We start from the raw sequence: 57,671 nt of genomic DNA, 5'->3' as shown, positions 1-57,671 counted from the left end.
GCGTAACGGAAACAGATTTTGACGATCTGCAGAAATTGCATGACAGCGCTCATCCGGTGCTGATGGAATGGATGGATGAGGCCGCACTCTATCTGGCGCCGATGATTGCCATGATCGAAAATATTCTCGATCCGGAAACGGTAGTATTGGGCGGTATGTTACCCGATACGATTATCGACGGATTGATTGCACGGATGGGGCAGTTGCCGATTTCCGTTGCGAGCCGTCGCAGCCGTGCTTTGCCGCGTGTGCTGCGCGGTCATACCGGGCAATTTACGGCGGCTTTGGGTGCCGCTGCTCTGCCTTTGTTTGAAGCGATGACCCCGAAACTGGATACGCTCGCTGACTTGTAATTCATTCTTGTGAGGAGGCATCCGGTGCTGACTGACCGCCAACATATTGAACGACAAAAATCGGCACCGGCACTTGTGCGCCTGCATCATGCATTAAGCCGGTTACGCTCGGTTGTGACAGTCATGAATACCGGCGCGCATCCCGATGATGAGCAAAGCGGCTTACTTGCTTATTTTCGTTTTGGCGTTGGTATGCGGGTGATTGTCGGTTGTTCCACCCGCGGTGAGGGCGGGCAGAATGCTTTAGGGCCGGAACGCGGCGGTGCATTGGGGCTGATGCGCTCGCGGGAAATGGAAGAGGCTGCACGGGAGCTGGACTGTGATATTGTCTGGCTTGGTCACGGGCCTGATGATGCAGTGCATGATTTCGGCTTCTCCAAAGACGGCGACCGTACTTTTGATCGGTGGGGCGAGGAACGCATCGTCGAGCGTCTCGTGCGGGCTTATCGCAGTGAGCGGCCGGATATTGTTATTCCGACTTTTTTGGATGTGCCGGGGCAGCACGGTCATCACCGTGCGATGACCCGCGCAGCGGAACGAGCCATTGCGCTGGCTGCTGACGATCAGGCTTTTCCTGAGCATTTTGTACAAGGTCTGCAGCCTTGGCAGGTCACCAAATATTATCTGCCTGCATGGTCTGGCGGGGGCGATACTTATGATGATGAGGTACCGCCGCCGGAAACAACATTGACAGTGCGGGCTGAGGGACGTGAACCGGCAACTGGTGCGGATTATGACCGCATCGGGGAATGGTCGCGTTATTATCATGCGTCGCAGGGTATGGGACATTGGCCGGAGCAGCCAAAAATACAGTGGCCTTTGCATCTGCTGCTGGCAGAGAAGACTGGTGCAGAGGCTTCCGTACTGGATAATCTGCCAGCTGATCTGGCAGCCTTGGCGGCTTATGCGAGCATGCCCGAAGCTGTCGCTAAAGCATTACAAGATGTGCAAAAAGCGATTGATAGCGCCATTGCCGCGTTCCCTGACCGTGATGCAATCATCGCTTCTCTGGTATCGGCTGCGCGCAATATTGATACTATCCGCGCTAATGCACCGGCAGATTTTCTGCTCGCGCATGAGCATCGTCTTTTACGCAAAAAGACCGAGATTGATGCTGTACTGATCGAAGCTGCAGCGGTTTTTGATAGTGCGGAACTGAACCCTCCGGTGATGTCACCTGCCGGAGAAGCTTTGTTGCAGGTGCGGTTTGGCGCCGGGCATACTCAGTATCAGGCACAGGTTGAACCGGTTTTACCGGAGCATTGTGCAGCCTATGCGCATGAAACAACCACGACTGACCAGTCCTTTGATGTGAAAGCCGGAGCAGAGACAGCTTTCAGCCCGCTTTATAGGCCGGTCTGGTCTTCTCTTGGTGGCAATGGCGAATTCTATGTTCGGGTAACAGCACAATTCTCTGACTATCAGGCTAAAGCGAGTTTCGATCTTGCGGAGCAATTTGCGCTGGTGCCTGCACAGTCTGTGCGGATTGAACCGGAAGCGGTGATTGTTCCGCTTGATCCGGCAGGTAAAACACAATGGCCGGTGAGTGTAACTGTCAGTGGTGATCCGCAGCCTGTGCGTTTTATCAGTGATGATGGTTGGTCAGTCGTGCAGAATGAAGGGGATGCAACACTTTGCGCGCCGGAAAAACCGAAAGCCGGATTGTTCCGTTTGCAGGCGCAGATTGCCGGTCGTGATGCGGTGCGGCAGACGCCGATTACCTATCCGCATATCGGGCAGGTGATGTATCGCGAACCGGAATTATTGAATGTGCTGGCACTGGATCTGAAACTGCCGCAAGGTGCAAAGATCGGTTATGTCGGCGGCGGTGCTGATCGTGTTGGTCTGTGGCTGAGCCGTATGGGGCTTGATGTAACGGAACTGGAGCCAAAACATCTGGCCGGTGACTTACAGCAATTCACCACCATTGTTGTCGGGATTTTTGCTTTTGGTTTAAGACAGGATCTGGCTGATGCAACCGTGCGCATTCATAACTATGTTGAAAATGGCGGTCATTTGCTGACGCTTTATCATCGCCCGACCGATGGCTGGAACCCGCAGACAACACCGGTGCGCCCGTTGAAAATCGGTTCACCCTCGCTGCGCTGGCGGGTGACGGATCCCGCAGCAGCTGTCACCGTTCTGGCACCGGAGCACAGATTGCTAAACTGGCCGAATTGCATAACAGATGAGGACTGGCGGGGCTGGAACAAAGAGCGCGGGCTGTATTTCGCATCTCATTGGGATGCGGCCTATCAACCGCTGCTATCTATGCATGATGCCAATGAGCAGCCGTTAACCGGTGCGCTTTTGTCTGCACGGATTGGCAAAGGGCGGCACACGCATACCAGTTTTGTGTTGCATCACCAGATGGACAGGCTGGTTGCAGGAGCATTCCGTCTGATGGCCAATCTGGTGAGCGGGGAAGCTGAATAGAGCATTGGTCTGATATTTAGGACAGTCTAGTGCAATTCCGCTGACTACAATAAAACCATTCCATGATTATGTTTCTGTCAACGAAGCTGTTGCTGAGAATCTCGCAGCAGACAACGAACGGACAGGTGTACTCATGCAATTTGGAATTTTTACCGTCGGTGACGTAACAACTGATCCGACAACCGGCAAAACCCCGAGCGAACATCAGCGGCTGATGTCGATGATGAAATATGCGCTGAAGGCAGAAGAAGTCGGTCTCGACGTTTTCGCTACCGGCGAACATCATAATCCGCCATTTGTGCCGTCTTCACCGACAACCATGCTGGGCTGGATTGCGGCTAAAACCAGTAAGATTCAGCTGACGACCTCGACCACGCTGATTACCACCAATGATCCGGTGAAGATTGCCGAGGATTTTTCGATCCTGCAACATCTGGCAGATGGTCGTGTCGATCTGATGATGGGGCGCGGTAATACAGGGCCGGTTTATCCGTGGTTTGGTAAGGATATCCGCGAGGGTATTCCGCTGGCGATTGAGAATTATCATCTGCTGCGCCGCTTGTGGCGTGAAAAGACCGTGGACTGGCAGGGTCAGTTCCGTACGCCTCTGCGCGGTTTTACACTGGCACCGGCACCGCTGGATGATACGCCGCCATTTGTCTGGCACGGCTCGATCCGCAGTACGGAAATTGCTGAACAGGCTGCGTTCTACGGGGATGGTTTCTTTGCAAATCACATCTTCTGGAACAAGGAACACACGCAGCAGATGATCAATCTGTATCGCTCACGCTTTGAACATTATGGTCATGGCAGTGCGGATCAGGCGATTGTCGGTCTTGGCGGGCATATTTTCATGCGCAAGAACAGTCAGGATGCCATTCGTGATTTCCGGCCTTATTTCAATAATGCGCCGGTTTATGGTCACGGACCATCCATGGAAGACTTTATGGAAATGACCCCGCTGACTGTCGGTTCGCCGGAGCAGGTGATCGAGAAAACACTGAGCTTTGCTGATTATGCCGGTCATTATCAGCGTCAGTTGTTCCTCGTCGATCATGCAGGTCTGCCGGAAGAGATGGTGCTTGAACAGATTGAGCTGCTGGGCACGGAAGTGGTGCCGGTGTTGCGCAAAGAGTTTGAAGCGCGCCGCCCGTCTCATATTCCGAGCGATCCGCCAAGCCACGCAAGCCTGCGTGCACAGGGGCCGGATGGTAAACACCGTAAGGTTATTCCGGTCGAGAGCGCAGAACAGCCAGCCTGAGGCAGGTTTGATTAAGGGGCAGGGATATCTCTGCTCCTTCCCTGCCAATGAACGGAGATAATTATGACACGTCGTATTCTTGTTTTGACTGCCGGTCTGTCGCAGCCATCATCAACCCGTATGCTGGCAGATCAGATCGCACAGGCAACAGCTGCACAAATCGGTGCGCGCGGTGAAGAGGCGCAAATTGAGGTCATCGAGCTGCGCGAGCTGGCTATGGACTTGGCCACCACTATGGCGACCGGCGGCATTCCGACCCCGCATCTCTCTGAGGTTAAAGAGAGAATCTCTGCGGCTGACGGGCTGATCGCAGTCACGCCGGTTTTCACCGCCAGCTATAGCGGGCTGTTTAAAATGCTGTTTGATGCTCTGGATACTAATGCATTGAACAATATGCCGGTGATTATTGCGGCAACAGCGGGAACAGCGCGCCATTCTCTGGTGTTGGAACATGCCCTGCGGCCGTTGTTCTCTTATCTGCGTGCAACCGTGGTTCCGACCGGCGTTTTCGCTGCGACTGAAGATTTTGGCAGCGGTGAAGCCGGACATGATCTGTCTTCCCGCGTGCAACGTGCGGCCAGTGAATTTGCAGCGCTGGTGGTGGCTGAGAAAAGCGGTGTCGGTGGTTTTGTTCCGAATATCGGCGATCAGCGCAAGCGGGATTCCGGTGTGCAGCTTAGCCAGACGGTTACACCATTTGCGCAATTGCTGAAAGGGCGCACCGGCACAGCCGGTTGATAAACAGACAGCGACACATATTTAGAAAATTCAAAGTGCGGGCATTGAGATGCCGCACTGAAAGGAGCCAGTATTATGGAACTTGGCGTTTATAGTTTCGGCGACGTACAGAAAAATGCACAGACCGGTGAGCTGGGCTCAACGGCAGATGCAACACGCAACCTGCTGGAAGCCATTCAACTGGCCGATGAAACGGGGCTGGATTATTTCGGTATTGGTGAACATCACACACGGGAAATGCCGGCCTCGGCGGCAACGGTTATTCTCGGTGCTGCGGCAACCACAACCAAAAACATCAAGCTGGGCAGCGCGGTAACGGTGCTCAGTACCGATGATCCGGTGCGTGTTTATCAGCAATTCGCAACGCTGGATGCGGTGTCGAACGGTCGCGCAGAAATTACAGCCGGTCGCGGTTCTTCGACGGAGTCTTTCCCGCTCTTCGGTCATAGTCTGAATGATTATGACGAGCTTTATGCGGAAAAGCTTGATCTGCTGTTGAAGATCAATGAGAGCGAAAGCGTGACATGGCAGGGCAAATTCCGTCCGGCTTTGAACGAGGCGCTGGTTGTGCCGCGCCCCGAAAGCGGTTCTTTGCCGATCTGGCTGGCAACCGGCGGTAATCCGCATTCATCAGTACACGCCGGTATTCTCGGACTGCCGATTTCCTATGCAATTATCGGCGGACAGGCTGCGCGTTTTGCGCCTTTGGCCGAGTTGTACCGCCGTGCGGGCGCGCAGGCTGAAATTGCACCGGAACAACTGAAAATCTCGGTCGCAACACCGGGTTTTGTTGGCGAGAATGCCAAACAAGCCAAGGATTTCTTCTGGACGCATTGGCATGCGGTGATGGAGCAGCTGGGCAAAATCCGTGGTTTCGCGCCACCGCCACGCTCGCATTATGACAGTGAAGCCAGCGGCGGCGGCGCAATTTTTGCCGGTGAGCCGGAGGAAATTGCAGAACGGATTATCACGCTGCAAAAACAGCTTGGTCATATGCGCCAGTTTTTCCAGATGGATGTGGGACAGATGCCGCATAAGGATTTTTTGCGTTCGATTGAGTTGCTGGGAACCAAAGTGAAGCCTCTGGTTGATACGGAGCTTGGTTCTGTGAAGTAAAAAAGGAGATTGCTGATATGCAAATCACCGAAGTGAAAACAATTGGTATTCTGGGTGCCGGTCGTGTCGGCACTGCTATAGCCCGTCGCGCAATTGCGGCGGGTTATGCGGTGAAGATTGCGACATCCAAATCACCGGCAGAGATTGCGCTGTTGCTCGAAATCATGGTGCCGGGTGCTGTTGCTACAACCGCGCAGGACGCGATTGCAGAAAGCGATATCGTCATCCTCGCACTGCCTTTGTCCAAATATCGTCAGCTGCAGCCGGAACTGCTTGCGGGCAAAATCGTTATTGATGCGATGAATTACTGGGCACCGACAGACGGTACGATCCCTGAGTTTGAAACAGGAACTTCCAGTAGCGAAGTGATCCAGAAATTCCTGTCGCAGTCGCGGCTGGTACGCAGTTTCAACCATATGGGCTATCATGAGATTGATGAGGAAGCCCGACCAAGCGATGATCCGCAACGCCGTGCTCTGGCCATTGCCGGTAATGATGCCGAGGCTCGTAAGCAGGTTGCCGGATTTGTCGACCGGATTGGCTTTGATCCGGTGGATGCGGGGCCATTGATTGCCAGTCGCATGTTTGACACCGGCACACCGGTATTTGGTGCGCCATTGACTCGTGAGACAATGACGGATGCCCTGACACTGCAGCAGGCGGTTTGACAGACGAATTGCTTACAAAAGGCAGATTTAAAAGGAGAGGCCCGATGACTGATCTTAAAATCACTATTGAAGATATTGATACACGTCACGGACGTTATGCGGCACGTGCGGATGGTGTTGAAGGTACTGCCGAAATCACTTTTACGCGTCGTGCCAACGGAGTGATCAGTGCGGATCACACCGGTGTGCCGGATAGTATGCGCAGCACCGGTGCCGGCCTGGCTCTCGTGGCCTATATGGTTGAAGACGCACGTAAAAACGGTTTTCGTATTCTGCCGCTTTGTCCTTATGTGCGGGCGCAGTATCGCCGTCATCCGGACTGGGCAGATGTTATGACGCTGGCGCCTGGTGAAGAACCGTCGCTTTAAAATAATACTGGATAGTTTTACTCAAGTATAATTGCTTCAGTGTTTAAAATACCTGATTTTTTGTAATTTTTAGATTCGATTGTCAAAAACAGCTTTATATTCCTAGGAATATAAAGCTGTTTTATATGGAAATATATTTTAAAATCAAAGAGTTGTATGTTCTCATTTTCGTGATCTTGAAACTGTTCTAAAATGTGTTAGCCCTATTATATTAGCTGAATATTGGTCGGGTTTGCGCAGATTTCACTCATTCTCGTCGATGGTATTTTTCGTATGATGAATGGTGATTGAGTAAGGCAGAAATACACCAAATCTATATCCGGACGGATACATATGCAGGCATTGATTTAATCTGTCTGTGATATAATTCCGGATATTTTATACTACATAATGTTGAGTAGTTTCAGTCAAATTCAGATCTGAAGCCACCGTTTCTTTGTTGAAAGAAACGGTTTGGATAAAGATCGTTCGTAATATTGTAAGTAACGCTGGGAGTAATTCATATGACACCGACACGCAGGGACTTTCTCAAGTTTACAGCGTCCGGAATTGCGGTCACTATTCTTCCGATCCGTGCAGCCCGCGCTGCATTGTTTGAAAAGCAGATTCTGGACTTACCGCTCCCGCAAGGTACAACCCAGCTCAAGCGCCGTGTTGACGGCGTGGCAAAGGTGACAGGTTCCAAAGTTTTTGCCCGTGATATCCGCGCGAAGGATATGACAGGCTGGCCGAAAGAACAGGCACATGCTTTCGTGATCTGGTCGACCCGTGCCGATGCACCGTTTCTTGACCTTGATCTGTCTTTGCTGGGTGACGATCTGCAGCCGGATTATCTGGTAACCGCAGAGGATACAGTTAAAGCCGGTCTGGATTTTTACGATCCTTATACTTACGGCCAGAAAATGCTGTCGCCAAAAGGCGAAGTACCGCTGTTTCTCGGCCATCCGCTGGCAATCCTGATTTATCGTGATTTTGCCCGCTTCTCCGTTGCCAAGCGTATTTATCAAACCAAGCGTGATGAGATCATCCGCTATGGTGATACAACTGCGCCTGTAGAGCAGGGTCCGTTAGCCAATTTCCGCTTTGTCCGTGTTGAAGGTGAGGGCGGTGCGAAGGCCGAGAAAGACCTGTTTAATCCGGTCGATGACGGCTATGTTTTCGCAAGTTATGACAAGAATGATGTCAACTGGCCGAAGGCTGATGCATCCGGCGATGCAATGGCACGCGGTATGGCCTATGCCGAAAGCATTCGCGCAGAACTGAATACACCGCCTGAAGACTGGCATGTGATCGAGCGTGAATATTATTCGCCGTTCATTGATGCGGCCGCACTTGAGCCTGACAATTGCAATTGCTGGTATGATGCAAAATCCGGCAAACTTGAAATTGTTATGGCCAGCCAGAGCCCGCATGAGGTGATGACCGGCACTGCGGCGATGCTTAAGAAAAGCACCTTTGATGTACGTGAGCTGAAAGGCCATCCGGCCTATACAGTTGGTTATGGTACAAAGGAACACAGTCCGTTTCCTTATTACGGTATTGTTGCTGCGCTCTTTGCTGAAGGACATCCTGTACGTCTGGCGCTGGATCGTGAAGAGCACTTCCAGACTGCCATCAAACGCCATCCGATCCGTATGAAATATCGTCTGGGTATCAACCGCAAGACGCTGAAAATGCAGGCCCTTGCTGCTGATCTGGAACTGGATGGCGGCGGTCGTCAGAACTATACCACGCCGGTGACGCAGGTTGCCGCCGGTGCGGCACAGGGGATCTATTATTTCCCTAAGAACGATATTGCCGCGATTGCACATTCATCGCGTGCGCCAATGTCCGGTTCTGTGCGTGGTTTTGGCTCATTGGAAGCACAAATCGGCACGGAAATGCTGGTGGAAGAACTGGCTGAAGAGCTGGGCGTTGATGTGATGGAGCTGCGCCTGATCAATGCTTTGCAGGATGGCGAACGCAGCTCTGCCGGTGCATTTCCGCTGAGCCTGTGCCGTATGCGCGAAATGATCGAAGCTGATCGTGCGCATCCGGTCTGGGCAAACCGCACGAAGCGTAAAGCCGAGTTCGAAGCAGAAAATCCTGCGCTGAAATATGGTGTTGGCTATGCGATTGCCAAAAAGGGTTTTGGTAACTCGAACGAAGCTGTGGCAGCCTCGATTGTTCTGACACCGGAAGGCAAAATCCGTCTGCATCATATTGCCGTGGAAATCGGCACCGGTGCGGTCAGTACACAGGCACTGATGTGCTCGCGCTGGTTGGGTAAACCTGCCGATGAGATTGAAAGCGCCGCCCTTGACTGGTCGCCGCTGGAAATGTTCGCCACGCTCAATCCGTTTGTAATGGACAAAGCGCATCAGGATGAGATGTCGCCGGATCCGCGCTGGACACCGGCAATGGCTTCGGCATCGAGTGCCACGAACAGTGCATTCTACTTCACCCATGGTACCCATGAAGCAGGTCGTCTCATTTATGAGCGCGGTATTCTGCCTGCGGCAGCGGCATTGTGGAATGTCACGCCGGAAGAGGCAGCTGCTGCCTCGTGGAAAGATGAGAAGTTCACGCTTGCCGATGGCCGTGCGCTGACGCTGGCAGAACTTGCCGCCAAAGCCTATGAGCTGAAGGGCATTACCGGCGCGATGGTACACGCCTTTGACCGCTGGGGTTGGGGTGAGGCCGATTATGACATTCTCGGTGAAACAAGCCGCCGTCCGATTGATGGTCTGGCTATTCAGACGGGTTCCGATCAGTGGCAACGCATTGAGCGCCGCAATGTGCATTATATGGATCCTCAGGTGGATAATGCCAGCTGGTCACGTTTTGCACCGGCATCCGCATTGATTGAAGTCAGTGTTAACCGTGGTACCGGTGAGGTGAAAATCCTGTCGCATCATTCATCGCTGGATTGCGGCCGTGTGCTGGTACCGGAATTTGTATCTGGTCAGCTGCAGGGCGGTATCGGGATGTCGGTCGGCCATGCGCTTTATGAAGGCATGCCGCTCTATGAAGACGGTCCCGGCAGCGGCGACTGGAACTTCAACCGCTATCGCCTGCCACGCGGTAAAGACGTGGCAGTCTGGAACCAGACGGCAAATATTCTGCCGGTTACAGAACAGGAAGATCATCCGAAAGGCATTGCAGAAGTGGTGCAGATTCCAACCATTCCTGCGGTTGCCAATGCGGTTGCGCATGCCGTTGGCAAATATCTGCGCGAACTCCCGCTGACGGAAGAAAAGATTAAAGAGGCATTGTCATGAGTATCCCGACACGCGAAATTAAGCTGAACATCAACGGTCAGCAGGTAGGGCCGATGACGGTTCCTGAAGAATTGTCGATGGTGGATTTCCTGCATGAATATGCAGACCTGACCGGCAGCCGTTTTGGCTGCGGGCAGGGACTTTGCCGCGCCTGCACCGTGATTGTGGACGAGCCGGATGGTACCAGCCGCGAAATGCGCACCTGCATTACCGGTGCCCATTATTTCAACGGCCGTTCTATTCGCACGGTTGAAGGTCACGCGACCAAGGGTGAAGACGGTCAGCTGAAGCTCTCTGCCATTCAGGAAGCTTTCCTCGATCATTTCTCCTTCCAGTGCTCCTATTGCGCACCGGGCTTTGTGAATGCTGCTACTGTTCTGGTGGAGCGTTTGCAGAAGGAACCTGTGGCAAAAGAAGACGTGAAGCAGGTCATCGAAGATTCCCTCAATGATCATATCTGCCGCTGCACCGGCTATGTCCGTTATTACAGTGCGGTGCATGATGTTGTCATGAACACGCCGGGGCTTGTTAAATGAAACCAGTAATCAAATGGATTCTCGGGCTTGGTGTTGTCGGCGGTGTGGTAGCGGCCTCTGTGCCGTTCTGGCCGGCAAAATCTGCCTATGATGATAAGGCTGCCGAGCAGCGTCTGGCCGTGTCCGGTGAAGATAAAGCCAAGCTGATCAAGCGCGGTAAATATCTCGCCGCTGTAGCAGACTGCGCGGCCTGTCACCAGTCGCCGGACGGTGCACCTTATGCCGGTGGTCATCCGATTGAAACGCCTTTCGGCGTGATCTACGGCACGAATATCACGCCGGATAAAGAAACCGGTATAGGCAATTATACATCGGCTGATTTCTATCATGCCGTGGCGGATGGTGTGCGTGCGGATGGCAAGCGGGTTTATCCGGCGATGCCTTATGTGTCCTATCATACAATCCGTCCGGAAGATTCCGATGCGATTTATGCCTATCTGATGGACCAGCAGCCTGTAAAACGTGCCAATCCGGAATTGGGTTTGTCTTTCCCGTTCAATCAGCGCTGGGCACTGTCTTACTGGAATTTGGTCAATCCGAAGCTGCAAATGCCGGCCAATGCCACACCGGAACAGGCCAAAGGTGCTTATCTGACCGATGTTCTGGGTCATTGTCAGGAATGTCATACGCCGCGTAATGCGATTGGCGGTCTGAAACTGGCGTCAGCCTATGAAGGCAGTGTGCTGGGCAAAATTACAGGCCCGAGTCTGAAGCCTGAAGCGCTTGCTGCACGTGGCTGGACGGCTGAGGATATGCGTAAATTCCTCAAGACCGGTATGTCGCCACAGGGCACAATGACACTGGAAATGTATCCGGTATTGCTGCACTCATCCCAATATATGACAGATGAGGATATTGCGGCCATTCAGACCTATCTGACAGGTGACAAACTGCCGGAAACTCCGCAACAAACGCCGGTGGCGATTGATGCAGCGGTACGTCAGAGCGGCCGGGATGCCTATATGGCTGTTTGCGCCGGTTGCCATGGTGTGGATGGTGAAGGTAAGCCGCACATTGCGCCGGCCATGATTACCAATACCAGTGCGATGCTGGCGGATCCTAGTAATCTGATCCATGTGATTGTGGATGGTATTGCTGAACAACGCCTTGGCAATGGTGAAGTGATGCAGGCGATGCCGGGCTTCAAGGATACACTGACACAGCAGCAAATAGCTGACCTCGTCAATTATATGCGTGCCGAATGGGGTGGTCAGCCTGCCAATATCACCGTGCAGGATATTGAAAAAGCAAGCCGCTAAACCAGCTTGCTTAAACCGGCGGATGTAAATCCGCCGGTCTGTTTTTGAGACATAATTTTTATAAGGCATCATTGCTATGGACGATGGTATCGTACCCGATAAAGTCGATGTGCATCGCTTATTTCATACAGATCAGACGATTGATGTGCTGCGTTTTGCGCATGAGATTGTGCGGCAGGGCAAGCCTTGCGCGCTGGTTATGCTGACGGAAATTATCGGCGGATCTTCCCGCGCTGCCGGTGCGATGATGGCCGTAAGTGCTGCGGGCGGTTATTGCGGTATGGTCTCCGGTGGCTGTGTTGAAGGTGTTGTTGCGCGTGAGGCTGTGCAGGCTCTGGCAGAACGACAAGACCGGACATTGCGGCTCGGCAAAGAATCTTCTTATTTTGATGTTGTACTGCCCTGCGGCGGCGGGATTGTGCTGGCTATTCATGTGCTGCGGGATGCGCAGGCACTGGATGCGGTGCTGGAACTTTACGTGCGCCGACAGAGCGCAGCATTGCTTTATCATCCTCAGCACCAGTCTTTGATCTGTTCCGCAATATCCTCCAATACCGGCTGGCATGAAGACCGGTTTGTCGTTGCTCTGCCGCCTGCATTGCGCCTTGTGCTACTGGGGCAGGGGCTGGAAAGTGAAGTGCTTTACCAGGCTGCAACAGCGCTGAATATTGAAGCCGTTCGTGATGTTCTGCCTGCGGATATTGATGAGGCAACGGCCGTGGTGTTTCTCCAGCATGATCTTGATAAAGAACTGCCGCTGCTGAAACAGGCGTTGAACAGCCGTGCCTTTTATATCGGCTGTCTCGGCAGCAGGCGCACCCATGCGGTACGGCGTGAGCAATTGCTGAAAGACGGTTTTTCAGAAGAGCAGATTGCGCGGTTGTCCGCGCCGATTGGTCTGTTCGGCCCTGTGCGTGATGCACGTTCTTTAGCTGTGTCGGTTCTGGCAGAGATCATGGCGCGCAAGACAGAGCAAGCCAAGGATGCGCGTCATGGTTGATGCGTCTTCGACCGCTGTTCTGGTGCTGGGGGCCGGGGCAGGTTCGCGCTATACGAATGGCGACAAGCTGAATGCCATGCTTGGCGGCAAGCCTGTGGCGCATCATATATTGCAGGTACTGGACGGGTTTTCATGGGGCAAACGGATTGTGACGTGCCGCAGCCTTGCGCCATGGACGAACGCCTATACGGATGCAGGCTTTACGCTGGCGCTGACAGAAGATGTTGAGACAGGCATGCTTGGCTCTCTGCATCGCGGTCTGACGGAAATTCAGAAACAGACACGGGTGCTGATTTGTCTTGCGGATATGCCACTGGTGCCGCGTTCCCATATCGAGCGTTTATTACACTTGGCTACGCGCAGCACAGTACCGGTGATTGCATCTTCATCCGGTGATTATAGCGGTCCGCCAGCTTTGTGCCTGACAGAGCATTTGAGAAGTTTGCCGCACGCAGGTGAGGGCGGAGCCCGCAGTCTTTTACCGCAGGCGGATTTTGTGGAGCAGGCTGCTCCTGCCTTTGCTGATATTGATACTGTGAATGATTTTGAGACTATCCGGCAGCTTTTTAATGCTTTCTCTGCCTGATTTTGATGAGCTCAGCCCTGCGCTACTGCTTTTCTCTTTATAAAGTCACTTAATTGTCCTGTTTTTGGAACAGAGTTTATTAAAATCCGATCTACCCGATAATGATAACCTGTCTTATTTTCCGGTCATAACAGAAGCACAGATTCCTCTAGTCTGCTGTGTTTCTTATTGTAAAACCACAAGATAATTCTGTTGCATGCAGAATATGTCTTGATGCTTTCAAGCATGACAAAAATAGGAATTCTTCAATGAAGAAAATTATATTGCCTTTGCTCGCTTCATTTCTTTCAATAACTGCAGCTCAAGCGGCTGATTACAAGCTTGATCCTGATCATACAAAGGCTGTGTTCTATATTGATCATTTTAACACTTCCACAAATAGCGGTGGTTTATACGGTATTTCAGGTGATATCAGCTATTCACCGGAAACGCAGACCGGCTCGGTAAAAGTCTCTATTCCTGTTGATACTTTGAACACCGGTATCAAAGGTTTTGATGCGCATTTGAAAAGCGCTGATCTTCTTGATGCAGCAAAGCATCCGACAATCGATTTCACATCAACCAAATGGAATATCGCTGATAACAAACTTGTTTCCGTTGACGGCAATCTGACAATCAAAGGTCAGACCCATCCGGTACAACTCAAGGCGACCAAGTTCAATTGCTATCAGAACCCGATGCTGAGTGCTGAAGTTTGTGGCGGTGATTTCGAAGTTACGATCGATCGCACCCAATGGGGCGTGGATTTCCTTGTCAAAGAAGGCATGGAAAAAATGGTCACTCTGAAAATTCAGGCAGAAGCTGTCAAACAGTAAGCTGACAGTTAATCGGCGCGTAGCCGGGAGTTTATATTATGACTAAATTTATTAGCAAAAAATATGCAGTATCATTGAGTGCGGTTGCCCTTGCTCTGTCCCTCGGTGTCGCAAATGCGGCTGATTATAAAGCCAGCACTGCAGAAGGCCCTGTTAAGATCACCAATCTGAATGAGCTGGAAGGTCAGGTTAAGGCCAATATGGATAAAGGTGCCTTCGGCTATATCCGTGGCGGCGCTGAAAACGAGCAGAACCTGCGCTCCAACACATCGGTGTTTGACAAGAAATATATTATGCCGCGCGTTATGCAGGGCATTGAATTGTCAGACATTGATCTGAAGACCAATTATCTTGGTATTGACCTGAAAACGCCGATCATTCAGGCGCCGATGGCGGCACAGGGGCTGGCACATCAGGATGGCGAGATTGCAACCGCCAAAGGCATGGCAAAAGCGGGCTCGATTTTCTCGCTGAGCACCTATGGTAATAAAACCATTGAAGAGGTGGCCGCAGTTTCTGACGGTAATCCGTTCTTCTTCCAGCTCTATATGAGCAAGAATGAAGCGTTCAATGAGTTTACCCTGAAGCGTGCTAAGGACAGCGGTGCCAAGGTGATTATTCTGACGGTTGACTCACCGGTCGGTGGTTATCGTGAAGATGACATCAAGAATGATTTTCAGTTTCCGTTAGGCTTTGCCAATCTGGAACTGTTTGCCAAGCAGAATGATGACGGTTCGAAAACCGGTAAAGGCGCGGGCATCAGTGAAATTTATGCTCAGGCTAAACAGGCTTTCACACCGGCTGATATCAAATATGTAAAAGACATGACCGGTCTGCCGGTGATTGTGAAGGGTATTCAGTCACCGGAAGATGCTGATGTGGTGATTAAAGCCGGTGCGGACAGTATCTGGGTTTCCAACCACGGTGGCCGTCAGCTTGATAGTGGTCCTGCTTCATTTGATGTTCTGCCTTCGATTGCCAAGGTTGTGAATAAGCGCGTTCCGATTGTCTTCGACAGTGGTGTGCGTCGCGGTTCGCATGTGTTTAAAGCACTGGCCAGCGGTGCCGATGTGGTCGCTGTCGGCCGTCCGATCCTCTATGGTCTTAATCTTGGTGGTGCGGAAGGTGTGAACTCCGTGATCCAGCAGCTGAATAAAGAACTGACCATCAATATGATGCTTGGTGGCGCGAAGAACATCGAAGCTGTCAAGAAAACAAAGCTCTATAGCGATAAAGATTTCGAATAATTATTATCGATATGCAGCGCGTGGGGCGGCCGGTTTTCCGGCCGCTTTTTTATGTTGGTAATGTCAAAAGGTTGTGCCCCGAAGTGTAATACAGATTTTACCTGCCACTGCTTAGGTGAAGACGGTCAGCTGTGAAAACAGCGGTTATGCAGTGTAATGCTCAGTCTAAAAAATAATTTTAAATTACTAAATACTATCTTTTGCAGACAGAATTCTCTGGATTATTAAGTACAGACTGCCTCCCGCTATCGATATGGCGATGATTATCGCTAAGGTGATGTACGCACTTGTATTCTTCAGCGCGAAGGCCATTGCAAAGGGTGCTGCGGCAGATAGCACCAATCTCGCAGACATCAGTTTTCCCTGCATCGCACCATATCCGGCGCTTCCAAATAAATATAACGGGAGAGAACCGCTTATAATGCTGAACAAACCATTGCCGAAACCAAACAGGCAGGCGAATAATATCGCCGCAGGGATATAAGGCGCACCGATCATCAATATCATAACGGATAAGGCAATGAGTGAGGCTGCGATGATGGCTAAGTTCACTGGGGATAGGGTTTTTCCCGCCATCATATTGATCAGGCGGCTGGCGACTTGCGATGGCCCGAACACTGCGCCAATAAAGGCTGCTGATTTTGCCAGGCCCAATATGGCCAGTAGCGGGATCATATGGACAAGGATTGCAGAGGATATCAGTGCTTGCAGGGAAAATGCTGTTAGCAGTACCACGAAGCCTTTATGTCTTGATGCCAAAGGCAGTGCGCCAGCTACAGAAGATATTTCTTTGCTGTCATTCTTACGTTGGTCATGAGTTGTTTTGCTGATGCGTGTCAGGGAATAATGCAGCGGCAGGCATATCACCAGATGAAGACCGGCAAAGACCAGATAGATTTGCTGCCATGTCAGCCATTGCAGAAGCAGTGAAGTGAGGGGCCAGAAGATGGTGGATGCAAAACCGGCTATCAATGTCAGATAGACAATGCTGCGCTGGGCAACCACTGGTTTGATCTGCACAAGCAGTGCAAAGGCGGCGCCGTATTGTACAAGATTGGCTGCAATCTCCACGATTGTAAGCGTTACAATGAAGGCCAGCGAATTGGGGGAGACTGCGCAAAGGATGAGAGCAAGGGCTGCAAAAGCAGAGCCGGTTGTCATAATTTGCGCGGCACCTAAGCGATCAATGAGTTTGCCCAGCCAAGGTGCCAGCACACCGCCTGCTAGCAGGGCTATGGACAATATCCCATAAACCCATTCCGTTGTTGCCTGATAGCCATCCGCAATGGACGGAGCCAGCACACTGAATGAATAGTAGAGTGTGCCGTAGCCGATGATTTGTGTGAGGCCAAGGCTCAGGATTGCATAAACAGGAAGGCGCTGATCGGTCATATGGATTTCAACGAGATACGGGTTTCCAGTTTTTCTGCGGCTTCTTTTCGTTCACTGTAACGGTCGGTCAGGTGGTCAGAAATGCCCCGTGTCAGGATGGTGAATTTGATAAGTTCTTCCATGACGTCGACAACTCTTTCATAAAATGAAGAGGGTTTCATGCGTCCGGCTTCATCAAACTCCTGCCATGCTTTGGCGACTGATGATTGGTTGGGGATTGTAATCATGCGCATCCACCGACCTAGCACACGCATTTGGTTCAAAGCATTGAAAGACTGCGAGCCGCCGGAAACCTGCATCAGTGCCAGTGTGCGACCTTGCGTCGGGCGTACAGAGCCGCCCGCTAAAGGTATCCAGTCAATTTGTGATTTCATGACCGCACTCATTGCGCCGTGGCGTTCAGGGCTGGTCCAGACTTGCCCTTCTGACCACACCATTGCTTCCCGCAACTCCTGAACCTTACTGTGATCAGCAGTCCTGTCATCTGGCAATGGCAGGCCGTCGGCATGATATATTCGTGTTTCTGCCCCCATCAATTCCAACAGGCGCTGTGCTTCAAGCGTTAAGAAGCGGCTGTAAGAACGTTCTCTCAGCGACCCGTATAGAAGCAGGATACGCGGTTTATGTGTCAGTAAAGGTGCTTGGAGCTTATCGTAATCGGGCGCACGATACGCCTGCAGGTCAAGATTGGGCAGTGTCACGATTATCTGTCCTTTTGCTCATAGGTGACCTGTTCCCCGTCTTCTTTGGTAAAGTTGACAGCGGGATTTTCCAGAAGATCAAGAACACGTTCTGACGGGCGACAAAGGGCTGTGCCACGAGGTGTGGCCACAACCGGTCTGTTCATCAGAATCGGATGTTGCACAATGAAATCCAGCAACTGATCGTCTGACCATTTCGTATTGGCTAAATCCAGTTCGGCAAAAGGCGTGCCTTTTTCCCGCAGCAAATCCCGCACGGAAATTTTCATGGCAGCAACAAGTTCTGACAACTGTTCTTTGGATAGCGGTGTTTGCAGATATTCAATGATGACAGGCTCTTCACCGCTGGCGCGGATCATAGCGAGTGTGTTGCGTGAAGTTCCGCATTTAGGGTTGTGATAGATTGTAACGGACATCAGATATCACCTGTTTTGGTTTGATTATTGCCTTGTTCATACCAGCCTTTAGACCGGTTCACGATCCAGACAACGGAGAGCATAACGGGGACTTCCACCAAGACGCCGACAACTGTTGCAAGGGCGGCACCGGAACTGAAGCCGAAAAGACTGATGGCTGCGGCAACGGCTAATTCGAAGAAGTTTGAAGCGCCGATCATTGCAGACGGGCCTGCGATGCAATGCTGTTCGCCTGACATCCGGTTCAGGAGATAGGCCAGACCGGAGTTGAAATAGACCTGGATCAGGATCGGTATTGCCAGCATGGCGATAATCAGTGGCTGGGCTATGATCTGTTCTCCCTGAAAACCAAAGAGCAAAACAAGCGTGGCAAGAAGTGCGACCAGCGATAATGGCTGTAATGCCTTCAGCAGTTTGTTTAAGGGATGTCCATCATTCTTGGAGAGCAGGCTGCGTCGTATCAGTTGTGCGATGATGACGGGAAAGATGATGTACAAAACCACTGAGAAAATCAGCGTATTCCACGGTACGGTGATAGCAGACAAGCCTAAGAGCAGCCCGACAATCGGGGCAAAAGCAATGACCATGATCGCATCATTCAGTGCCACCTGTGACAGGGTGAAATGAGGTTCGCCCTTAATCAGGTTAGACCAGACAAAGACCATAGCGGTACATGGTGCTGCGGCAAGAATAATCAGGCCAGCTATGTAAGAGTCGATTTGCTCTTGCGGGAGATATGGCCGGAACAGCCAGCCGATGAACAGCCAGCCCAGCAAGGCCATAGAGAAGGGTTTAACCGCCCAATTGACGAAGAGTGTCACGCTGATACCGCGCCAATACTGCCCGACCTGACGCATCGCTGAGAAGTCGATTTTAAGCAGCATGGGAATGATCATCAGCCAGATCAGTATGGCAACAGGTATATTGACCTTTGCAACCTCTGCTGCCCCGACCATATGAAAAGCAGCAGGGAACAGATGTCCCAGGGCAATTCCTATGATGATACATAAAGCGACCCAAAGCGTCAGATATCGTTCAAATATAGACATGACTTTTCCTTGACTGGTTTCATGTCATGGAGCGAAACCAGCCTTATTCAGATGTGATAATCAGAGAATTTCAGATTGTTATGCAGGAGGATTCAGACTGGATGATCCGGCTGCTCCTTTGACGTACAGCAGGGCGTAAGACTCTGGATAAGGGGAGTGCAGAGTTCTTCACTGCCGCCACAACAATCCTTGATCATGAAAAGCGTCAGTTCCCGAAATACATCAAGATCAGCGCGGTAGATGATCGACCGGCTCAGACGTTCCCCTTTGATCAATCCTGCGCGGGACAGCGTGGACAGGTGGGCTGACATTGTATTCTGGGGCACATCCAATACACGTGCCAGTTCACCTGCCGGTAAACCGTTCGGTTCGTGTTTGACCAGTAACCGGAAAGTTTCCAGTCGTGTGGTCTGTGCTAAGGCTGCGAGTGCCGTGATTGCCGTTTCATTTTCCATATATCCAGAATAATGGATATATAAATGATGTCAATTGTTTTAATCAGTTAATTTGGTGAGGAAATGATGTGAAGGCATGAATTGCTGATGCTTGCTGCGGCCCATTTTGGCGGGGTTAACTGCTCGCCAATTCAGATCGTTGCAGAACTTGAAAAACAATCCTCCGCTTAAAGCTTTACCACTGCTGTATAAAGCCATTGTCTTTATACAGCAGTGGTAAAAGCATTTTTGTAGCGCTTGTATAAGAGAAACAAGTACCAACACGAGTTTGACGAGTTGCCTGACAATTCGGCCAAATGTTCTGGCAGCATCAAGGGTGCGTTTATGTGTCAGGCCCGATAATATGATCATATAGCGGCAGAGTTGGTGTCCCCGTTTCATTGCAACCGGCGATCCACAGCGCCACGCCTCGGCCGGATAGAGAGATCTTCATCTTCCGGATCTGTCTCGAGGCGTTTCAGGATCGGGCAGTGAGGCCGGTGGTCACCCTGACAGGCATTGACCAGCATTGTCAGTGTGTTGGACATATCTTGCAGAGCTTTGATTTTAACTGCCAGCTCGTCAATATGGCCTTGTGCCATTTGTTTGACTTCTGCGCTTTTGCGAGAATCATCCCGCCACAGACTGAGAAGGTCGCTGATTTCGGCAACGGAAAACCCCAGATCCCGTGCCCGCCGGATGAAGCGGAGCATATGGATATCGGTGTTGGAATAATCACGATAGCCGGCGGATGTGCGGTCAGCGACCGGCACAAGCCCGATTTGCTCATAATAGCGGATCATTTTAGCTGATACGCCGGAAGCTTTTGCTGCCTGACCAATATTCATTTCGTTTTCCTTTAAACATTTTGCAGCCGGTCAGAGGGAGTGACCGGCTGCAAGGTTTTGTTAGCTGGCGATTTTGAATGAACGCAAGCGCAGGGCGTTACCCAGCACAAACACACTGGACAGTGCCATGGCGCCGGCGGCAAAAACCGGTGAAAGCAGTATGCCATAGGCCGGATAAAGCAGGCCTGCTGCAACCGGAACCAGCGCTGTATTATAGGCGAATGCCCAGAATAGGTTCTGCCGGATATTACCGATGGTGGCTTTTGACAGGGCAATTGCATTTGGTACGCCCTGCAAACTACCGGACATCAGCACAACATCTGCCGCTTCAATGGCGATATCAGTTCCTGTGCCGATGGCCAGACCCACATCCGCCTCGGCCAGTGCCGGCGCATCATTAATGCCATCGCCAACGAAAGCAGTCTGACCATATTGAGCCTTCAGGCGGCGGATAGCTTCGACTTTGCCGTCCGGCAACACTTCAGCCACCACTTCATCAATGCCCAGACGTGCTGCAATCGCTTTGGCTGTGCGGGCATTGTCACCGGTAATCATTGCCACTTTGAGGCCGAGATTATGCATGGCTTTAATGGCCGCAGGTGTGGTTTCCTTGATCGGATCGGCAACAGCAATGATGGCTGCCAGCTTGCCGTCGATTGCCGCATAAAGCGGAGATTTACCTTCATTACCAAGACGTTCAGCAACTTTGGCAAAAGCAGATACATCATGGCCGAGTTCGGTCATATACCGGTCTGCACCAATCTCAATGCGTTTGCCATCCACTACCGCTTTGACACCGAAACCTGTTACCGATTCAAAATCGGATACGGGTGACAATGAAAGCCCTTCATCTGCTGCCGCATCAACAATGGCACGGGCAATCGGATGTTCCGATTTCGCCTCTACTGCTGCAACAAGAGCCAGCACATTGGCACGATCGAAGCCATTTGCCAGTTCCAGATCTGTCAGAGCAGGTTTACCCTCAGTCAGCGTGCCTGTTTTATCGAGAGCGACAACCTTGGCATCTTTGAGCAATTGCAGCGCTTCGCCTTTGCGAAAAAGAACACCGAGTTCAGCACCGCGACCGGTGCCGACCATAATAGAGGTTGGTGTTGCCAGACCCATGGCACACGGGCAGGCGATAATCAGAACGGCAACGGCATTCACCAATGCGAAAGTCAGTGCCGGTGACGGGCCGAGAATGAGCCATGCGGCAAATGTCAGAGCGGCCACCGCAAAGACAGCCGGTACAAACCACATGGTCACTTTGTCGACCAGTGCCTGAATTGGCAGTTTGGAACCCTGAGCCTCTTCAACCATACGGATGATCTGGGACAGGACAGTGTTACCACCGACGGCGGTTGCACGATAGGCAAAGGCCCCTTTCTGATTGACCGTGCCGCCGACGATCTCACTGCCAATGGATTTTGCCACAGGGATCGGCTCGCCGGTGATCATGGATTCGTCGACATAGCTGGTACCTTCGATGACTTCGCCATCGACCGGCAGACGCTCACCCGGGCGAACTTCAACAATATCACCGGACACAACATCATCAATCGGCAGATCGACGGCCTGACCATTTCTGCGCACCCGTGCGGTTTTTGCCTGAAGACCGGCCAGACGCTTGATCGCCTCGGAAGTACGTCCTTTAGCGCGGGCTTCCAACAACCGGCCAAGCAGGATCAGCGTGACAATAACGGCTGCCGCTTCATAATAGACATTGATGGTACCGGTAGGCAGAAGGCCAGGCGCAAAGGTTGCAACCAGCGAATAGCCGTAAGCTGCAAGCGTGCCGACAGCTACCAGCGAGTTCATATCCGGTGCAAAACGCATAAGCGCCGGAAGTCCTTTTTCATAAAACCGGATACCCGGAATGAAGAGCACCAAAGTCGTCAGAGCAAACTGGATATACCAGTTCCACTGCATGCCGATGGTTGATTCAATCAGCCCGTGCACACCCGGAATAATATGCGATCCCATTTCCATCAGGAAAACAGGAAGCATCAGAACCCCAGCTATGGTGAAATCGCGGGTCAGTTCACGCCGTTCGGTTTCTTTTCTCTCTGCGCGTGCGTCATCCTCATTGCTGCTCTGGCTACCTGAGCCTGCAATCAGCTTGGCCTCATAACCGGCATCAGCAATTGCGGCGATCAGGTCTGCGGTACTCGCCGTTCCGTGAATAGTTGCGCGTTCTGTTGCCAGATTGACCACAGCATTTGTAACGCCCGAAATAGCTTTCAATGCGCGTTCAACACGGCCGACACAGGATGCGCAGGTCATGCCTTCAACGGAGAGCTCTACAGGGCCGGTCGCCGCAGGCATTTGCGCAGGTACAGAGTAGCCGGCCTTTTCGATGGCTTCGATTAATCTCACGCGAGGGACAGTTGAGTCGGTTGTGATATTTGCGCGCTCTGTTGCCAGATTGACCGATACAGTTTCAACACCCGGCACTGCTTTGAGTGCACGTTCAATACTGCCGACGCAGGATGCGCAGGTCATTCCTTCAACAGGTAAGGACACAGTTTCAGATAAGTCTTTTGCTCGAACGGGGGCATTCATAGCCGCCTCCTTTTCTTTCCGAAAATTTAAATTCGGTATGAGCATGAGGCTTCCAACAATTGGAAGGTCAAGAGCAAAAATTTATTTGTTTTCACTCTTGACCTTTCCATGGTTGGAAACCCCATCTTGATGTCATGAGAGCCAAATAAAGGAGAAGTCTCATGGAACTGAAAATCGAAAATATGACCTGCGGTGGCTGCGCTAAATCCGTGACCAAAGCCATTCAGTCGGTGGATGCTAATGCGAAGATTGAAACCGATCCGGCAACACGGCTGGTAAGAATTGAAACTGCTGTCAGTTCTGATGCACTGCAGAAAGTTCTCGAAGAGGCAGGTTATCCCGCAGCTGTAAACTAAACAGGTGAATGATTATGAACAAGCTGAGCCTCATTCTTATTGCAGGCGCACTTGCTGTGAGTGTCGGGCTGGTATTTGTACAAAACCGGCTGGAAATGAAAGGCGGAATGCAAGGGCATTCCATGCAGGGTATGACAATGCCGGATCATGCAATGCGGACAGAAGAGGCGTCTTCTGAGTCGGCACCGGTGCCGTGACAATCAGCTGGCAATGTGTTGAGGATTCGCTATATCCGCATCATGAAGAACCCGCTGCGATTATTTCGCAGCGGGTTTTACTGTATTTTATTCGGCTACAGCCGCGATTGGTAATGTTTCCGGCGTGAAGAATATATCAGCATGCATATCTTCTTTTTGTAATCCGCGGGCAAAAGTAACAGCCATTGCTGCATCCACCATTAATGGTGGCCCCGCGACATAAGCTTTCCAGCTGCTGAAATCAGAAATGTCTTCTGCAACCGCGCGGGTCACAAAACCGCTTCGGTAAAGTTCAGAGCGTGCCTCTGATAAGACCGGTGTGAAAGACAGGTTCGGATGCTTTTCTGTCAGACCGCGAAAATGCTCCGTGAGATAAAGATCACGTTCGGAGCGTGCGCCGAAATAGACATGAATCCTCTGTTTCATACCATGGGCAAGAGCGGTTTCTACAATAGATTTGATCGGGGCAAGTCCTGAGCCTCCGGCAATACACAGGATCGGGTCACTATGATACTGCCGCAGGAACGAAGCCCCTAAAGCGACCTCCATCTTTATGGGATCACCGGTTTTCAATGTCTGATGTACATAGCCGGATGTAATGCCTGCGGGAACATGGCGGATGTGAAATTCTAAGTGTCTCTCACCGGAGTGGTTTGCCATGGAGTAACTGCGGGAAGGTACGCTGTTAAAGCTGAGTTCAGCATATTGACCTGCTTCAAAATTCAGTGGCAAACCATTTTCAGGTGTGACCTGCACCAGCTTGATATCATGGGTGAGATCTTCAATACGGGTAACAATGCCTTTTACCCGCTGCGCAGGTTGCAGTTCTTCATGCTCTGTGCCCAGCCACGCCACAGCTGCATCTGTCAGCGGTACAGAACGGCATGCAAGGATCAGGCCATCTGCTTTTTCCTCATCAGACAGGGCAAAACGGGAATGCTGAAGCATTTCCACTTCCCCTTCAATAAGGCGGGATTTGCAGGAGCCGCAACGGCCGGATTTGCAACCGTGAGGATAGGAAATACCTGATGTCAAAGCCGCTTCCAGCAGAGTTTGCCCGTCAGCACAGGTAATACTGCTGCGGGCCTGACGGATATCAATGCGTTTTGATGTCATCGTTGTGCCTCTGATGTTTTCAGCTGTGCATCTGACAAACCTAGTGCCTTCATTAAACCGGGTTTCTGGCTCAAAAATGTGCCGTAAAAAACCTGATCGCCGACAATGCTGATCGGTGCAACACGCACACCGGTACGTGTTTTGGCTTCTTCTGCGATCAGCGGATCGGTGAGATCACGTTCCTCATAGGCAATCTTTTGCTGGGCGAGCCAACGCTTGAGTGCATGGCAATCGGGGCAGGTCGGAGTTGTATAGATGAGGAGTTGCGGTGTACCGGCATTCATCTTTTTGCCTTTCTCTGAATGGGACAAGGTTCCTCTGAAAACAGCGACTGAATTGTGCTGACAGAACAACATTGCAGGCACGATGCGGCTTCCAGCGCTTGTAAGGTCAAGAGCTGTTTCCGGCCGAAAAACGAAACGTTACAAAGCGGGGAGGGATGCTTATCGGAGCAAGACAGAAATTTTTTGTTTTGCTTTTAAGGCTCTTGACCTTTCCATCGTTGGAAACACCACCTTCATCAAAATTGAGCGCGGTATCTCCTGAAGATGCCTTTATGAAGGTAAACTGAAATGAAAAAGAAAATCACGGCACTGTACTTGACCGGTGTCGTTATTATCGGCGGGGCATTATTTTATCCCGATAAAGCAGAGCTGTATGTCAGCCGTTTCCTCACATTTCTCTCGTCGGCCGCTATTCCTTATGCTGCCGCGCAATCGGGAGAAATGCCCGCACCGCAGGTGCCTGTAGCAGAAGTCGTAACGCGTAAGGTTGCTCTGTCTACAGAATTTACCGGCCATCTGGAGGCAAGCAAGCTGGTGGAACTGCGCCCGCGTGTTGGTGGTGCAATTGAGACAGTGAGTGTCCCGGAGGGAGAGCTGGTTCAATCGGGGCAAGCTCTGTTTGAGATTGATGCCAGACCGTTTCAGGTCGTTCTTGATGCTGCCAAGGCGGAGTTGCAGCAGGCGGAAGTTTTGCTGGAGCATGCTGAAACCAATTTCAAGCGCACAGCCAGTCTTGCGCCAAACGGCACAGTCTCCCGAAAAACTTTTGACGATGCTCAGGCTGCACGCAGTCAGCGTCAGGCTCAGCTTGCTATCGCTAAAGCGGCGGTTGCCGCTGCCGAGCTTGATCTGTCCTTTACCCGCGTGACTGCTCCTGTTGACGGGCGCGTTGACCGCGTTTTGGTGCATGAAGGCAATCTGGTAGCAGGGGGAAATGCTGGCAATGCGACATTGCTTACGACTATCGTCAGCACCGATCCGCTCTATGTATATTTCGACATTGATGAGGCGACTTATCTCAGCTTTGTCGCGCGTGCCTGGGCTCAGGAACATGGCAAAGCTAACGCCGCATTGCCGGTGCAGATCGCACTGATGACGGATAAAGAGTTCACCTATAACGGGGCTCTGGATTTTATCAGTAATCGTATCGACAGAAGTACCGGCACCATTCGTGCCCGTGCTGTCGTTGAAAATCCTGAAGGCATACTGGCCCCCGGACTTTTTGCACGCATAAAACTGGCGACCTCAGAGCCGCTGCAAACAGTTCTGATTGATGATCAGGCCATCGGTACAGATCAGGGGCGTCGTTATGTGCTGGTTTTAGGTGAGGGCAATAAAGCCGAATTTCGTCCGGTGGAAATCGGGACGATAGTCGATGGTTTGCGCGTTATTTCTTCCGGTCTGCAAGTGGGTGAAAAGATCATTGTGAAGGGGCTTGTTGGCCCCGGCATGCAGGTCACGCCACAGATGATTTCAATGGTACCGGAGCGGGTTTCTGACAGCGCTCAGGCAGAAGCGTCTCAACAGGAGGCGCGTCGATGAATATCCCGCGCTTTTTTGTCGACCGCCCGATTTTTGCGGTCGTGCTTTCTGTCCTGATGCTGATTGCAGGCGGACTGACCCTGCTGAAACTGCCGCTGAGTGAATATCCTCAGGTCACACCACCGACGGTGCAGGTCACGGCGAGCTATCCGGGAGCCAATCCGGAAGTGATTGCCGAAACTGTCGCTGCGCCATTGGAACAGGCGATTAACGGCGTCGAGAATATGCTCTATATGGGTTCGCAGGCTGCAACCGACGGGCGTATGACGCTGACAATTGCGTTCCAGCAGGGCACTGATCCTGATATGGCGCAAATTCAGGTGCAAAACCGCGTTGCCCGTGTGCTGCCACGCCTGCCGCAGGAAGTGCAGCGCATCGGTGTTGTGACGCAAAAAACCTCGCCGGATATTCTGATGGTGGTGCATCTGGTGTCACCGGATGGGCGTTATGACCCGCTCTACTTATCCAATTATGCGCTTTTGCAGGTGCGTGATCAGCTGGCGCGCGTGCCGGGGGTTGGTGATGTGCTGGTCTGGGGCGCCGGCGAATATTCGATGCGGGTCTGGCTTGACCCGAATAAAGTTGCGGCACGCGGTCTGACCGCGTCCGATGTGATTGCATCAATTCAGGAACAGAATGTGCAGGTCGCTGCCGGCTCGGTCGGGCAGCAACCGGATGCGTCTTCCGCATTTCAGGTAACAGTTAACACACTTGGCAGGTTGTCGAATGAGGAGCAGTTCGGCGATATTGTTGTTAAAACCGGTTCTGAGGGACAGGTAACCCGCCTGCGGGATGTTGCCCGTATCGAACTTGGTGCGGATGCTTATGCGCTGCGCAGTCTGTTGGACGGTAAACCTGCGCTGGCAATTCAGATCATCCAAAGTCCGGGTGCTAACGCGCTGGATGTGTCCGCAGCTGTTCGCGATACGATGAGCGAACTGGAAAAGGATTTTCCGGAGGGTATAGAATCCCGCATCGCCTATGATCCGACTGTTTTCGTTAAGGCTTCGCTGGAAGCTGTGGTCGTGACATTGCTTGAAGCCATCGTACTGGTGGTTCTTGTGGTCGTGCTGTTTCTGCAGACATGGCGCGCTTCGATTATTCCGCTTGTTGCCGTACCGGTATCACTGGTCGGTACATTCGCCCTGATGTATCTGTTCGGCTTCTCGCTAAATACATTGTCGCTGTTCGGGCTGGTGCTTTCTATCGGTATCGTGGTCGATGATGCGATTGTGGTTGTTGAAAATGCAGAGCGCCATATCGCCTTGGGAGAAACACCCAAAGAAGCGGCGCGCAAAGCCATGGATGAAGTGACGGGGCCGATTATCGCCATTACCTCGGTGTTGTCGGCAGTGTTTATTCCTTCTGCCTTCCTCACCGGATTACAGGGGGAATTCTACCGGCAATTCGCCCTGACGATTGCTATTTCAACCATTCTGTCCGCAATTAATTCTTTGACACTGTCTCCGGCGCTGGCTGGTGTTTTGCTGAAACCGCATCATGGCGAAGTGAAGCGCGACAGGCTTACCATGATCATTGACCGGTTGTTCGGCTGGTTCTTCCGGCGCTTCAACCTGTTCTTTGATCGTGCTTCCAATGCCTATGTTTGGTCGGTACGCCGCGCTATCCGGTTCAGCGGATTTGTTTTGCTGTTTTATGTGGCGCTGGTCGGCACGACATGGCTTGGTTTTCAGACAGTGCCAATTGGCTTCGTACCGGCACAGGATAAATATTATCTGGTTGGTATTGCCCAATTGCCAAGCGGCGCTTCGCTTGATCGCACGGAGGCTATGGTCAAAACCATGTCCGAAATCGCATTGGCAGAGCCGGGGGTAGAAAGCGTTGTCGCATTTCCGGGGCTTTCGGTGAATGGCATGGTCAATATTCCGAATGCTGCCGTGATGTTTACGATGCTCAAGCCTTTTGATGAACGGAAAGATCCGTCATTATCTGCTTTTGCGATTGCAGGCCGCTTGATGGGTAAATTCAGTCAGATACCCGATGGTTTCGCGGGTATTTTCCCGCCGCCGCCTGTGCCGGGTCTCGGTTCTACTGGTGGTTTTAAAATTCAGCTTGAAGATCGCGCCGGACTTGGTTTTGAGGCATTAGCAAAAACGCAGGGTGAAATCATGGCTAAGGCGATGCAAACACCGGAACTGGCAGGTATGCTGGCCAGTTTCCAAGTGAATGCGCCGCAGGTGCAGGTTGATATCGACCGCGTCAAAGCGAAAATACAAGGCGTGCCGCTCAATACAATATTTGAAACATTGCAGGTCTATCTCGGCTCACTCTATGCCAATGATTTCAACCGTTTTGGCCGTACCTATCGTGTGATGGTGCAGGCCGATGCTCCCTTCCGTATGCAGCCGCAGGATATCGGACGCCTGAAAGTGCGTAATGCCGCCGGAGATATGATCCCGCTATCAGCTTTGCTGACAGTGAAGGATAGCTCGGGACCGGATCGCATCATGCATTATAACGGTTTCCCTTCGGCGGATATTAGTGGCAGCCCTGCACCCGGCTATTCTTTCGGACAGGCAACCGCCGCGATAGAGCGCATAGCTCTGGAAACAATGCCGGCCGGTATGGCTTTTGAATGGACGGAACTTGCCTATCAGGAAAAACAGGCAGGCAATGCAGCCATGTATGTTTTCCCGCTGTCTGTATTGCTCGCTTTTCTCATTCTTGCGGCACAATATAACAGCTGGTCGTTGCCTTTTTCGGTTCTGCTGATCGCACCAATGGCATTGTTGTCAGCGATTGCCGGTGTCTGGCTCACAGGCGGAGATAACAATATTTTCACCCAGATCGGCTTTGTTGTTCTGGTGGGGCTTGCTGCTAAAAACGCTATTCTGATTGTGGAATTTGCCAGAGCCAAAGAGGATGAAGGTGTTGATCCGCTTAATGCGGTTCTGGAAGCGGCAAGACTGCGTTTGCGACCGATCCTGATGACTTCGCTTGCTTTCATTGCCGGTGTTGTTCCTCTGATGCTGGCAACAGGGGCGGGAGCAGAAATGCGTCATGTCATGGGTATTGCTGTTTTTGCTGGCATGCTGGGGGTGACGTTGTTTGGTCTTGTGCTGACGCCGGTATTTTACGTGCTGGTGCGGCGTATGGCGATTGCCCGTGAAAAACCGAAAGCCGGAGTAACCGATGCCTTCACAAATAAAACGGGAGTGCATGTTAATGAGAAAAACGGTATTTTCTGATTACAGGCAGATCTTCATTTCAGTGTAAATTTAAGCGGTGATAATAGAAGATGTGTTGAAAGCACTGCCTATGCCCCCGACCAGCCCCGTTCCGAGTGGCTGGTCAGAGGCGAGGAACGGGGGAGGAAAACCGTAGTCTCTTCTACTCTAGCTACCTCACTTACATGGGGCTTTGAGGCGCTTCCGGTTTACACCCTGACTATGAATGAAATCGAGAACATGGGTATGAAGTACGCATGATGCGCTATGCCGGTAGCGTATCAAGTGTGATTAAACACGTATCTCGGATGCACCGGATTTGTTACATGTCTTCAATCATTTGATCGAAATGGTTTATATGGCTGTCTCTGACTTACAGAGTACAGTTCAGGCAGAAGCACTTTAGCAAGTTTGTGAATAGCATAGTATCAGCTATCAGAAGCTGGCGGCTTGTTTATGATTTGCGGCACCATAAAAAGCATTTCAAAACCAGTTTTGCCGGGAAGGGGAGTATATATGCTATGACCTTGAAATATGTAGTAAGTCAATGTCTTGAAAATGATAACTGGCGGAGAGAGCGGGATTCGAACCCGCGATACGGTTCCCCGTATACACACTTTCCAGGCGTGCGCCTTCAACCACTCGGCCACCTCTCCACTCAAGACTGATATTTAATAAGCAATATCAATCACAACGGCGTATCTTCAAACAGTGGTCAGCTGTTAAACGACCGTTGCGGCGCGGAATATAGCTATAAAAGCCGGATGTTCAACCATTATTTCGCGTTTCATTGAATTCATTTGATTTTACAGACGGAAAACAATGAAATCATGCGTGAAATCAGATGGATAATTTATTTAAGATATTGAATTTATTGATTTTTATATTTTTGAGGTTTTGTGGAAAATATCACTGAATTTCCTGCTGTCAGAGCATGGTTTTATCCGTTTTGGGCTGACCTGTCTGAAGTTTGTGACGAAACAGGTCGAATCTTATGTCAAAAAGGGGAGATATTTTTTGCCAAATGAAGGAGAGACCTACGGTCTTTTTAGTGAATTATCATTTTATATTAGAAAAATTTAATAGCCTGTCTGTCAGGAATGCTCCTTGTGATAGAATGATGGTCAGAGTTGTTTTTTGAGTTCTGGATTGCAGAAAACGGATATGGGTTATTATGCGTGTGCTTTTTAATTTTCTGGCGCTTTGGTCGTTAGGTGCCAGCTTGTTATTTGCTGTTTTTGATATTGCGCGATCAATTGCGCAGCTTCGTTTGGTTGTGACGCCTTTTTTGCAAAGCTTGCAGGATTATCTGCCTGAATATTTGGCTGCTTTTGCCGGTTTTATACGGCAGGTTTTCTGGGCTGGCTTTTGGGACCGGTGGATGGTTCCGGTGTTGAATATGCCCGGATGGTTCTTATTTTTAGTGCTGAGTATAGTGTGTTTTGCTGTCGGAACGATCGGGCGCAAATCTTATGCGCGTTAACGCGCAGAGAATTGTAAGCGCGTTCTGCCCGTATGTCGTTACGACTAAATAGATAATACAGCATTTCCGTTGTTGTGGTTTAAACCGGAAATGCATCAGACAGGGACGATGATGATGTTCAGACAATATCCCGAACATAAGTTGCGTATGCCAACAAAGGGTGAAGCTCTTGTCGGCCGTGAGCAGGCGATAGCGACTTCCGAAGCCCACTTTGTTTCCGGACTTCCTCTGCACGGGCCATGGCCGCATAATATGAAGAAAATTCTGTTTGGTATGGGCTGTTTTTGGGGCGTGGAGCGTTTGTTCTGGCAGGTGCCCGGTGTTCATGTCACTGCCGCCGGTTATAGTGGCGGCTTAACACCAAACCCGACTTATGAAGAAACCTGTACGGGGCTCACCGGCCATAATGAAGTGGTGCAGGTGATCTATGATCCGGCAAAGGTAACGCTGGCGCAGCTTCTGCAGATTTTTTGGGAAGAGCACGACCCGACACAGGGCATGCGACAGGGTAATGATATCGGCACGACATATCGCTCCGGCATTTATGTCTATTCTGATGAAGATCAAAAGGCCGCTGAAGCGAGCAGGGATGCTTATCAGCAGGCGCTGACTGCCCGTGGTCTTGGCGCGATTACGACGGAAATTTTACCCGCGGCTGATTTTTATTATGCCGAAGGCTATCATCAGCAATATCTGGCAAAAAATCCTCAGGGTTATTGCGGCTTGCGCGGTACTGGTGTTTCCTGTGTCATTTAAGGGCGGAGCGGTGCGTTCAGGCAATGAAATATGTGTAAGCGCATAAATTTAAGATGAAAAAAAATCCGGACCGTGCCAGATTGCCGATTATTAAAATCTGAGCGGGCGGTAAAAAACAGAATAATTTACCGAACACGGGATGAGTATTTTCTCGCGCAGAATTACTGCGCTATCGGAGGTGAGTGGTAATGAAGCGTATCGTTATGGGCCTGTTGGCCGCGACCCTGAGTGTTTCAGCAGCTTATTCGGCAGAACTGAAGCCGGCTGTTGTTTATGACTTTGGCGGAAAATTTGACAAGTCTTTCAATGAGGCCGCTTATAATGGCGCTGCCAAATATAAAGCGGATCACGGTACTAATTATCGTGAGTTTGAAATTCAGAACGATGCCCAGCGTGAACAGGCTCTGCGTAAATTTGCGCAGGATGGCAACTCACCGGTTGTGATTGCTGGCTTTTCCGCTGTTTCCGCAATTGAGAAAGTTGCCAAGGAATTTCCGGACACAAAATTCGTAATTATTGATGCTGTTGTGGAAGCGCCGAATGTGCGTTCCGTCGTCTTTAAAGAAGAAGAAGGCGGCTATCTGGTTGGTATGCTGGCAGCAATGGCTTCTAAGACCGGCACTGTAAGCTTTGTCGGTGGTATGGATGTGCCGCTGATCCGTCGTTTCTATTGCGGTTATGCAGGTGGAGCAAAAGCCGGTAAAGAAGGCACAAAAGTTCTGAATAACTGGACGGGTGATACACCGGCCGCCTGGAATGATCCGGCTAAAGGCAGCGAAATCACCAAGGCTCAGATCGATCAGGGTTCTGATGTGATTTATCATGCTGCCGGTGGTACCGGTATCGGCGTGTTGCAGGCTGCTGCTGATGCAGGCAAGCTTGGTATCGGTGTTGACTCCAACCAGAACGGTCTGCATCCGGGTCATGTTCTGACCTCGATGGTTAAGGGCGTTGATACTGCCGTTTATAAGGCTTTTGAAGATGTTGCCGCTGATAAATTCACAGCCGGTATCGTTCAGATGGGTCTGAAAGATGATGGTGTGAGCTATGCGATGGATGAAAACAACGCCAAGCTGATTACACCTGAAATGAAGGCTGCAGTTGAAGCCGCAAAAGCCGACATTATCTCCGGTAAAATCAAGGTGCATGACTACACCACAGACAATAAGTGCCCTTACTAATTACAGGGTGTTAATACAGAAAAGGGCAGTGGTGACACTGCCCTTTTTACATTTCACACTTGGCCGGGATTGGTCAGATTTGGTTTTGTGACTTACCAGTGGGGTGGTTTGGTCACGGAGACTTCCGGCGCTGTTTGTTCTTCCAGCTCAAGAAAGCGATCGGTCAGTGCGTTGAGTTTTTTGTTCAGCGCGGTAATCAGTTTCCATTGCTCGGCAATCTCACCGGACAGGTCTTCAATTGTCTTTTCCTGTTCCGCATTGCGAATTTCCAGCTCTGTGAGCCGGTCAGACAGATTTTCAGACATGGATGGTTTCCTGCAGATCAGAGGTGTTTCGTACGCATATAATGCACGGAAGTGATATTTCACGCTATTATGAGGGGTGAAATGCGGCTTTGTGGTGGTTTACACACAGCTTTATGCAATAGCATATATTGTTAACTGCGTAGCGGAATCAGTTAAAGCAGAACATGTCAGATGTTTTCATTTGATGTTCGCGATATGTTATTTGATAAAAATGCTCCGGCAATGCGATGTCGATGATTAACGGATGGGATAATGGCGCAGCCTGCACTTGAACTGACAGGAATTGATAAGCGTTTCGGCGCTGTGCACGCAAACCGTGCTATTGATCTGCGGATCGAAAAGGGAACCATCCACGGGATTATCGGCGAAAACGGTGCCGGAAAATCGACTTTGATGTCGATTATCTACGGCTTTTATCAGCCGGATAAAGGCACGATCAAAGTCAATGACCGGCAGGTGCATATATCCAATCCGGATGCGGCAATCGCTGCGGGCATCGGCATGGTGCATCAGCATTTTATGTTGGTTGATAATTTTACAGTGCTTGAAAATGTGATGCTCGGTGCGGAAGGTGCGCCTTTGTTATCCGCCGGCATTGCAAAAGCACGCGAGCAGCTGAAAGCGCTCGAAAAAGAATATGCGCTGGATGTTGATCCTGATGCGGTTGTCGAAGATCTGCCGGTTGGCTTGCAGCAGCGTGTGGAAATTCTGAAGGCTCTGTATCGCGGCGCGGAAATTCTGATCCTTGATGAGCCGACCGGTGTGCTCACACCGTCCGAGGCTGACCATCTGTTCCGGATCTTACGGCAGCTGAAAGATCAAGGCAAAACTATTGTTCTGATTACCCATAAGCTGCGTGAAATCATGGCGGTGACGGATAATGTTTCGGTAATGCGGCAGGGCACAATGGTTGCCACGCGCAAAACTGCTGCAGCAAGCGTGGAAGAACTGGCTGAACTGATGGTTGGTCGTCGCGTTTTACTGCGCGTGAACAAGCAGGCCGCGACACCCGGAGAACCTGTTTTACAGGTGAAGAACCTTGTTGTTCGTAATGCGCAGAAAACCACAGTCGTGGACACGGTGTCTTTTGATGTGCGTGCCGGTGAGATTGTCGGCATTGCCGGTGTTGCCGGTAACGGCCAGTCAGAACTGATTGAAGTCATCGCCGGTATTCGTCGCGCCGAGAGCGGTGTGGTGATGCTGAACAACCTGCCGGTGAATGTGACCGGCAATGCGCATCCGGCAGAATTGCGCCGTCGTGGTCTCGCCCATGTACCGGAAGACCGCCACCATATGGGGCTGGTACTGGCCTATGAGGAATATGAGAATTCCATTCTCGGTTATCATGATGATCCGCGTTATCTCAAAGGGCCGTTTCTGAATATTGAAGCGATTATGCAGGATGCTAAGGGCAAGATTGCGCAATATGATATCCGTCCTGCCGATCCGCGTTTGAAAACCGCGAATTTCTCCGGTGGTAACCAGCAAAAAATCGTGCTGGCGCGCGAGATGGAACGTAATCCGGATGTGCTGATCGTGGCACAGCCGACGCGCGGCGTGGATGTCGGTGCGATCGAATTTATTCATAAACGTATTATTGAAATGCGCGATGCCGGTAAGGCCGTGCTGTTGATTTCTGTTGAGCTGGATGAAATCCGCTCGCTGTCCGACCGTATTCTGGTGATGTTTGCCGGACGTGTTGTCGGTGAGTGCGGACCGGAAGCCGGTGAGGGGGAGATCGGCCTGCTGATGGCGGGTATTCAGAATGAAGATAATAAGAAAACCGAAAAGGGCCTGCATTGATGATTAGCTCAACACCGGCATTGCTCATCATTGATATGCAAAAGGCTATTGATGATCCGAAATGGGGCCGCCGCGGACAACCGCAGACAGAAGCGAATTTACAGCGCCTGCTGGAAGCATGGCGCGAGCGTCGTCTGCCGGTGGTGCATGTGCGCCATGATTCAACCGATCCGCAGTCGCCTTATCGCTCTGGTACGGCAGGCAATGAATTCAAGGCAGAAGTCGAGCCCCAGATTGGTGAACCGGTCGTGGACAAGCGCACCAACAGCGCTTTTATCGGCACAGATCTGATGGATGTGCTGGATGAGTTGCAAATCCGCACGCTGGTCGTCGGCGGTGTGCTGCTGGAAAATTCCGTTGATGCAACAGTACGTATGGCTGCTAATCTCGGTTTTGAGGTGATTGTGCCGGAAGATGCTGTTGCGAGTACAGATCGCACAGACCTGCAGGGCCGTCTCTGGAGTGCGGAAGATGTGCATGCGCTGACACTTGCCGTGTTGCAGGGCGAATATGCGCAGATAAAAACTACTGAAGCCGTGATCGGAATGTTGCCATGAGCCAGCCTTTTGCAAAACTGCCGCGCTGGGTGGATTACGGCCTGATCCCGACACTGAACCTGTTGGTTGCGTTTCTGGTCGCAGGACTTGTGGTGTTGCTGGTCGGAGAAAATCCGCTGGATGCGGCACTGCTGATGGTTAAAGGTGCTTTCGGTTCCGGTGAAGGTATTGGCTATACGCTGTTTTATGCCACGAACTTTATCTTTGCCGGTCTGGCTGTGGCTGTCGCGTTTCATTGCGGCTTGTTCAATATTGGCGGTGAGGGGCAGGCTTATATCGGCGGTCTTGGCGTGGCGCTGTTCTGCCTCTGGCTGGATGCATCCATGCCGTGGTGGATTACCATGATTGCGGCGCTGCTTGGCGGTGCCGTTTTCGGCGCGCTGTGGGCGCTGATACCGGCATGGCTTTTGGCAAAACGCGGTTCGCATATCGTGATTACCACGATTATGTTTAACTTCATCGCCGCCAGCCTGATGGTCTATCTGATTATCAATTTCATCAAGCCGATTGGCGTGATGGCACCGGAAAGCCGCGGTTTTGCGGAAGGTGGCCAGTTGCCGAAACTCGACTGGCTGATGAGCCTGTTGGGCATGGAAATTCGCTCGGCACCGCTGAATATCAGCTTTTTGCTGGCGTTGCTGGCCTGTTATCTGGTGTGGCTGCTGATCTGGCGGACAAAAATCGGCTATGAAATCCGCACCATGGGGCACAGCCCGCGCGCGGCTGAATATGCCGGTATTAACCCGTCGAGAACGATTATTATCACGATGCTGATTTCCGGTGCGCTGGCCGGTATGATGGCGCTTAATCCGGTGATGGGTGCGCAATATCGCCTGCAGCTGGACTTTGTTGCCGGTGCCGGTTTTGTGGGGATTGCGGTGGCGTTGATGGGGCGCTCGCATCCGGTGGGGATCATTCCGGCGGCAATCCTGTTTGGTATGCTCTATCAGGGCGGTGCGGAAATCGCTTTTGATATGCCGAATATTTCCCGCGACATGATTGTGATTATTCAGGGTCTGGTGATCCTGTTTGCCGGTGCAATGGAGCATATGTTCCGCCCTGCTTTCCAGCGCCTGTTTATGCGTCTGGCTTCACGTAATACAACAACCGCCCTGAAAGCAGGGGAGTAAGCGTCATGGATAGCTATGTAACTCTTATTCAGCTGCTTGATTCAACTTTGCGCCTGTCTGCGCCGTTGCTGTTTGCCTGTTTGGCAGGGCTTTATTCAGAGCGTGCAGGGATTGTCGATATCGGCCTTGAAGGTAAAATGCTGGCGGGTGCCTTCGCTGCCGGTACAGTTGCTGCCATCAGCGGTTCTGCCCTTGCCGGTCTTGGTGCGGCTTTGCTGGTTTCGATGCTGTTGTCGCTGGTGCACGGCTTTGCCTCGATCACCCATCGCGGCAATCAGATCGTTTCCGGTCTGGCGATCAACTTTATCGCGGCCGGTACAACAATCATTCTCGGTCAGGCATGGTTTGGTCAGGGTGGCCGTACACCATCTTTGCCAAATAGCGCACGTTTTACATCTATTGATTTTCCGGGTGCGGAAGCCGTTAAAGATGTGCCGGTTGTCGGCTATCTTTATGCAGAGCTGATTTCCGGCCACTCCATTCTGGTCTATCTGGCTTTCTTGATGGTGCCGCTGACATGGTGGGTTCTGTATCGCACCCGCTTTGGTCTGCGTCTGCGTGCGGTGGGTGAAAATCCTGCGGCGGTTGATACAGCCGGTATTTCAGTGACATGGTTGCGTTATCGCGCAGTCATTATCTGCGGCCTGCTCTGCGGTATGGCCGGTGCCTATCTGGCGACAGCACAGGGCGCAGGCTTTGTTAAGGATATGACTGCCGGTAAGGGTTATATCGCACTGGCTGCGCTGATTTTCGCCAAATGGCGTCCGGTGCAGGCGATGTATGCTTGTTTGCTGTTCGGCTTTCTCGATGCGCTGGGCATTCGCCTGCAAGGCCAGTCACTGCCGCTGATCGGTGATGTACCGGTGCAGTTCATGCAGGCACTGCCATATATTCTGACTGTTATTCTGCTGGCAGGTTTTATCGGCAAGGCCATTCCGCCGAAAGCGGGTGGGATACCGTATGTGAAAGAGCGCTAAATGCCTGTTTCAAAAGACACCAGACCGGTCTGCAAATAGCAATTTCCTGTGTTCCGGTGCTCACGTACCATTAAGTACGCTGCGCTCCGGTACTCGGAAATCACCATTTTCGTCGCGGCCTGTTGCTTTTTAATTCAGGCATTGAAACCAAATGTGAAAATTGAGGAGGGGCTGATATGGCTCAGGATCTATTTGATGCAGCCTATGCTGCAATGCAGAAATGCCATGCCCCTTACTCGAAATTTCCGGTTGGTGCTGCATTGCGCACCAAAGACGGGCGGATTTATTCCGGCTGCAATATTGAGGTCATTTCCTTCCCTGAAGGCTGGTGTGCCGAGACCACTATGCTGTCGCATTATGTGATGGATGGCGGCGGTGAGATTGCCGAAATTCTGGTGATGGCTGAGAAACTGGAAAAATGCTCACCTTGCGGCGGATGTCGTCAGCGCCTGGCAGAATTTGCCGGTGCCGATGTGCCGCTGCATTTGTGCGACAGTTCCGGTGTTGTGCAGACCGTGACGATGCGCGAATTGCTGCCATTCAGCTTTCAGACTGATGTGATTGGGTAAAGTCATGACCGAAGCAGCTTTGATTTTACGCGCGCGTCTCAATGAAGCTTTTGCCGGTGAAACGCTGAAAGTTGCTATTGTGCTGGGTTCCGGCCTTGGCGGTCTGGTCAGTGAGCTCGATGATCCGGTGCATATCCGTTATTCCGATCTGCCACGCTTTCCGAAAAGCGGCGTCAGCGGCCATGCGGGTGAAGTGGTTGTCGGTCGCTTAATGGGTAAGTTGGTGATGGTGCTGGCGGGACGTGCGCATTATTACGAGCAGGGCGATGCGGCGGCGATGCGTCCTGTGCTGGAGACACTGAAAGCGCTTGGCATTGAAACGCTGATCCTGACCAATGCAGCTGGTTCTGTGGTGCAGGATATGACGCCCGGCAGCGTGATGCTGATCGACGATCACATTAATTATTCCGGCATGAATCCGCTGATCGGCGAACATACGGATGCGCGTTTTACCGGCATGACAGCGGCCTATGATGCAGAGCTGAAGCAGGCTTTCCGCGATGCAGCACGCGCAGTTGATGAGAAGCTGTATGAAGGTGTCTATATGTGGTTCTCCGGCCCGTCTTTTGAGACACCGGCAGAAATCCGTATGGCGCGGGTGCTGGGTGCCGATGCTGTAGGCATGTCCACTGTGCCGGAAGTGATTTTAGCGCGTTTTCTGGGGCTGCAAGTTGCTGCCTGTTCGGTCATCACCAATTATGGTGCAGGTATGAGCGGCGATGAACTCTCCCACCATGAAACCAAGACTATGGCGCCTTTGGGCGGCCAGAAGCTACAAAAAATTATCAAGATACTGGTTGGCGAAATCGGCTGATCATTAAAAAGGTACCGCTATGCTGCCACAGGAAATCATTCGGGCAAAACGCGATCGTCAAGTTTTGAGTGCGGAGCAAATCAAGGTATTTGTGCGCGGTATTACCGATGGCAGTGTGAGTGAAGGGCAGATTGCCGCTTTTGGCATGGCAACATACTTCAATGGTATGACCCGTGATGAAGCTGTAGCATTGACTACGGCCATGCAATATTCCGGCGATGTGCTGGAATGGCGCGATCTTGACGGGCCTGTGGTGGATAAACATTCCACCGGCGGTGTCGGTGATAATGTGTCTTTGATGCTGGCACCCATTGTTGCCGCCTGCGGTGCCTATGTGCCAATGATCTCCGGTCGTGGCCTTGGTCATACGGGCGGCACATTGGATAAGATGGATGCCATTCCCGGTTATCAGAGCTATCCTGATAAGGCTTTGTTCGACAAGGTGGTGCGTGATTGCGGTTGTGCCATTATTGGCCCGACCGGCGATCTCGCTCCGGCGGATAAGCGCTTTTATGCCGTTCGTGATGTGACCGCGACGGTGGAATCCATTCCGTTGATTACGGCTTCTATTCTTTCCAAAAAACTGGCTTCCGGTATTGGCGGGCTGGTGCTGGATGTGAAAACCGGCAGCGGTGCTTTTATGCCGACATTTGAAGCGTCGCAGGCTTTGGCGCAAAGTCTGGTGCAGGTGGCTAATGGTGCGGGTCTGCCGACCAGTGCGCTGATTACCGATATGAATGAGCCATTAGCCGATTGCGCCGGTAATGCTGTTGAAGTGCAAAATGCCGTTGATTTCCTGACCGGTGCCAAGCGTCAGGCACGTCTCGCGGAAGTTGTGCTGAATTTTGCCGCCCATATGCTGGTCACAGCAGGGCTGGCTAAAACTGTTGCTGATGGTCTGGCAAAAGCGCAAACAGCTCTGGATAATGGCAGTGCAGCAGAAAAATTCGGCCGTATGGTTTCTGGCCTTGGCGGACCTGCGGATTTCGTTGAAAGAGCAGCACATTATCTGCCGGTTGCGCCTATTCAGGTGCAGGTGCGTGCTGAGCGTGATGGCTTTATCAGCGCCATTGATACACGCGCAGTCGGTATGAGCGTTGTAGCGCTTGGCGGCGGGCGTCTGCGCCCGCAGGATCAGATCGACCCTTCTGTCGGTGTGACCAATATTCTGCCGCTGGGCAGCGAAGTCAAAGCCGGTGATGTGTCGGCGCTAGTTCATGCGCAGACGCAAGACAAAGCTGAGCAGGCTGTGCAAATGGTGCAGCAGGCGATGATGCTGAGTGATAGTAAACCGGCGCTCAATCCGGTGATTTATGAAACCGTAACTGCATAAAAAACGGCGCTCTGAGCGCCGTTTTTATTTCGTCTTTGGTGCCGACCATACGGTCGCAATCTTATTATTTGGTGCCGTACATACGGTCACCGGCATCACCAAGACCCGGAACAATATAGCCGTCTTCATTCAGCTTCTCATCAATGGCCGCTGTATAGATCGGCACATCCGGATGCACTTCCGCAAAATGTTTGATGCCTTCCGGTGCTGCCAGCAGGCAGAGAAAGCGGATATTGCTTGCGCCGCGCTCTTTCAGCTTGGTGATCGCTTCAACGGCGGAATTGCCGGTTGCCAGCATCGGATCAACCACAATAATCAGGCGGTTGACGATATCTTCCGGTGCTTTGAAGTAATATTCCACCGGCTGCAAAGTCTTGTGATCGCGATAGAGGCCGATATGGGCAACGCGTGCCGCAGGCACCAGATCAAGCATACCTTCCAGCAGGCCATTACCTGCACGCAGGATGGATGCGAAAACCAGCTTCTTACCGTCGAGGATCGGCGATTCCATTGGCTGCATCGGTGTTTCGATCATGGTGGTTGTCAGATCGAGATCGCGGGTCACTTCATAGCAGAGCAGAAGGGAAATCTCTTTCAGCAAACGCCGGAAGCTGGCGGTTGAAGTTTCTTTCATGCGCATAATGGTGAGCTTGTGCTGAACAAGCGGATGACTAACTACCGTAACGCTCATAATATCCCGCTGCTTTCAAAATTTATTTTTTGCATTATTAGCCGAAGCCGATGAATTTTCCAGACCGCAATAAGCGAAAATGCAGGTATGGAAAAGCAGCAGGGCTTAAATTTATCCCGTTTTATACAATTCTCTCAAAGAGAATGCAGGCTTTATGGATGAATGTGCAGAGCTACACGAAACTGTGACGGGTTTTATACGACAAAAGAATCATTATTGCCGGCGCTTTGCGGCGCAAATTTTGTTAAGTCATATCAAACTTTGCCGTATTTGCTTGTAACATCGTGCTCAGCCTTTATATGCTACTAGGCAGATGTTTCATCAGGCATAGCTTGAAATTTGCAGTTTCGGGTCTCTATGCAATGCTTTGGTTCCGACGGGTAAGTTGGGCGGGCAGGACAGGATAAATTATGAGCCAGCAACACGAAAACTCTACGGCGGATCGGGGGGCAGATCAGGGTGCAGACCAGAGCCGTGTCGGTGCCCATGGCGGCATGGAAAACTCTTTCGGCTTTCAGAAAGTCGATGAAGAGTCCAAGCAGGGGTTGGTGAATGAGGTTTTTCACAGTGTGGCCAAGCGCTACGATGTGATGAATGATCTGATGTCCGCCGGTCTGCACCGCGCGTGGAAAGATGCAATGGTTGCCTGGCTGGCGCCGCCGAAAATCCCGTCGCATATTCAGAACTGGCGCTCGCTTGATGTGGCCGGTGGTACCGGTGATATTGCTTTCCGTATTGTTGAGGCTTCGGATCGTCAGGCGCATACAACTGTGCTTGATATTAACGGCTCAATGCTGGCTGTCGGTCAGGAGCGTGCGGCTAAAAAGGGCCTGCTGAATAATGTGGATTTTGTTGAGGCGAATGCCGAGAAACTGCCTTTCGACGATAATTCCTTTGACGCCTATACGATTGCTTTTGGTATCCGCAATGTGCCGCATATTGACTGGGCGCTGGAGGAGGCTTTCCGTGTGTTGAAGCCGGGCGGACGTTTCCTCTGCCTTGAGTTCTCCGAAGTGGAAATGCCGCTGCTGGATAAAATTTATGACCAGTGGTCGTTCCATGCGATTCCGGCTATCGGCAAGATGATCACCGGTGATGCGGATTCCTATAAATATCTGGTTGAATCGATCCGCAAATTCCCGAAACAGCAGGATTTTGCCAATATGATCACCGCAGCTGGTTTCTCGCGTGTGACATGGCGCAATTTCACCGGCGGTATTGCCAGCCTGCATTCTGGCTGGAAGATTTAACTGGCCGGCTGGAAAATCTGATTATTATTCCCCGCGCATTTTAATTTCGGAAATTGAGACAGGATTTCCGGAATGCGCTCTGTAAAGTGAGTGAGTTATGGGCCGCATTGCTGCAAGTTTCCGACTGATCCATGCCGGTTGGGTGATGACCCGTGAAGGTGTGATCAGCGCATTGCCGGCAGAAGGCCTGAGCGGTTTACCTGCTTTTGCTCATCGTGTTGCAGGGGCTCTGGCGCGTAAACGCTCGCGCGATACAGCGCGTTCGGAACGCATGTCGCGGGCGATGAACCGGCTGGGGCCGTCTTATGTCAAGCTCGGGCAGTTTCTGGCCACGCGTCCTGATTTTGTCGGCAAGGAAGTTGCGGATGATCTGCAGCTTTTACAGGACCGGATGGATTTCTTCCCCGAAGAGGCTGCAAGGCGCACGGTTGAAGGTTCTCTTGGCCGTACAATTGATGATCTCTATACGGAATTTGATGCACCGATTGCTGCGGCATCCATGGCGCAGGTTCATCCGGCATTCGTGGGTGGCACACGCAAGGTTGCTGTTAAGGTCATCCGTCCGGGGGTGCGTCAGCGTTTCGCGCAGGATCTTGAAGGTTTCTTCATGGTTGCGCGCTTGCAGGAGCGATTTGTGCCGGTAACGCGCCGTTTGCGCCCTGTTATGGTTGCAGAAACGCTTGCACAAACCACGCGCATCGAGATGGATTTGCGGCTGGAAGCAGCGGCATTGTCTGAAATTGCCGAAAATATCAAGGAAGACGAAGGTTTCCGTGTGCCTGCCGTGGATTGGGAGCGCACCGGTCGCGATGTGCTGACCATGGAATGGATCGACGGCATTAAAATGTCGGATGTCGAGGGCTTACGTGCTGCCGGTTTTGATCTGCAGAAACTGGCGCGCACATTGATCCAGTCTTTCTTGCGCCATACGCTGCGCGACGGTTTCTTCCATGCGGATATGCATCCGGGTAACCTGTTCGTTGATCCTAAGGGTACAATTGTTGCGGTGGATTTCGGTATTACCGGCCGTCTCAACAAGCAGCAGCGCCGTTTTCTGGCAGAAATTCTCTATGGTTTTATCACGCGCGATTATCGCCGTGTCGCTGAAGTGCATTTTGAGGCGGGCTATGTGCCGCATCATCATGATGTGGCGAGCTTTGCGCAGGCAATCCGTGCGATTGGCGAGCCGATCCATGGTCAGCCTGCGGAAACCATTTCCATGGCAAAACTGCTGACCTTGTTGTTTGAGGTGACTGAGCTTTTCGACATGGAAACCCGTGCCGAACTGATCATGCTGCAAAAGACCATGGTTGTGGTTGAGGGTGTGTCGCGCACGCTCGATCCGAATTTCAATATGTGGAAGTCGGCTGAGCCGGTTGTTGGTGGCTGGATCCGTAAAAATCTGGGACCTGTCGGCATTGCAGCTGACGTCAAAGAAAGCGGCATGGCGCTGTTGCATTTCATGCGCCAGACACCGGAGCTGACCAAGCGTCTGGAGCGGCTTTCCGGAGAGCTGGATAATATGGCTGCCAATGGTTTGCGTTTTGATGATGCGACGGCTGCGGCAATCGGCAAGGCAGAGGCACGGCATACGCGCTCAGGCCGGATTGCCCAGATTGTGATAGCGGTCTGCGTGGTGATCCTGACGGCAAAATTGCTCTTTTGATTGCATTGATTGCATAAATGATTGCAAATTTGAGCGGAAAAGCGGTATTCTGAAAAGAATATCGCTTTTTTGTTGGAGGCTTCTATGGCGAGCATCACGATCCGCAACCTTGATGAAGATGTAAAAGAAGCACTGCGTCGTCAGGCAGCAGCCAATGGCCGTTCAATGGAAGAAGAGGTGCGGGTTTTGCTGTCGGGCGAAACGCAGATGCCTGCACCTTTATCACCTGCTTCTGATCCCGTTGTGCAGAGCCTTAAAGACAAACGGATATTGCTGATTATCGGTGGCGGTATTGCTGCTTATAAGGTGCTCGATCTGATCCGTCGTTTGAAAGAACGTGGCGCACAGGTGCGGCCTGTAATGACAGAAGCCGCGCAAGCTTTTATCACGCCGCTGTCTGTCGGAGCTTTGGCTGCCGACCATGTTTATACAGATTTATTCTCCCGTGAGGATGAACAGGATGTAGGTCATATCAGGCTGGCGCGTGATGCTGACCTGATTGTGGTAGCTCCTGCGACTGCTGATCGTATGGCGCAGATGGTGGCAGGGCTGGCCGGTGATCTGGCGGCGGCTATTCTGCTGGCGCGCAAAGTGCCGGTATTGATGGCGCCTGCAATGAATCCGGCGATGTGGAGCAATCCGGCAACGCAACGCAATGTGAAGGTTCTGCATCAGGATGGTGTGCATTTTATTGGCCCTGAACGCGGTGAGATGGCTGAGAGGGGCGAGGCCGGTACAGGGCGTATGAGCGAGCCTTTGCAGATCGTGGCGAAGATCGAACAATTGCTGCTATCTCCTCAGCATCTGCTGTTGGCAGGCAAGAAGATCATCATTACATCGGGTCCGACCCATGAGCCGATTGATCCGGTGCGCTACATTGCCAATCGCTCGTCCGGCAAGCAGGGACATGCGATTGCTGCGGCTCTGGCACGGCTTGGGGCGGATGTGCGGCTGGTAGCGGGGCCGGTGACCATTCCTGATCCGCAAGGTGTTAAAACCATCCATGTGGAGACAGCGCGGCAAATGCGCGATGCTGTTGAGGCGCAATTGCCTGCGGATGCGGCAGTGATGGTTGCTGCCGTTGCTGACTGGCGCGCAGCCAATGCGGCAGATCAGAAGATCAAGAAGCAGGCAGGTGAGGCGGCGCCGTCTTTGCAGATGGTGGAAAACCCTGACATTCTGGCAATGATCGGCCATCACGCGCAGCGCCCGCATCTGGTGGTTGGTTTTGCTGCTGAAACGCAGAATGTTATCGAAAATGCCCGCAAGAAGCTCGATAAAAAAGGTGCGGACTGGATTGTCGCAAACAATGTGAGTTTTTCGGAGGATGGTGCCAGTGTGATGGGCGGCGATCATAATCAGGTGCTGGTGATCAGTCGTGACGGTGTGGATGAATGGCCGCTGCTGGACAAAGATGAAGTGGCGCAAAGGCTGGCGGAAAAAATTGCTGCGCGGTTGACTGAGACATAAGCTGTAAATTTGCTGCTCTGTAATTGGGATTTTTCACATTGGCATCTGCTGCTTAACTGTGTCCGGGAAAAGGCTCGTTTGAGCCTTTTAATCGGGAGAAGCAGCAATGAGCAGATTGCAATATTCCGCCTTGTTATGGGGATGTGCGGTATTGAGTGTTGTCGCCGGATATGCACAGGCACAGGATATTAAAGGCACACCGCAGGCTTTGTACGGTGCATTATTTGTTGCTGTGCAAGAGCAGAAACTGTTTCTGGATTCAAAGACCTTTGCGGATGCCATTGCTGTTGAGCCGGCTGAGAAAATCATGCAGGCTTATGAGCAGGAGGTGAAGCTGAGTGGCTTTGATCTAAAGAGTTTTGTAAGCCGTTATTTCCGTTTTGAGGCGGATCCCGCCAGTGGCTATAAGTCCGGCAAGGAGGATATTTGCACACATATCCGTAATCTCTGGCCGGTGTTGACAAGGCAGCCTGCTGATACATCTGCCGGTTCGTCACTGCTGCCCCTTAAATATTCTTATGTCGTACCGGGCGGGCGCTTCCGCGAGATTTACTATTGGGATAGTTATTTTACCATGCTGGGGCTGCGTTACAGCGGTGAGAAAAAACTGATGCGCTCCATGGTGCAGAATTTTGCCGATTTGATCATGCGCTATGGCCATGTTCCCAATGGTAATCGTAGCTATTATCTGAGCCGCTCGCAGCCACCGTTTTTTGCGCTGATGGTTGATCTGCTTGCTGAAGAGGAAGGTAATCAGGTCTATCCGGAGTTCTTGCCTGCCTTGAAAAAAGAATATGATTTCTGGATGGAGGGGGCGGAGCAGCTGGCAGGCGGCCAGAATTACCGGCGTGTTGTACGGATGAATGACGGTTCGCTGCTGAACCGGTATTATTCGGACTCTGCCATGCCGCGTGATGAATCATGGCGGGAAGATGTGGCGACGGCTGCCCGTTCGGGTCGAGATGCCGGTGATATTTACCGCGATTTGCGGGCGGCGGCGGAAAGCGGTTGGGATTTTTCGTCCCGCTGGTTGGAAAATCCGCAGGATTTGGCGACAATCCGCACACTCGATATTGTGCCGGTGGACCTCAACAGTCTGCTTTATCGCCTGGAGCAGGTGCTGATGCAGGCCTATGCGCTTGAGGGGGATAATCCGTCTGCGGAGGCTTTCAGGGCGCGCAGCGAGGCGCGCAAACAAGCGATTAATGATTATCTCTGGAATGATAATACGGGCAGTTTTGCAGATTATGTGATTTCAAAACACCAGCTTTCGCAAGCAATCACGGCGGCAGGAATTTTCCCGCTGTTTTTCTCACTGGCTGATGACATTCAGGCTGAGCGCGTTGCAGCTACGACTGCAGCACATTTGCTGCAAGAGGGCGGCTTGCTCACCACCACTGTAAGAACCGGCCAGCAATGGGATGCGCCGAATGTCTGGGCGCCATTGCAATGGATTGCGGTCAAAGGGCTTGAAAATTACAATCAGGATATGCTGGCCACGCAAATTGCCCGTAACTGGACAGACACGGTTTTGTATAATTACCGGAATAATGGTGCTTTGAAGGAAAAATATACCGCCTATCAGAATTCTGCGGATGCGAGTGGCGGAGAATACCCTAATCAGGATGGTTTCGGCTGGACCAATGGTGTGTTTTTGGCTCTGGTCAATGTACTGCCGCAATTGCCTGCCGGTGGTGCGTGCAAGATACAATAGGGCGGAGCCTAAAAATAAGGCATGTAAAAATCGTACGCCTTATTTTTAGGCATTATTGTTTTGCGGTATTATACTCTGCGTTGATAAGGTGATCAGGGTATTGAACGCTAAACTTAGATTAATGTTGATAATTCAAAATAATTTTTCGTGTAAAAACATTCGCTTGATTTAGACAGGCCACTATCCGCAAATTGTCAGATCAATTTTGGCATGAAAATTGCTTTGCTTCTGTTGAGCCATAGAAATCTGCCTTTTGCAGGTTTTCCGGCAGATACGGGAGATTTTGATGCGGATTTTCAGAAAGCCCAGTCCTTTATTCCACTATAGCCTGTCCGTTCCGGTGGCGGTTGCATCGGTCTTGTCTGTGACCTCAGCCCATGCACAGGATGCAGCAGCTGTGGTTGACACCGGTGACACCGCATGGATGCTGACATCCACAGTGCTGGTTTTACTGATGACCATACCAGGGCTGGCGCTGTTTTATGGCGGTATGGTGCGCGGTAAAAATGTGCTGGCAACCACAATGCAGAGTTTTGCAATTGCCTGTGTGGCCTCTGTGTTGTGGATGGTAGCCGGTTATTCGCTGGCTTTCAGTGATGGCGGCAGTGCCAATGCTTTTATCGGTGGATTGTCTAAAGCATTTTTTGCCGGTGTAACACCTGCCTCGCTCACCGGTACAATCCCTGAATATGTGTTTATCACCTTTCAGATGACATTTGCGATCATCACGCCTGCGCTGATTGCCGGTGCATTTGCCGAGCGCATGAAATTCTCTGCCCTGCTGGTTTTCACTATTTTATGGTTGTTCATTGTCTATGTGCCGGTGGCGCATTGGATCTGGGGTGGCGGCTTTCTCGGTGGCGACGGCGTGCTGGATTTTGCCGGTGGTACGGTGGTTCATATCAATTCCGGTATTGCCGGTCTGGTCGTAGCGCTGATGCTGGGTAAGCGTGACGGTTACGGACAGGTGAATATGGCGCCGCATAATCTGGTTTATTCACTGATTGGTGCATCGCTGCTCTGGGTTGGCTGGTTCGGCTTCAATGCCGGTTCTGCCGGTGGTGCGAATGGTATTGCTGCTGTAGCTATGGTGAATACGCAGGTTGCTGCCGCGGCGGCTGCACTGAGCTGGATGGTTGTGGAATGGCTGATCAACAAGCGTCCGAGCGTGCTGGGGATTATTTCCGGTGCCGTGGCAGGACTGGTGGGTGTTACGCCTGCGGCGGGCTTCGTTAATCCGTCAGGTGCACTGATGATCGGTGTGGCATCGGGTGCGGGCTGCTATTTCGCAGCCGTGAAACTCAAGCACTGGCTTGGCTATGACGATAGTCTGGATGCGTTTGGTGTGCATGGTGTCGGCGGTATTATCGGCGCGCTACTCACCGGCCTGTTTGCAGATGCGGCGATCAATCCGCTCTCGGAAGGTGCGACGGTTCTCAAGCAGCTTTATGGCGTGGTGGTGACCATGCTTTACACGGCGCTGATGACGGCTCTGATTGTTGTTGTCATCAGAATATTCATGGGGCTGCGCGTATCTAAAGCCACAGAAATTGAAGGGCTTGATATCAATCTGCACGGCGAGACTGTGCACTCATAAAAACAAGTTCAGCCGCAGAGGGGCTGCCGCGTAACCGGTTCTGTCAGGCCATCCGCAGAAGATGACAGCAGAAACCGGTTACGCGGAACTACTTTGACTATTTTTTGATGTCGCGAACCTGATAATCTTTGATCGCGGCAAATTTGATGGCTTTCCAGCGTTCTGCTTCATAGTTCAGCGAGAAAGCATTTGGCGTCAGATAGACCGGATCATTATCCAGATCATGAGCAATATCAGCACGATGGGTCGTGATGAAGCGGTTCAGTTCTGCTGGATCATCGGAAGAAATCCAGCGGCAAAGGCTGAAACGCGACATTTCAAAACCAACCGGTAGCGAATATTCTATCTTGAGACGTTCGGTCAGAACGTCGATCTGCAGCGCACCAACCACACCGACAATCGCCGGAGAGCCGTCATCCGGCAGGAACAGCTGTACCACGCCTTCTTCTGCCATTTGTTGCAGTGCTTCGCGCAGTTTCTTGGCCTTCATCGCATCATCAAGACGCACGCGGCGCAGAATTTCCGGAGCGAAGTTCGGTACACCGCGAAACAACAGGTCTTCGCCCTCTGTCAGCGTGTCGCCGATACGCAGCGTTCCGTGGTTCGGAATACCAACAACATCACCGGCAAAAGCTTCATCGGCAATCTGACGCGAGCGGGCAAAGAAGAATTGCGGAGCGGAAAGACTCATCGGCTTGCCGGTACGTACCAGCTTGGCTTTCATGCCACGGGACAGTTTACCGGAGCAGACACGCAGGAAGGCAATGCGGTCGCGATGGTTCGGGTCCATATTCGCCTGAATTTTGAACACGAAGCCGGTCATCTTTTCTTCGTCAGCTTCAACACGGCGGGTATCAGCGTCCTGAGCACGTGGGCTAGGGCCGAAATCACAGAATGCTTCAATCAGATCGCGTACACCGAATTTCTTCAGCGCAGAGCCGAAATAAACCGGTGTCAGGTGGCCTTCACGGAAAGACTGCAGGTCAAACTCACGGCAAACACCGCGCGCCATTTCCACGCTTTCAATAAAGTTTTCACGTTCATTTTCCGGCAGCAGACCGGCGGCCAGCGCATCATCAGCACCGCTGACGGGTGTCGGCTGCTCTTCGGTATCCTGACGGCGGATGGTGTTGTTGTGCAGATCATAGGTACCGGCAAAGCTCTTACCGGAGCCGATCGGCCATGTGATCGGTGCAGTGTCCAGCGCCAGTTTTTCTTCGATCTCGTCGAGAATTTCAAACGGGTCGCGGGCTTCACGATCCATCTTGTTGATGAAGGTGACAATCGGAATGTCACGCATACGGCAGACTTCAAACAGTTTCAACGTACGCGGTTCGATACCTTTGGCGGCGTCGATCACCATAACGGCACTGTCAACGGCTGTCAGCGTGCGATAGGTGTCATCCGCAAAATCTTCGTGACCCGGAGTGTCGAGCAGGTTGAAGATGCAGTCTTTATATTCAAAGGTCATTACCGAGGTGACAACGGAAATACCGCGGTCGCGTTCGATATTCATCCAGTCGGAACGGGTCTGGATACGATCTTTTTTAGCCTTAACTTCACCGGCAAGCTGAATAGCACCACCGAAAAGCAGCAGCTTTTCAGTCAGTGTGGTTTTACCGGCGTCCGGATGCGCAATAATCGCGAATGTGCGACGATGCGAGGCAGGAGTAGTTTGTTCAGGCATAAAGGGCTCGGATAATATAAAATTGGACAGGTGTGCCTTCTAGCAGCATCGCGGCAGTTCGTCGACCTGAAATACAAAAGGGCGTTTTCTGCCGTTGAAAGCAGAAAACGCCCTTTTCATAAAGCGATTTTATCAGCCGCGCATGGTCTTGAGACCAAAGCCCAGAGCAATCATTGCCCAGCCCTGGAAGACCAGATCAATGGCAAGGAACATGCCGAGAATCCAGAGGCTGTTGACCGGCCAGCCGATTGCAATAACGATACCGGCGAGGGCAGTGATGAGACCACCGGCGAGCATCCAGCCCCAGCCTTTAACGCTGCGGCTCTGGAATGCGACCCACATACGGAACACACCCGAGCCCAGCAGTGCTGCGGCGATGAAGATTGTGAAAATACTGGATGCAAGCAGCGGGTTGAGGAAGGTCAGAACGCCGGCTGCCGCATAAAGCGCACCGCTGATCATCCAAAAGAAGAAACTCTTCCATGTCTGAACACTGAAGGCATGGATGATTTCAACAATACCAGCAATCAGAATAGTGATACCTACGTAATAGACCGATGCCACGGTCGCAAAAACGAGATTACCGAAAGCAATACCACCGAGCATCAGCATGACAATGCCCAGAACGATAAACCAGCCCCATTTATGAGTGAGGGAGCTGATGGCCTGTGCCGGAGTTTTAATATCTGATGATAAAGACATGAGTGTCATCCTGTTGATGAAGTAACGCAACTCTTATTAAAAGATGATCATATTAAATTTATTGCAAAATTCAAATGATTATAATGTGATCCTGCTTAACTATATTAAAATCAGGGCCTTTGATGTAGCTGAAAAACGGGCGGGAGACTGCAGGTTTTGCTCTGTGTTTTTAAAGCGCATCTGAATTTTTATCCGGCAATTTGTGTATTATAAATCAGGTACGAAATTCTTTTGCCAAAGCTTGGTGATTGCTGATAATTTGCCTGCATGTTTGATGCGTTGATTTCATATTGGCCGGTTTACTGGCCGCATATTGTACTTGGTTTTTCGCTGATTATCGGTGCAATTGCTGCTGTTCATGCGACTATGACCAAAGAGGAAGTCCGCTCCGCTCTCGGGTGGGTCGGCGTTATTATGCTGTCGCCGATTATCGGTGCCGTGGTCTATGCCATTGCCGGTGTGAACCGTATCAGACGAACTTCGCTGAGTATGCAGCGTGCTGGCATGACTGATATCGAACTCTACCATTTGTCGCATTATGATGCCTCACCTGATGAAGTGCGTGATGCCAGCGGTAGTAATTTTATTGCGATGAAACGGCTGGGTGATGTTGTCAGCCGCTGTAATCTGACATCAGGCAATAATATTGAAGTTTTGCAGAGTGGTGATATCGCCTATGCGGCCATGCTTGAGGCAATAGGCAGGGCAAAGCGCAGTATTCTGCTGGAAACCTATATTTTTGATAATGATGAAATCGGCAAGCAATTTGCCGAGGCGCTTGGTAAGGCTGTTGTTCGTGGCGTTGAAGTTCGTGTGCTGGTGGACGCTGTCGGCGCCCGCTATTCCACGCCGAGTATAGTTGGTTTGCTGCGCTCCAAGACCGTGCAGGCAGAGGTATTTAACGGCAAGCTGATTATGGGGCTGCGTCTGCCTTATGCCAATCTGCGCACGCACCGTAAAATCCTGATTATTGACGGGGGAATTGCTTTTACCGGCGGTATGAATATCCGTGCGGGCTTCACCACGGAGTTTGCCCGCGATCATGCGGCGCAGGATACGCATTTTCGCCTGACAGGGCCGGTTGTGACAGATTTGTTCAACACTGCATCCGAGGACTGGCGCTTTACCACAGATGAGCATCTGAGCGGTGCCGCATGGTCTGTGACACCGCCGGCCTTTTCGCCCGGTGAGGGGCTGCTGGTGCGTGCTGTGCCTTCAGGGCCGGATAAGAGTCTTGAAACCAATCATAAAATTATGATGGGCGCTTTTTCCGTTGCCGAAAAACACATTCGTATCATGACGCCTTATCTGCTGCCGGATCGTGAGCTGGTCAGTGCGCTGGTAACGGCTGCGCGGCGTGGTGTTACGGTTGATATTGTTGTGCCTGCGCAGAATAATCTGGTGCTGGTGGATATGGCGATGACGGCGCAGTTCGATCAGCTGTTGAAAGACGGTTGCCGGATCTGGCGCGCCAAGGGTGCATTTAATCACTCGAAACTGATGAGCGTCGATGATGTCTGGGCTTATGTCGGCTCCAGCAATCTTGATCCGCGTTCTCTGCGTCTGAACTTTGAGATTGATCTTGAAATCTATGATGCCGGAACGGCGAAATCCATTTCCAGACGCATTGATCAGCATGTGGCGCTGGGTACAGGCGTCAAGCTGGCCGATCTGAAGGCGCGGCCGTTCTCCCGCCGTTTGCTGGAGCGTATTGTCTGGCTGGGGTCGCCGTATCTTTAAGCAGAAAAGCGCGCCTGTATCGGATTAGGTAAATCCAGTGCTCTGAGGTCGAGATGGGCTTTGATCGGCAGATGATCTGAAGCGATACGGGCAAGCGGTGTGTTATGCACTTCGACCGAGGTGACAAGTTTCTGCGGACTGCTGAGGATGCGATCCAGTGCCAGTACCGGAAATCTTGAAGGAAAGCTCGGAACGGCTCCTGCTGTCAGATTAAACACCGGTTGCAAAGTTGCCAGCGAGGAGCCTTTGCCGACGCGCCATTCATTGAGATCGCCGATCAGAATGGTCGGACGTTCATTATCCTCACGGATCATCGAGAGCAGGGTTTCTGCCTGACGGGAGCGGGAATGTTTCAGCAGGCCGAAATGCGCAGCAATAATCCGCAGTGGGCCTTCTTCCAGATCAATATCTGCAACCACAGCACCGCGCGGCTCCACACCCGGTAATTTCAGCTGGTGAATATCTCTGATAAGTCCCTGCCGGAATAAAAGCAGATTGCCATGCCAGCCATGACCGTTGGGCGACATAGTCTGGATTGGCACCGGCACTAAGCCACTGTCTCTCTCCAGATGTTGCAGATTGAGCAGGCCGTGGCGCTCACCAAAACGCTTGTCCGCTTCCTGAATGGCGATGATATCGGCATTTAGTTCGGAGATGACCTGAGCCGTACGTTCGGGGTCGAATTTTTTGTCAATGCCGATACATTTATGGACATTGTAGGAGGCAACAATTGTATCTCCGCTCGGATTATTATCTGCCAGCGGCCGGTAGCCGCGACGGTTGCGTATTGCTCTCAGAACCGTCTGGGGTAATTTCCTGTCATGCAATTTCTTACGCAAGCGCAGTTTCCTCATTGCAGATCACTAGAGCATCTCCGGAGGGTGTTTGGTGCCGGAATAGCGCAGTCAGAGATTGTGTATATAGGGTGCTGAGCGACCCCGAGCAATATCATGCGTGATTTTTGCCAAACCCGCAGATGATACTTTCGTATATTTATAGCCCAAGAATGCGGTTTAAACTGGTCTATAGCATCGATTTGTCAAAACGGACTGCACAATTACGGCCACGGGCTTTGGCTGTGTAAAGTGCTTTATCCGCATGGCGGGACATTTGCTCGCTGGTACGGCCGTCCTCGGGTACCAGCAATGTTCCGATACTGACAGCTGAATGAATCTCCTGTCCGTTGATTTTAAACGGGATGCGGAAGGCTTCAACCAGATCGTCGGCAATCGTTTTTAATGTATTATCACTTTGCGTTTCCGGCAGAATAATACAAAACTCATCGCCGCCGATACGTACGGGAATATCATCAGAACTCAAAACAGAACGGATTCTTTCTGCCGCCTGCCTTAACAATCTGTCTCCGGCCGGATGTCCGTGTGTGTCATTGATGGTTTTAAAATTGTCCATATCCAGCAACAAAACGCCGGCAGAGCGTTTTTCATCAAAATGCTGACGCAGAAACGGCGAAACATATTCCTTCAAGGCGCGACGGTTGTAGAGCTGTGTCAGCGGATCGGTCAGAGAGCTTTTCCATAGGTTGGTTTTGTCATTTTGCAAAACAACATTCTTGCGTTGCAGCCGCAGCAGGGCACTTGCGAGCAGAGCAAAGCGGCGCATCTCTTCGCAATCGTCATCGCTCAGTGTGCGTGGCTTTGTGTCAATGATACACAAAGCACCCAACGTCAGTCCTGCATCAATCTCCAGTGGGAAGCCTGCATAGAAGCGGAAGGATGGATCGCCGGTAACATAGTTTTTGCTGCTGAAGACAGGATCGCGCGTCATATCCTGCACAATAAACTGACGGCCTGACCTGACGACATAGGTGCATGCGGATTGTTCACGCGGACAATCTTCTGCTTTGATGCCCGCTGTTGAAGCGATGCGCTGCCAGTCTTCATCAATAATCGTCACTGCGCAGGATGCTGCGTGGAAAACATTTTTGACAAGCGTTGTGAGAATGTTCAGCTCATCTGTAATTGTGAACTGGGAAGGAAGCAGGCTGCGAACAGATACAAGACGTTCAGCTTCATTCACAGGGATTTCAAACGGCCGGGCAGCATTCTGACTGATCAAGATATGTTCCAGATTTCTGTTTTATAAGAAAGGTGGCATGCAAAGACGGGTAGTATAAACGACAGTGCTGCTGCTCGTGTTTGGTGTTTTTTTGTTTCGCCAGCAGATGTTACAACAATATTAGTGTGCTCTTACAAAAAAGGAAACGGGATAATCTGATAAAAAACATCTGATTTATTCGGGAACCATTAATCCGTCAAAGACATCGAGTAAAGCGTCGGAAATTGCTGAACCGAGATCGGCGGCAGTTCTGGCCAGTTCTTCTTCATTCATATCGCGTGCCGCCATCGCCAGTGCCGCACCTTGCTGCGTAACGATTTCCTGAGCGCGTTGAATAGCCCAGAGTGCAAACTCACTGCGATTATCAATTGCGACAGTTTCCATAAGTGTTTCCTGCTGAGAAGAAGAGGGTGTGATACAGTGTGGATGAAATACAGATACAAAAAAACCCGCTTGCGCGGGTGTTTTTGTTAAAGACCTTGGTAGTAGTCTTTATATGGTGCCCAGAAGAGGACTCGAACCTCCACGCCCTTGCGAGCGCCAGCACCTGAAGCTGGTGCGTCTACCAATTCCGCCATCTGGGCGTTGAGTGACCGTTTAAAGGGCAGAGTGATTCATGTCAACGGCATTTCATTGAAAATTGCAGAAAATTTGTATTTTTTTGAAGTTTTTTTGTTTTTTCGTCTCAGGATGGAAAATAAAATTATTTCAACATCTTAGACGTGTGTTGTTTCCCGTATTATCTAAAGAAAAAAGCCGGACACATGAATGTATCCGGCTTTGAATCGCTCTGAACGAATGGCTCTGATTATGCGCTCAGCACTTTCTTGGAAGCGATTGTGCTGTCTGCATTCAGTTCATAAATGATAGGCACACCGGTATTCAGTTCCTGCGCAATGATTTCATCGCTGGTCAGACCTTCCAGAGCCATAATCAGGGCGCGCAGGGAATTGCCGTGAGCGGCAACCAGCACTTTTTCACCACGCAATACATGCGGCTGGATTGTGTGGAGATAATAAGGCCAGACGCGTGCACCGGTATCGCGCAGGCTTTCACCGCCCGGAGGCGGCACATCATAGGAGCGGCGCCAGACGTGAACCTGTTCTTCGCCCCATTTGGCGCGGGCATCATCCTTGTTGAGGCCGGAAAGATCGCCATAGTCGCGCTCATTCAGCGCAACATTGCGGATGGTCTGCAGATCAGACTGACCAAGCTGGTCAAGAATATGCTGACAGGTGATCTGTGCGCGGGACAGATCGGATGTGTAAGCAATATCAAATTTCAGACCGGCATCTTTCAGGCGCTGGCCTGCGGCTTTGGCCTCTGCATGGCCCTGTTCGGTCAGGGACGGATCGCGCCAACCGGTAAACAGGTTTTTCAGATTCCATTCGCTTTGGCCGTGGCGGACAAGAACAAGGGTGCGGGACATAAGTTTATCTCCGATTGAATAGACGAATAAAAACGGGGTCAGAGGCCGAGAACGTCACGCATTGAATAAAGACCCGGTTTTTTGCCGTGTCCCCATAATGCCGCTGCTACCGCGCCTTGTGCGAAGACGGAGCGGTCCTGTGCCTGATGGGATAAAGTGATGCGTTCTGAAAGACCGGCAAAAATCACAGAATGATCCCCGACAACAGAACCGCCGCGCAAAGAAGCGAAACCGATTGTGCCGTCCTCGCGTGCGCCGGTATGGCCGTCGCGCACCCTGACACTGTGATCTTTCAGTGTAATGCCACGGCCATCTGCTGCCGCTTCACCAAGAAGCAGGGCAGTGCCGGAAGGGGCATCAACTTTATGCTTATGATGCATTTCGAAGATTTCAATATCGAATGTGGAAGGGCTGAGCGCGCGTGCTGCCTGTTCCACCAATGCAGACAGGAGATTAACGCCGAGGCTCATATTGCCGGATTTGATGATTGTCGCATGACGGGCGGCGGCGCGGATCTTTTCCTCATCATCCTCCGAACAGCCTGTAGTGCCGATCACATGGACAATGCGTGCCTGCGCGGCAAGCGCTGCATAGGTCAGCGTCGAAGCGGGCGTGGTGAAATCCAGCACACCTTGCGCCTCGGCAAAAACCGGCAGCGGATCGGCAGAGATGAGGATGCCGTTTTTACCGCAGCCTGCTATTTCACCGGCATCCTGTCCGATCAGCGGGGAGCCTTCACGCACAATCGCGCCTGAAAGAACCGTCTCCGGATTTTCCGCAATGGCACGAATGAGTGCTTTTCCCATACGCCCGCCTGCGCCGGTGACAACAAGGCGCATCGGGGACGAAGAAGTCTGCATGGCTGAAACAGTTGAGGTCATGACTTATCCGATCAGGGTTTCATTCTCAGGTGCTGATTGCAGCTGGTAGAAGCGGGCGTAAATCCCGTTCTCAATGGAGATGAGATCGGCATGGCGGCCTTCTTCAACAATATTACCCGCTTCCATAACGAT

At 51.6% G+C, this 57,671-nt stretch carries 53 protein-coding genes, 2 tRNA genes and 1 pseudogene (2 of these 56 only partly in view); 35 read left to right on the top strand and 21 right to left on the bottom strand.

Annotated features, from left to right (window positions below; translation table 11 throughout):
• From HBA93_RS07250 to HBA93_RS07185, 14 genes are all read left to right on the top strand, one after another.
• Window positions 1-353 carry the 3' portion of an ROK family protein gene (locus tag HBA93_RS07250; protein ID WP_221722825.1) on the top strand. 877 nt of this gene lie to the left of the window's left edge, so 353 of the gene's 1,230 nt are visible here — the last part of the coding sequence; its start codon lies off the left edge, out of view; the stop codon is at window positions 351-353.
• Between the two features lie 24 nt (window positions 354-377).
• Window positions 378-2,789 carry a PIG-L family deacetylase gene (locus tag HBA93_RS07245; protein WP_221722824.1) on the top strand — a complete coding sequence of 804 codons (2,412 nt, stop codon included), beginning with the start codon at window positions 378-380 and terminating at the stop codon, window positions 2,787-2,789.
• 133 nt (window positions 2,790-2,922) lie between these two features.
• Complete coding sequence (locus HBA93_RS07240) at window positions 2,923-4,050, top strand: LLM class flavin-dependent oxidoreductase (RefSeq protein ID WP_221722823.1); 1,128 nt, start codon at window positions 2,923-2,925, stop codon at window positions 4,048-4,050.
• A 63-nt stretch (window positions 4,051-4,113) separates the two neighbouring features.
• A complete protein-coding gene (locus HBA93_RS07235; protein ID WP_221722822.1) occupies window positions 4,114-4,788 on the top strand; it encodes an FMN reductase in 675 nt (224 codons plus the stop codon).
• Window positions 4,789-4,863: 75 nt separating this feature from the next.
• Window positions 4,864-5,904 carry an LLM class flavin-dependent oxidoreductase gene (locus tag HBA93_RS07230; RefSeq protein WP_221722821.1) on the top strand — a complete coding sequence of 347 codons (1,041 nt, stop codon included), beginning with the start codon at window positions 4,864-4,866 and terminating at the stop codon, window positions 5,902-5,904.
• A 17-nt stretch (window positions 5,905-5,921) separates the two neighbouring features.
• Complete coding sequence (locus HBA93_RS07225; RefSeq protein WP_221722820.1) at window positions 5,922-6,572, top strand: NADPH-dependent F420 reductase; 651 nt, start codon at window positions 5,922-5,924, stop codon at window positions 6,570-6,572.
• A 44-nt stretch (window positions 6,573-6,616) separates the two neighbouring features.
• A complete protein-coding gene (locus HBA93_RS07220) occupies window positions 6,617-6,940 on the top strand; it encodes a GNAT family N-acetyltransferase (RefSeq protein ID WP_122093533.1) in 324 nt (107 codons plus the stop codon).
• A 503-nt stretch (window positions 6,941-7,443) separates the two neighbouring features.
• Entirely contained in the window at window positions 7,444-10,200 is a 2,757-nt protein-coding gene (locus HBA93_RS07215) for a xanthine dehydrogenase family protein molybdopterin-binding subunit (RefSeq protein WP_221722819.1), read from the top strand.
• Window positions 10,197-10,736, top strand: a complete 540-nt coding sequence (locus HBA93_RS07210; RefSeq protein ID WP_022710574.1) for a (2Fe-2S)-binding protein — start codon at window positions 10,197-10,199, stop codon at window positions 10,734-10,736. The genes HBA93_RS07215 and HBA93_RS07210 overlap by 4 nt, the downstream gene beginning before the upstream one ends.
• A complete protein-coding gene (locus HBA93_RS07205) occupies window positions 10,733-11,995 on the top strand; it encodes a c-type cytochrome (RefSeq protein ID WP_221722818.1) in 1,263 nt (420 codons plus the stop codon). The genes HBA93_RS07210 and HBA93_RS07205 overlap by 4 nt, the downstream gene beginning before the upstream one ends.
• A 76-nt stretch (window positions 11,996-12,071) precedes the next feature.
• Complete coding sequence (locus tag HBA93_RS07200; RefSeq protein WP_221722817.1) at window positions 12,072-12,995, top strand: XdhC family protein; 924 nt, start codon at window positions 12,072-12,074, stop codon at window positions 12,993-12,995.
• Complete coding sequence (locus tag HBA93_RS07195; RefSeq protein WP_221722816.1) at window positions 12,988-13,581, top strand: nucleotidyltransferase family protein; 594 nt, start codon at window positions 12,988-12,990, stop codon at window positions 13,579-13,581. Before HBA93_RS07200 ends, HBA93_RS07195 begins: the two co-directional genes overlap by 8 nt.
• A 248-nt stretch (window positions 13,582-13,829) precedes the next feature.
• Window positions 13,830-14,396 (top strand): YceI family protein, encoded by a 567-nt coding sequence (locus HBA93_RS07190; RefSeq protein WP_221722815.1) that lies wholly within the window; start codon window positions 13,830-13,832, stop codon window positions 14,394-14,396.
• 38 nt (window positions 14,397-14,434) lie between these two features.
• Window positions 14,435-15,643: a lactate oxidase gene (locus tag HBA93_RS07185; protein ID WP_221722814.1), complete on the top strand. Its 1,209-nt coding sequence runs from the start codon at window positions 14,435-14,437 to the stop codon at window positions 15,641-15,643.
• A 186-nt stretch (window positions 15,644-15,829) separates the two neighbouring features.
• On the opposite strand, the gene arsK is transcribed toward HBA93_RS07185, so the two are convergent.
• The 7 genes from arsK to HBA93_RS07150 all read right to left on the bottom strand — a co-directional run bounded on the left by arsK (window position 15,830) and on the right by HBA93_RS07150 (window position 23,045).
• Complete coding sequence (gene arsK / locus HBA93_RS07180) at window positions 15,830-17,035, bottom strand: arsenite efflux MFS transporter ArsK (RefSeq protein WP_221722813.1); 1,206 nt, start codon at window positions 17,033-17,035, stop codon at window positions 15,830-15,832.
• Window positions 17,032-17,742, bottom strand: coding sequence for an arsenical resistance protein ArsH (gene arsH, locus HBA93_RS07175; RefSeq protein WP_353619331.1), 711 nt, complete (start codon window positions 17,740-17,742; stop codon window positions 17,032-17,034). Before arsH ends, arsK begins: the two co-directional genes overlap by 4 nt.
• Entirely contained in the window at window positions 17,739-18,152 is a 414-nt protein-coding gene (gene arsC, locus HBA93_RS07170) for an arsenate reductase (glutaredoxin) (protein ID WP_221722812.1), read from the bottom strand. Before arsC ends, arsH begins: the two co-directional genes overlap by 4 nt.
• Complete coding sequence (gene arsB / locus HBA93_RS07165; protein WP_221722811.1) at window positions 18,152-19,201, bottom strand: ACR3 family arsenite efflux transporter; 1,050 nt, start codon at window positions 19,199-19,201, stop codon at window positions 18,152-18,154. The genes arsC and arsB overlap by 1 nt, the downstream gene beginning before the upstream one ends.
• Before the next feature lie 92 nt (window positions 19,202-19,293).
• A complete protein-coding gene (locus tag HBA93_RS07160; protein ID WP_221722810.1) occupies window positions 19,294-19,656 on the bottom strand; it encodes an ArsR/SmtB family transcription factor in 363 nt (120 codons plus the stop codon).
• A 377-nt stretch (window positions 19,657-20,033) separates the two neighbouring features.
• Window positions 20,034-20,483, bottom strand: coding sequence for a Cu(I)-responsive transcriptional regulator (gene cueR / locus HBA93_RS07155; protein ID WP_121992386.1), 450 nt, complete (start codon window positions 20,481-20,483; stop codon window positions 20,034-20,036).
• 60 nt (window positions 20,484-20,543) lie between these two features.
• A complete protein-coding gene (locus tag HBA93_RS07150) occupies window positions 20,544-23,045 on the bottom strand; it encodes a heavy metal translocating P-type ATPase (protein WP_221722809.1) in 2,502 nt (833 codons plus the stop codon).
• Window positions 23,046-23,206: 161 nt separating this feature from the next.
• Here HBA93_RS07150 and HBA93_RS07145 point away from each other — a divergent pair, with 161 nt between their 5' ends.
• Entirely contained in the window at window positions 23,207-23,401 is a 195-nt protein-coding gene (locus tag HBA93_RS07145; RefSeq protein WP_121992388.1) for a heavy-metal-associated domain-containing protein, read from the top strand.
• A 14-nt stretch (window positions 23,402-23,415) separates the two neighbouring features.
• The gene (locus tag HBA93_RS07140; protein WP_122006952.1) at window positions 23,416-23,598 is read left to right on the top strand and encodes a hypothetical protein; all 183 of its coding nucleotides are present in this window, start codon (window positions 23,416-23,418) and stop codon (window positions 23,596-23,598) included.
• Window positions 23,599-23,685: 87 nt separating this feature from the next.
• Here HBA93_RS07140 and HBA93_RS07135 read toward each other — a convergent pair whose 3' ends face one another.
• Entirely contained in the window at window positions 23,686-24,714 is a 1,029-nt protein-coding gene (locus tag HBA93_RS07135; protein ID WP_221722808.1) for a 2Fe-2S iron-sulfur cluster-binding protein, read from the bottom strand.
• Window positions 24,711-25,025 carry a glutaredoxin family protein gene (locus tag HBA93_RS07130; RefSeq protein WP_502910055.1) on the bottom strand — a complete coding sequence of 105 codons (315 nt, stop codon included), beginning with the start codon at window positions 25,023-25,025 and terminating at the stop codon, window positions 24,711-24,713. The genes HBA93_RS07135 and HBA93_RS07130 overlap by 4 nt, the downstream gene beginning before the upstream one ends.
• A 261-nt stretch (window positions 25,026-25,286) precedes the next feature.
• On the opposite strand from HBA93_RS07130, the gene HBA93_RS07125 reads away from it, so the two are divergent.
• Together HBA93_RS07125 and HBA93_RS07120 are read left to right on the top strand one after the other, a co-directional pair.
• On the top strand, window positions 25,287-26,540 hold the full coding sequence (locus tag HBA93_RS07125) for an efflux RND transporter periplasmic adaptor subunit (RefSeq protein WP_221722807.1): 1,254 nt from the start codon (window positions 25,287-25,289) through the stop codon (window positions 26,538-26,540).
• Window positions 26,537-29,749: an efflux RND transporter permease subunit gene (locus HBA93_RS07120; RefSeq protein WP_286201790.1), complete on the top strand. Its 3,213-nt coding sequence runs from the start codon at window positions 26,537-26,539 to the stop codon at window positions 29,747-29,749. Before HBA93_RS07125 ends, HBA93_RS07120 begins: the two co-directional genes overlap by 4 nt.
• Window positions 29,750-30,294: 545 nt before the next feature.
• Here the strand turns inward: HBA93_RS07120 and HBA93_RS07115 are convergent.
• Window positions 30,295-30,384: transfer RNA gene (locus HBA93_RS07115), tRNA-Ser, on the bottom strand.
• Window positions 30,385-30,902: 518 nt separating this feature from the next.
• Here HBA93_RS07115 and HBA93_RS07110 point away from each other — a divergent pair.
• The 3 genes from HBA93_RS07110 to HBA93_RS07100 all read left to right on the top strand — a co-directional run bounded on the left by HBA93_RS07110 (window position 30,903) and on the right by HBA93_RS07100 (window position 33,148).
• The gene (locus HBA93_RS07110; RefSeq protein ID WP_122093546.1) at window positions 30,903-31,211 is read left to right on the top strand and encodes a hypothetical protein; all 309 of its coding nucleotides are present in this window, start codon (window positions 30,903-30,905) and stop codon (window positions 31,209-31,211) included.
• A gap of 111 nt (window positions 31,212-31,322) precedes the next feature.
• Complete coding sequence (msrA, locus tag HBA93_RS07105; protein ID WP_221722806.1) at window positions 31,323-31,967, top strand: peptide-methionine (S)-S-oxide reductase MsrA; 645 nt, start codon at window positions 31,323-31,325, stop codon at window positions 31,965-31,967.
• 188 nt (window positions 31,968-32,155) lie between these two features.
• The gene (locus tag HBA93_RS07100; protein ID WP_075657078.1) at window positions 32,156-33,148 is read left to right on the top strand and encodes a BMP family lipoprotein; all 993 of its coding nucleotides are present in this window, start codon (window positions 32,156-32,158) and stop codon (window positions 33,146-33,148) included.
• Between the two features lie 92 nt (window positions 33,149-33,240).
• Here the strand turns inward: HBA93_RS07100 and HBA93_RS07095 are convergent, their stop codons facing one another.
• Window positions 33,241-33,453, bottom strand: coding sequence for a SlyX family protein (locus tag HBA93_RS07095; RefSeq protein WP_121992394.1), 213 nt, complete (start codon window positions 33,451-33,453; stop codon window positions 33,241-33,243).
• 252 nt (window positions 33,454-33,705) lie between these two features.
• Here HBA93_RS07095 and HBA93_RS07090 point away from each other — a divergent pair, with 252 nt between their 5' ends.
• The 8 genes and pseudogenes from HBA93_RS07090 to deoA all read left to right on the top strand — a co-directional run bounded on the left by HBA93_RS07090 (window position 33,706) and on the right by deoA (window position 40,636).
• A complete protein-coding gene (locus HBA93_RS07090) occupies window positions 33,706-35,256 on the top strand; it encodes an ABC transporter ATP-binding protein (protein WP_221722805.1) in 1,551 nt (516 codons plus the stop codon).
• The gene (locus tag HBA93_RS07085; RefSeq protein ID WP_121992396.1) at window positions 35,256-35,813 is read left to right on the top strand and encodes a cysteine hydrolase family protein; all 558 of its coding nucleotides are present in this window, start codon (window positions 35,256-35,258) and stop codon (window positions 35,811-35,813) included. Before HBA93_RS07090 ends, HBA93_RS07085 begins: the two co-directional genes overlap by 1 nt.
• Window positions 35,810-36,943, top strand: a complete 1,134-nt coding sequence (locus tag HBA93_RS07080) for an ABC transporter permease (RefSeq protein WP_121992397.1) — start codon at window positions 35,810-35,812, stop codon at window positions 36,941-36,943. The genes HBA93_RS07085 and HBA93_RS07080 overlap by 4 nt, the downstream gene beginning before the upstream one ends.
• 5 nt (window positions 36,944-36,948) lie before the next feature.
• Window positions 36,949-37,920, top strand: a complete 972-nt coding sequence (locus tag HBA93_RS07075) for an ABC transporter permease (protein ID WP_121992398.1) — start codon at window positions 36,949-36,951, stop codon at window positions 37,918-37,920.
• Between the two features lie 35 nt (window positions 37,921-37,955).
• Window positions 37,956-38,067 (top strand): annotated as a pseudogene (locus tag HBA93_RS24735) (flagellar basal body P-ring protein FlgI); the annotation flags it as partial.
• Window positions 38,068-38,096: 29 nt separating this feature from the next.
• Entirely contained in the window at window positions 38,097-38,489 is a 393-nt protein-coding gene (locus HBA93_RS07070) for a cytidine deaminase (protein ID WP_022712438.1), read from the top strand.
• Between the two features lie 4 nt (window positions 38,490-38,493).
• A complete protein-coding gene (locus tag HBA93_RS07065) occupies window positions 38,494-39,303 on the top strand; it encodes a purine-nucleoside phosphorylase (protein WP_122093567.1) in 810 nt (269 codons plus the stop codon).
• A gap of 19 nt (window positions 39,304-39,322) precedes the next feature.
• Entirely contained in the window at window positions 39,323-40,636 is a 1,314-nt protein-coding gene (gene deoA, locus HBA93_RS07060) for a thymidine phosphorylase (protein ID WP_221722804.1), read from the top strand.
• 64 nt (window positions 40,637-40,700) lie between these two features.
• On the opposite strand, the gene upp is transcribed toward deoA, so the two are convergent.
• Window positions 40,701-41,327 (bottom strand): uracil phosphoribosyltransferase, encoded by a 627-nt coding sequence (upp, locus tag HBA93_RS07055; protein ID WP_183956655.1) that lies wholly within the window; start codon window positions 41,325-41,327, stop codon window positions 40,701-40,703.
• Between the two features lie 410 nt (window positions 41,328-41,737).
• Between upp and ubiE the strand changes: the two genes are divergently transcribed.
• From ubiE to HBA93_RS07030, 5 genes are all read left to right on the top strand, one after another.
• On the top strand, window positions 41,738-42,577 hold the full coding sequence (ubiE, locus tag HBA93_RS07050; RefSeq protein WP_221722803.1) for a bifunctional demethylmenaquinone methyltransferase/2-methoxy-6-polyprenyl-1,4-benzoquinol methylase UbiE: 840 nt from the start codon (window positions 41,738-41,740) through the stop codon (window positions 42,575-42,577).
• Between the two features lie 97 nt (window positions 42,578-42,674).
• The gene (gene ubiB, locus HBA93_RS07045) at window positions 42,675-44,243 is read left to right on the top strand and encodes a 2-polyprenylphenol 6-hydroxylase (RefSeq protein ID WP_221722802.1); all 1,569 of its coding nucleotides are present in this window, start codon (window positions 42,675-42,677) and stop codon (window positions 44,241-44,243) included.
• Between the two features lie 84 nt (window positions 44,244-44,327).
• On the top strand, window positions 44,328-45,713 hold the full coding sequence (gene coaBC / locus HBA93_RS07040; protein WP_221722801.1) for a bifunctional phosphopantothenoylcysteine decarboxylase/phosphopantothenate--cysteine ligase CoaBC: 1,386 nt from the start codon (window positions 44,328-44,330) through the stop codon (window positions 45,711-45,713).
• Between the two features lie 106 nt (window positions 45,714-45,819).
• The gene (gene treA, locus HBA93_RS07035) at window positions 45,820-47,427 is read left to right on the top strand and encodes an alpha,alpha-trehalase TreA (protein WP_221722800.1); all 1,608 of its coding nucleotides are present in this window, start codon (window positions 45,820-45,822) and stop codon (window positions 47,425-47,427) included.
• A 286-nt stretch (window positions 47,428-47,713) separates the two neighbouring features.
• The gene (locus HBA93_RS07030; RefSeq protein WP_221722799.1) at window positions 47,714-49,024 is read left to right on the top strand and encodes an ammonium transporter; all 1,311 of its coding nucleotides are present in this window, start codon (window positions 47,714-47,716) and stop codon (window positions 49,022-49,024) included.
• A gap of 97 nt (window positions 49,025-49,121) precedes the next feature.
• Here the strand turns inward: HBA93_RS07030 and HBA93_RS07025 are convergent, their stop codons facing one another.
• A complete protein-coding gene (locus tag HBA93_RS07025) occupies window positions 49,122-50,711 on the bottom strand; it encodes a peptide chain release factor 3 (RefSeq protein WP_221722798.1) in 1,590 nt (529 codons plus the stop codon).
• A 132-nt stretch (window positions 50,712-50,843) separates the two neighbouring features.
• On the bottom strand, window positions 50,844-51,413 hold the full coding sequence (locus HBA93_RS07020; protein ID WP_022712447.1) for an HdeD family acid-resistance protein: 570 nt from the start codon (window positions 51,411-51,413) through the stop codon (window positions 50,844-50,846).
• A 267-nt stretch (window positions 51,414-51,680) separates the two neighbouring features.
• Between HBA93_RS07020 and cls the strand changes: the two genes are divergently transcribed.
• Entirely contained in the window at window positions 51,681-53,153 is a 1,473-nt protein-coding gene (cls, locus tag HBA93_RS07015; protein WP_121992407.1) for a cardiolipin synthase, read from the top strand.
• Here cls and HBA93_RS07010 read toward each other — a convergent pair.
• From HBA93_RS07010 to HBA93_RS06980, 7 genes are all read right to left on the bottom strand, one after another.
• Window positions 53,150-53,992, bottom strand: coding sequence for an endonuclease/exonuclease/phosphatase family protein (locus tag HBA93_RS07010; protein ID WP_028233996.1), 843 nt, complete (start codon window positions 53,990-53,992; stop codon window positions 53,150-53,152). The two genes, cls and HBA93_RS07010, sit on opposite strands and share 4 nt — an antisense overlap.
• A 184-nt stretch (window positions 53,993-54,176) precedes the next feature.
• Window positions 54,177-55,229 (bottom strand): sensor domain-containing diguanylate cyclase, encoded by a 1,053-nt coding sequence (locus tag HBA93_RS07005; RefSeq protein ID WP_286201789.1) that lies wholly within the window; start codon window positions 55,227-55,229, stop codon window positions 54,177-54,179.
• Between the two features lie 174 nt (window positions 55,230-55,403).
• Complete coding sequence (locus HBA93_RS07000; RefSeq protein WP_121992409.1) at window positions 55,404-55,613, bottom strand: hypothetical protein; 210 nt, start codon at window positions 55,611-55,613, stop codon at window positions 55,404-55,406.
• Window positions 55,614-55,726: 113 nt separating this feature from the next.
• Window positions 55,727-55,813, bottom strand: a tRNA-Leu gene (locus HBA93_RS06995).
• A 224-nt stretch (window positions 55,814-56,037) separates the two neighbouring features.
• On the bottom strand, window positions 56,038-56,658 hold the full coding sequence (locus HBA93_RS06990) for a 2,3-bisphosphoglycerate-dependent phosphoglycerate mutase (RefSeq protein ID WP_022712454.1): 621 nt from the start codon (window positions 56,656-56,658) through the stop codon (window positions 56,038-56,040).
• Between the two features lie 38 nt (window positions 56,659-56,696).
• Entirely contained in the window at window positions 56,697-57,539 is an 843-nt protein-coding gene (gene dapB / locus HBA93_RS06985) for a 4-hydroxy-tetrahydrodipicolinate reductase (RefSeq protein ID WP_286201788.1), read from the bottom strand.
• Between the two features lie 3 nt (window positions 57,540-57,542).
• Window positions 57,543-57,671: the final stretch of an ABC transporter ATP-binding protein gene (locus tag HBA93_RS06980; RefSeq protein WP_121992410.1), read on the bottom strand. The gene runs 1,680 nt beyond the window's last position; only the last 129 of its 1,809 coding nucleotides appear in the window; the start codon falls outside the window, past its right edge — the gene reads right to left on this strand; it ends in the stop codon at window positions 57,543-57,545.

The sequence above is a fragment of the Ochrobactrum sp. SFR4 genome, assembly GCF_019730395.1.
Lineage (GTDB): Bacteria > Pseudomonadota > Alphaproteobacteria > Rhizobiales > Rhizobiaceae > Pseudochrobactrum.
Note: the sequence above shows the minus strand (reverse complement) of the source record. Positions and strands in the feature narration are given on the sequence as shown.

Excerpts from the sequence above, each read along its gene's own strand:
- HBA93_RS07240 (WP_221722823.1), top strand. The coding sequence starts at position 2,923 with ATGCAATTTGGAATTTTTACCGTCGGTGACGTAACAACTGATCCGACA.
- HBA93_RS07235 (WP_221722822.1), top strand. The coding sequence starts at position 4,114 with ATGACACGTCGTATTCTTGTTTTGACTGCCGGTCTGTCGCAGCCATCA.
- HBA93_RS07230 (WP_221722821.1), top strand. The coding sequence starts at position 4,864 with ATGGAACTTGGCGTTTATAGTTTCGGCGACGTACAGAAAAATGCACAG.
- HBA93_RS07225 (WP_221722820.1), top strand. The coding sequence starts at position 5,922 with ATGCAAATCACCGAAGTGAAAACAATTGGTATTCTGGGTGCCGGTCGT.
- HBA93_RS07220 (WP_122093533.1), top strand. The coding sequence starts at position 6,617 with ATGACTGATCTTAAAATCACTATTGAAGATATTGATACACGTCACGGA.
- HBA93_RS07215 (WP_221722819.1), top strand. The coding sequence starts at position 7,444 with ATGACACCGACACGCAGGGACTTTCTCAAGTTTACAGCGTCCGGAATT.
- HBA93_RS07210 (WP_022710574.1), top strand. The coding sequence starts at position 10,197 with ATGAGTATCCCGACACGCGAAATTAAGCTGAACATCAACGGTCAGCAG.
- HBA93_RS07205 (WP_221722818.1), top strand. The coding sequence starts at position 10,733 with ATGAAACCAGTAATCAAATGGATTCTCGGGCTTGGTGTTGTCGGCGGT.
- HBA93_RS07200 (WP_221722817.1), top strand. The coding sequence starts at position 12,072 with ATGGACGATGGTATCGTACCCGATAAAGTCGATGTGCATCGCTTATTT.
- HBA93_RS07195 (WP_221722816.1), top strand. The coding sequence starts at position 12,988 with ATGGTTGATGCGTCTTCGACCGCTGTTCTGGTGCTGGGGGCCGGGGCA.
- HBA93_RS07190 (WP_221722815.1), top strand. The coding sequence starts at position 13,830 with ATGAAGAAAATTATATTGCCTTTGCTCGCTTCATTTCTTTCAATAACT.
- HBA93_RS07185 (WP_221722814.1), top strand. The coding sequence starts at position 14,435 with ATGACTAAATTTATTAGCAAAAAATATGCAGTATCATTGAGTGCGGTT.
- arsK (WP_221722813.1), bottom strand. The coding sequence starts at position 17,035 with ATGACCGATCAGCGCCTTCCTGTTTATGCAATCCTGAGCCTTGGCCTC.
- arsC (WP_221722812.1), bottom strand. The coding sequence starts at position 18,152 with ATGTCCGTTACAATCTATCACAACCCTAAATGCGGAACTTCACGCAAC.
- arsB (WP_221722811.1), bottom strand. The coding sequence starts at position 19,201 with ATGTCTATATTTGAACGATATCTGACGCTTTGGGTCGCTTTATGTATC.
- HBA93_RS07160 (WP_221722810.1), bottom strand. The coding sequence starts at position 19,656 with ATGGAAAATGAAACGGCAATCACGGCACTCGCAGCCTTAGCACAGACC.
- cueR (WP_121992386.1), bottom strand. The coding sequence starts at position 20,483 with ATGAATATTGGTCAGGCAGCAAAAGCTTCCGGCGTATCAGCTAAAATG.
- HBA93_RS07150 (WP_221722809.1), bottom strand. The coding sequence starts at position 23,045 with ATGAATGCCCCCGTTCGAGCAAAAGACTTATCTGAAACTGTGTCCTTA.
- HBA93_RS07145 (WP_121992388.1), top strand. The coding sequence starts at position 23,207 with ATGGAACTGAAAATCGAAAATATGACCTGCGGTGGCTGCGCTAAATCC.
- HBA93_RS07140 (WP_122006952.1), top strand. The coding sequence starts at position 23,416 with ATGAACAAGCTGAGCCTCATTCTTATTGCAGGCGCACTTGCTGTGAGT.
- HBA93_RS07135 (WP_221722808.1), bottom strand. The coding sequence starts at position 24,714 with ATGACATCAAAACGCATTGATATCCGTCAGGCCCGCAGCAGTATTACC.
- HBA93_RS07125 (WP_221722807.1), top strand. The coding sequence starts at position 25,287 with ATGAAAAAGAAAATCACGGCACTGTACTTGACCGGTGTCGTTATTATC.
- HBA93_RS07120 (WP_286201790.1), top strand. The coding sequence starts at position 26,537 with ATGAATATCCCGCGCTTTTTTGTCGACCGCCCGATTTTTGCGGTCGTG.
- HBA93_RS07110 (WP_122093546.1), top strand. The coding sequence starts at position 30,903 with ATGCGTGTGCTTTTTAATTTTCTGGCGCTTTGGTCGTTAGGTGCCAGC.
- msrA (WP_221722806.1), top strand. The coding sequence starts at position 31,323 with ATGATGTTCAGACAATATCCCGAACATAAGTTGCGTATGCCAACAAAG.
- HBA93_RS07100 (WP_075657078.1), top strand. The coding sequence starts at position 32,156 with ATGAAGCGTATCGTTATGGGCCTGTTGGCCGCGACCCTGAGTGTTTCA.
- HBA93_RS07095 (WP_121992394.1), bottom strand. The coding sequence starts at position 33,453 with ATGTCTGAAAATCTGTCTGACCGGCTCACAGAGCTGGAAATTCGCAAT.
- HBA93_RS07090 (WP_221722805.1), top strand. The coding sequence starts at position 33,706 with ATGGCGCAGCCTGCACTTGAACTGACAGGAATTGATAAGCGTTTCGGC.
- HBA93_RS07085 (WP_121992396.1), top strand. The coding sequence starts at position 35,256 with ATGATTAGCTCAACACCGGCATTGCTCATCATTGATATGCAAAAGGCT.
- HBA93_RS07080 (WP_121992397.1), top strand. The coding sequence starts at position 35,810 with ATGAGCCAGCCTTTTGCAAAACTGCCGCGCTGGGTGGATTACGGCCTG.
- HBA93_RS07075 (WP_121992398.1), top strand. The coding sequence starts at position 36,949 with ATGGATAGCTATGTAACTCTTATTCAGCTGCTTGATTCAACTTTGCGC.
- HBA93_RS07070 (WP_022712438.1), top strand. The coding sequence starts at position 38,097 with ATGGCTCAGGATCTATTTGATGCAGCCTATGCTGCAATGCAGAAATGC.
- HBA93_RS07065 (WP_122093567.1), top strand. The coding sequence starts at position 38,494 with ATGACCGAAGCAGCTTTGATTTTACGCGCGCGTCTCAATGAAGCTTTT.
- deoA (WP_221722804.1), top strand. The coding sequence starts at position 39,323 with ATGCTGCCACAGGAAATCATTCGGGCAAAACGCGATCGTCAAGTTTTG.
- upp (WP_183956655.1), bottom strand. The coding sequence starts at position 41,327 with ATGAGCGTTACGGTAGTTAGTCATCCGCTTGTTCAGCACAAGCTCACC.
- ubiE (WP_221722803.1), top strand. The coding sequence starts at position 41,738 with ATGAGCCAGCAACACGAAAACTCTACGGCGGATCGGGGGGCAGATCAG.
- ubiB (WP_221722802.1), top strand. The coding sequence starts at position 42,675 with ATGGGCCGCATTGCTGCAAGTTTCCGACTGATCCATGCCGGTTGGGTG.
- coaBC (WP_221722801.1), top strand. The coding sequence starts at position 44,328 with ATGGCGAGCATCACGATCCGCAACCTTGATGAAGATGTAAAAGAAGCA.
- treA (WP_221722800.1), top strand. The coding sequence starts at position 45,820 with ATGAGCAGATTGCAATATTCCGCCTTGTTATGGGGATGTGCGGTATTG.
- HBA93_RS07030 (WP_221722799.1), top strand. The coding sequence starts at position 47,714 with ATGCGGATTTTCAGAAAGCCCAGTCCTTTATTCCACTATAGCCTGTCC.
- HBA93_RS07025 (WP_221722798.1), bottom strand. The coding sequence starts at position 50,711 with ATGCCTGAACAAACTACTCCTGCCTCGCATCGTCGCACATTCGCGATT.
- HBA93_RS07020 (WP_022712447.1), bottom strand. The coding sequence starts at position 51,413 with ATGTCTTTATCATCAGATATTAAAACTCCGGCACAGGCCATCAGCTCC.
- cls (WP_121992407.1), top strand. The coding sequence starts at position 51,681 with ATGTTTGATGCGTTGATTTCATATTGGCCGGTTTACTGGCCGCATATT.
- HBA93_RS07000 (WP_121992409.1), bottom strand. The coding sequence starts at position 55,613 with ATGGAAACTGTCGCAATTGATAATCGCAGTGAGTTTGCACTCTGGGCT.
- HBA93_RS06990 (WP_022712454.1), bottom strand. The coding sequence starts at position 56,658 with ATGTCCCGCACCCTTGTTCTTGTCCGCCACGGCCAAAGCGAATGGAAT.
- dapB (WP_286201788.1), bottom strand. The coding sequence starts at position 57,539 with ATGACCTCAACTGTTTCAGCCATGCAGACTTCTTCGTCCCCGATGCGC.